At 60.6% G+C, this 57,671-nt stretch carries 50 protein-coding genes and 1 pseudogene (2 of these 51 cut by a window edge); 21 read left to right on the forward strand and 30 right to left on the reverse strand.

From position 1 onward, the window contains the following. Positions 1–1,377, forward strand: the 3' portion of a protein-coding gene (locus tag RT131_RS09800) for a valine--tRNA ligase (RefSeq protein ID WP_313172464.1). The gene continues 1,479 nt to the left of window position 1, outside the view; only the last 1,377 of its 2,856 coding nucleotides appear in the window; its start codon lies beyond the left edge, outside the window; its stop codon occupies positions 1,375–1,377. A gap of 425 nt (positions 1,378–1,802) precedes the next feature. Beyond that, positions 1,803–2,627, forward strand: a complete 825-nt coding sequence (locus tag RT131_RS09805; RefSeq protein ID WP_313172467.1) for an EamA family transporter — start codon at positions 1,803–1,805, stop codon at positions 2,625–2,627. A gap of 22 nt (positions 2,628–2,649) precedes the next feature. Here RT131_RS09805 and rimI read toward each other — a convergent pair whose 3' ends face one another. From rimI to pssA, 3 genes are read right to left on the reverse strand one after another with little or no spacing between them, the layout of a single operon-like run. Then, entirely contained in the window at positions 2,650–3,144 is a 495-nt protein-coding gene (gene rimI, locus RT131_RS09810) for a ribosomal protein S18-alanine N-acetyltransferase (RefSeq protein WP_313172663.1), read from the reverse strand. Next, on the reverse strand, positions 3,132–3,608 hold the full coding sequence (locus RT131_RS09815; protein WP_313172664.1) for an alanine acetyltransferase: 477 nt from the start codon (positions 3,606–3,608) through the stop codon (positions 3,132–3,134). Before RT131_RS09815 ends, rimI begins: the two co-directional genes overlap by 13 nt. Beyond that, entirely contained in the window at positions 3,608–4,387 is a 780-nt protein-coding gene (gene pssA, locus RT131_RS09820; RefSeq protein ID WP_313172666.1) for a CDP-diacylglycerol--serine O-phosphatidyltransferase, read from the reverse strand. Before pssA ends, RT131_RS09815 begins: the two co-directional genes overlap by 1 nt. Before the next feature lie 82 nt (positions 4,388–4,469). On the opposite strand from pssA, the gene RT131_RS09825 reads away from it, so the two are divergent. The 3 genes and pseudogenes from RT131_RS09825 to RT131_RS09835 form a co-directional block, all read left to right on the forward strand. Continuing rightward, a complete protein-coding gene (locus tag RT131_RS09825; protein ID WP_313172469.1) occupies positions 4,470–4,859 on the forward strand; it encodes a DUF4124 domain-containing protein in 390 nt (129 codons plus the stop codon). Positions 4,860–5,120: 261 nt separating this feature from the next. Continuing rightward, complete coding sequence (locus tag RT131_RS09830) at positions 5,121–6,815, forward strand: proline--tRNA ligase (protein WP_313172470.1); 1,695 nt, start codon at positions 5,121–5,123, stop codon at positions 6,813–6,815. A gap of 162 nt (positions 6,816–6,977) precedes the next feature. Beyond that, a pseudogene (locus tag RT131_RS09835) lies at positions 6,978–7,355 on the forward strand (H-NS family nucleoid-associated regulatory protein); the annotation flags it as partial. Between the two features lie 294 nt (positions 7,356–7,649). Here RT131_RS09835 and RT131_RS09840 read toward each other — a convergent pair. Continuing rightward, the gene (locus tag RT131_RS09840; protein WP_313172471.1) at positions 7,650–8,921 is read right to left on the reverse strand and encodes a threonine/serine exporter family protein; all 1,272 of its coding nucleotides are present in this window, start codon (positions 8,919–8,921) and stop codon (positions 7,650–7,652) included. Between the two features lie 83 nt (positions 8,922–9,004). Between RT131_RS09840 and RT131_RS09845 the strand changes: the two genes are divergently transcribed. From RT131_RS09845 to RT131_RS09860, 4 genes are read left to right on the forward strand one after another with little or no spacing between them, the layout of a single operon-like run. After that, a complete protein-coding gene (locus RT131_RS09845) occupies positions 9,005–10,117 on the forward strand; it encodes an ABC transporter permease (RefSeq protein ID WP_313172473.1) in 1,113 nt (370 codons plus the stop codon). 4 nt (positions 10,118–10,121) lie between these two features. Continuing rightward, entirely contained in the window at positions 10,122–10,931 is an 810-nt protein-coding gene (locus RT131_RS09850) for an ABC transporter ATP-binding protein (protein WP_313172474.1), read from the forward strand. 1 nt (position 10,932) lies between these two features. Continuing rightward, positions 10,933–11,859, forward strand: a complete 927-nt coding sequence (locus RT131_RS09855) for an MlaD family protein (RefSeq protein ID WP_313172475.1) — start codon at positions 10,933–10,935, stop codon at positions 11,857–11,859. Continuing rightward, positions 11,856–12,503, forward strand: coding sequence for an ABC-type transport auxiliary lipoprotein family protein (locus tag RT131_RS09860; RefSeq protein ID WP_313172477.1), 648 nt, complete (start codon positions 11,856–11,858; stop codon positions 12,501–12,503). Before RT131_RS09855 ends, RT131_RS09860 begins: the two co-directional genes overlap by 4 nt. Here RT131_RS09860 and RT131_RS09865 read toward each other — a convergent pair. Then, a complete protein-coding gene (locus tag RT131_RS09865) occupies positions 12,457–13,062 on the reverse strand; it encodes an alpha-ketoglutarate-dependent dioxygenase AlkB (protein ID WP_313172479.1) in 606 nt (201 codons plus the stop codon). The genes RT131_RS09860 and RT131_RS09865 overlap by 47 nt on opposite strands. Positions 13,063–13,316: 254 nt before the next feature. Between RT131_RS09865 and RT131_RS09870 the strand changes: the two genes are divergently transcribed. Beyond that, entirely contained in the window at positions 13,317–16,055 is a 2,739-nt protein-coding gene (locus tag RT131_RS09870; RefSeq protein WP_313172481.1) for a rhamnan synthesis F family protein, read from the forward strand. Here RT131_RS09870 and RT131_RS09875 read toward each other — a convergent pair. Beyond that, positions 16,052–16,681 (reverse strand): CoA transferase subunit B, encoded by a 630-nt coding sequence (locus RT131_RS09875; protein ID WP_313172483.1) that lies wholly within the window; start codon positions 16,679–16,681, stop codon positions 16,052–16,054. The genes RT131_RS09870 and RT131_RS09875 overlap by 4 nt on opposite strands. A 1-nt stretch (position 16,682) precedes the next feature. Continuing rightward, on the reverse strand, positions 16,683–17,414 hold the full coding sequence (locus RT131_RS09880; RefSeq protein ID WP_313172485.1) for a CoA transferase subunit A: 732 nt from the start codon (positions 17,412–17,414) through the stop codon (positions 16,683–16,685). Between the two features lie 172 nt (positions 17,415–17,586). Here RT131_RS09880 and RT131_RS09885 point away from each other — a divergent pair, with 172 nt between their 5' ends. Beyond that, complete coding sequence (locus RT131_RS09885) at positions 17,587–18,933, forward strand: phosphomannomutase (RefSeq protein ID WP_313172487.1); 1,347 nt, start codon at positions 17,587–17,589, stop codon at positions 18,931–18,933. 8 nt (positions 18,934–18,941) lie between these two features. After that, positions 18,942–20,345 (forward strand): mannose-1-phosphate guanylyltransferase/mannose-6-phosphate isomerase, encoded by a 1,404-nt coding sequence (locus RT131_RS09890; protein WP_313172489.1) that lies wholly within the window; start codon positions 18,942–18,944, stop codon positions 20,343–20,345. A 100-nt stretch (positions 20,346–20,445) separates the two neighbouring features. On the opposite strand, the gene rfbD is transcribed toward RT131_RS09890, so the two are convergent. Genes rfbD through rfbB form a run of 4 tightly spaced genes read right to left on the reverse strand, consistent with a single transcriptional unit; the run spans position 20,446 to position 23,888 of the window. Continuing rightward, complete coding sequence (rfbD, locus tag RT131_RS09895; protein WP_313172490.1) at positions 20,446–21,345, reverse strand: dTDP-4-dehydrorhamnose reductase; 900 nt, start codon at positions 21,343–21,345, stop codon at positions 20,446–20,448. Continuing rightward, the gene (rfbC, locus tag RT131_RS09900; protein ID WP_313172491.1) at positions 21,342–21,899 is read right to left on the reverse strand and encodes a dTDP-4-dehydrorhamnose 3,5-epimerase; all 558 of its coding nucleotides are present in this window, start codon (positions 21,897–21,899) and stop codon (positions 21,342–21,344) included. Before rfbC ends, rfbD begins: the two co-directional genes overlap by 4 nt. Continuing rightward, a complete protein-coding gene (rfbA, locus tag RT131_RS09905) occupies positions 21,896–22,783 on the reverse strand; it encodes a glucose-1-phosphate thymidylyltransferase RfbA (protein ID WP_313172493.1) in 888 nt (295 codons plus the stop codon). The genes rfbC and rfbA overlap by 4 nt, the downstream gene beginning before the upstream one ends. Positions 22,784–22,832: 49 nt before the next feature. Then, positions 22,833–23,888 carry a dTDP-glucose 4,6-dehydratase gene (rfbB, locus tag RT131_RS09910; protein WP_313172495.1) on the reverse strand — a complete coding sequence of 352 codons (1,056 nt, stop codon included), beginning with the start codon at positions 23,886–23,888 and terminating at the stop codon, positions 22,833–22,835. Between the two features lie 245 nt (positions 23,889–24,133). Here rfbB and RT131_RS09915 point away from each other — a divergent pair, with 245 nt between their 5' ends. From RT131_RS09915 to RT131_RS09945, 7 genes are all read left to right on the forward strand, one after another. Beyond that, complete coding sequence (locus RT131_RS09915) at positions 24,134–24,880, forward strand: electron transfer flavoprotein subunit beta/FixA family protein (RefSeq protein ID WP_313172497.1); 747 nt, start codon at positions 24,134–24,136, stop codon at positions 24,878–24,880. Then, positions 24,880–25,815 carry an electron transfer flavoprotein subunit alpha/FixB family protein gene (locus RT131_RS09920; protein WP_313172499.1) on the forward strand — a complete coding sequence of 312 codons (936 nt, stop codon included), beginning with the start codon at positions 24,880–24,882 and terminating at the stop codon, positions 25,813–25,815. Before RT131_RS09915 ends, RT131_RS09920 begins: the two co-directional genes overlap by 1 nt. A gap of 221 nt (positions 25,816–26,036) precedes the next feature. Continuing rightward, positions 26,037–27,428 (forward strand): UbiA family prenyltransferase, encoded by a 1,392-nt coding sequence (locus RT131_RS09925; RefSeq protein ID WP_313172669.1) that lies wholly within the window; start codon positions 26,037–26,039, stop codon positions 27,426–27,428. Further along, positions 27,425–28,750, forward strand: a complete 1,326-nt coding sequence (locus RT131_RS09930) for an FAD-binding oxidoreductase (protein ID WP_313172501.1) — start codon at positions 27,425–27,427, stop codon at positions 28,748–28,750. Before RT131_RS09925 ends, RT131_RS09930 begins: the two co-directional genes overlap by 4 nt. Continuing rightward, positions 28,735–29,466 carry an SDR family oxidoreductase gene (locus tag RT131_RS09935; RefSeq protein ID WP_313172503.1) on the forward strand — a complete coding sequence of 244 codons (732 nt, stop codon included), beginning with the start codon at positions 28,735–28,737 and terminating at the stop codon, positions 29,464–29,466. The genes RT131_RS09930 and RT131_RS09935 overlap by 16 nt, the downstream gene beginning before the upstream one ends. Beyond that, positions 29,463–29,861 carry a GtrA family protein gene (locus tag RT131_RS09940; RefSeq protein WP_313172505.1) on the forward strand — a complete coding sequence of 133 codons (399 nt, stop codon included), beginning with the start codon at positions 29,463–29,465 and terminating at the stop codon, positions 29,859–29,861. Before RT131_RS09935 ends, RT131_RS09940 begins: the two co-directional genes overlap by 4 nt. Continuing rightward, positions 29,862–31,289, forward strand: coding sequence for a hypothetical protein (locus RT131_RS09945; protein WP_313172507.1), 1,428 nt, complete (start codon positions 29,862–29,864; stop codon positions 31,287–31,289). It abuts the gene before it with no gap. Positions 31,290–31,464: 175 nt separating this feature from the next. Here the strand turns inward: RT131_RS09945 and RT131_RS09950 are convergent, their stop codons facing one another. From RT131_RS09950 to RT131_RS10025, 16 genes are all read right to left on the reverse strand, one after another. Further along, positions 31,465–33,651 (reverse strand): sulfatase-like hydrolase/transferase, encoded by a 2,187-nt coding sequence (locus RT131_RS09950; RefSeq protein ID WP_313172510.1) that lies wholly within the window; start codon positions 33,649–33,651, stop codon positions 31,465–31,467. A gap of 412 nt (positions 33,652–34,063) precedes the next feature. Then, positions 34,064–34,291, reverse strand: a complete 228-nt coding sequence (locus RT131_RS09955; protein WP_313172512.1) for an integrase core domain-containing protein — start codon at positions 34,289–34,291, stop codon at positions 34,064–34,066. 14 nt (positions 34,292–34,305) lie between these two features. Next, positions 34,306–34,875: a hypothetical protein gene (locus RT131_RS09960; protein ID WP_313172515.1), complete on the reverse strand. Its 570-nt coding sequence runs from the start codon at positions 34,873–34,875 to the stop codon at positions 34,306–34,308. Continuing rightward, a complete protein-coding gene (locus tag RT131_RS09965; RefSeq protein ID WP_313172671.1) occupies positions 34,875–35,165 on the reverse strand; it encodes a DUF1153 domain-containing protein in 291 nt (96 codons plus the stop codon). Before RT131_RS09965 ends, RT131_RS09960 begins: the two co-directional genes overlap by 1 nt. 251 nt (positions 35,166–35,416) lie before the next feature. Beyond that, a complete protein-coding gene (locus RT131_RS09970) occupies positions 35,417–37,747 on the reverse strand; it encodes a hypothetical protein (RefSeq protein WP_313172517.1) in 2,331 nt (776 codons plus the stop codon). 74 nt (positions 37,748–37,821) lie between these two features. Next, positions 37,822–39,702: a methyltransferase domain-containing protein gene (locus tag RT131_RS09975; protein WP_313172519.1), complete on the reverse strand. Its 1,881-nt coding sequence runs from the start codon at positions 39,700–39,702 to the stop codon at positions 37,822–37,824. Continuing rightward, entirely contained in the window at positions 39,702–40,616 is a 915-nt protein-coding gene (locus RT131_RS09980) for a glycosyltransferase family 2 protein (RefSeq protein ID WP_313172521.1), read from the reverse strand. The genes RT131_RS09975 and RT131_RS09980 overlap by 1 nt, the downstream gene beginning before the upstream one ends. Next, on the reverse strand, positions 40,616–41,683 hold the full coding sequence (locus RT131_RS09985) for an NAD(P)-dependent oxidoreductase (RefSeq protein WP_313172523.1): 1,068 nt from the start codon (positions 41,681–41,683) through the stop codon (positions 40,616–40,618). Before RT131_RS09985 ends, RT131_RS09980 begins: the two co-directional genes overlap by 1 nt. Beyond that, a complete protein-coding gene (locus RT131_RS09990; protein WP_313172525.1) occupies positions 41,680–42,744 on the reverse strand; it encodes an acyltransferase in 1,065 nt (354 codons plus the stop codon). Before RT131_RS09990 ends, RT131_RS09985 begins: the two co-directional genes overlap by 4 nt. Then, a complete protein-coding gene (locus RT131_RS09995) occupies positions 42,731–44,095 on the reverse strand; it encodes an ABC transporter ATP-binding protein (RefSeq protein WP_313172527.1) in 1,365 nt (454 codons plus the stop codon). The genes RT131_RS09990 and RT131_RS09995 overlap by 14 nt, the downstream gene beginning before the upstream one ends. After that, on the reverse strand, positions 44,085–44,891 hold the full coding sequence (locus RT131_RS10000; RefSeq protein WP_313172530.1) for an ABC transporter permease: 807 nt from the start codon (positions 44,889–44,891) through the stop codon (positions 44,085–44,087). Before RT131_RS10000 ends, RT131_RS09995 begins: the two co-directional genes overlap by 11 nt. A 4-nt stretch (positions 44,892–44,895) precedes the next feature. Then, positions 44,896–46,080 carry a cystathionine gamma-synthase gene (locus RT131_RS10005; RefSeq protein WP_313172532.1) on the reverse strand — a complete coding sequence of 395 codons (1,185 nt, stop codon included), beginning with the start codon at positions 46,078–46,080 and terminating at the stop codon, positions 44,896–44,898. 84 nt (positions 46,081–46,164) lie between these two features. Next, complete coding sequence (locus RT131_RS10010) at positions 46,165–47,535, reverse strand: pyridoxal-phosphate dependent enzyme (RefSeq protein ID WP_313172534.1); 1,371 nt, start codon at positions 47,533–47,535, stop codon at positions 46,165–46,167. 180 nt (positions 47,536–47,715) lie between these two features. Further along, on the reverse strand, positions 47,716–47,934 hold the full coding sequence (locus RT131_RS10015; RefSeq protein WP_282266820.1) for a YdcH family protein: 219 nt from the start codon (positions 47,932–47,934) through the stop codon (positions 47,716–47,718). Positions 47,935–48,262: 328 nt separating this feature from the next. Then, the gene (locus tag RT131_RS10020) at positions 48,263–49,144 is read right to left on the reverse strand and encodes a hypothetical protein (RefSeq protein WP_313172537.1); all 882 of its coding nucleotides are present in this window, start codon (positions 49,142–49,144) and stop codon (positions 48,263–48,265) included. Further along, positions 49,144–49,530 carry a DUF4398 domain-containing protein gene (locus RT131_RS10025; RefSeq protein ID WP_313172539.1) on the reverse strand — a complete coding sequence of 129 codons (387 nt, stop codon included), beginning with the start codon at positions 49,528–49,530 and terminating at the stop codon, positions 49,144–49,146. Before RT131_RS10025 ends, RT131_RS10020 begins: the two co-directional genes overlap by 1 nt. Positions 49,531–49,628: 98 nt before the next feature. Here RT131_RS10025 and RT131_RS10030 point away from each other — a divergent pair, with 98 nt between their 5' ends. After that, positions 49,629–50,759, forward strand: a complete 1,131-nt coding sequence (locus RT131_RS10030; RefSeq protein ID WP_313172541.1) for a PilT/PilU family type 4a pilus ATPase — start codon at positions 49,629–49,631, stop codon at positions 50,757–50,759. Positions 50,760–51,003: 244 nt separating this feature from the next. Here RT131_RS10030 and maiA read toward each other — a convergent pair whose 3' ends face one another. Together maiA and RT131_RS10040 are read right to left on the reverse strand one after the other, a co-directional pair. Next, positions 51,004–51,660 carry a maleylacetoacetate isomerase gene (gene maiA, locus RT131_RS10035; RefSeq protein WP_313172543.1) on the reverse strand — a complete coding sequence of 219 codons (657 nt, stop codon included), beginning with the start codon at positions 51,658–51,660 and terminating at the stop codon, positions 51,004–51,006. Between the two features lie 89 nt (positions 51,661–51,749). Then, complete coding sequence (locus tag RT131_RS10040; protein ID WP_313172545.1) at positions 51,750–52,739, reverse strand: fumarylacetoacetate hydrolase family protein; 990 nt, start codon at positions 52,737–52,739, stop codon at positions 51,750–51,752. A gap of 373 nt (positions 52,740–53,112) precedes the next feature. On the opposite strand from RT131_RS10040, the gene RT131_RS10045 reads away from it, so the two are divergent. Then, positions 53,113–54,513 carry a DEAD/DEAH box helicase gene (locus RT131_RS10045; RefSeq protein ID WP_313172547.1) on the forward strand — a complete coding sequence of 467 codons (1,401 nt, stop codon included), beginning with the start codon at positions 53,113–53,115 and terminating at the stop codon, positions 54,511–54,513. A 752-nt stretch (positions 54,514–55,265) separates the two neighbouring features. On the opposite strand, the gene RT131_RS10050 is transcribed toward RT131_RS10045, so the two are convergent. After that, positions 55,266–57,671 carry the 3' portion of a M14 family zinc carboxypeptidase gene (locus RT131_RS10050; RefSeq protein WP_313172549.1) on the reverse strand. It continues 171 nt past the right edge of the window, so the window shows 2,406 of its 2,577 coding nt (coding positions 172–2,577); the start codon falls outside the window, past its right edge; the stop codon is at positions 55,266–55,268.

Consider the following 57,671-nt stretch of genomic DNA (forward strand, 5'->3'; position numbering starts at 1 on the left):
GCCGAGCGTGGCTTTGAGCGCTACCTGCCGTCGAACGTGCTGATCACCGGCTTCGACATCATCTTCTTCTGGGTGGCGCGCATGATCATGGCCACCGACAGCTTCACCGGCCAGATCCCGTTCAAGGACGTCTACATCACCGGCCTGATACGCGACGGCCAGGGCCAGAAGATGTCCAAGTCCAAGGGCAATGTGCTCGATCCGCTGGACATCATCGACGGCATCAGCATCGACGACCTGGTGGCCAAGCGCACCCACGGCCTGATGCAGCCGAAGATGGCCGAGAAGATCGAAAAGGCCACGCGCAAGGAATTCCCGGACGGCATCATCGCCCACGGTGCCGACGCGCTGCGCTTCACCATCGCCGCGCTGGCCACCCACGGCCGTGACATCAAGTTCGACATGAGCCGCGCCGAGGGCTACAAGAACTTCTGCAACAAGTTGTGGAACGCCAGCCGCTTCACCCTGATGAACACCGAGGGCTTCGTGCTCCCCTCTCCCACCGGGAGAGCGGCTGGGGGTGAGGGTGTGCCTGCTGCAAGCACCGATGCCGAGAAGTGGATCCTGGCGCGCCTGGCCAAGGTCGCCGCCGAAGCGCAGCAGCACTTCGCCGACTACCGCTTCGATCTGCTGTCGCAGGCCTTGTACGAATTCGTCTGGAACGAGTTCTGCGATTGGTTCCTGGAGCTGACCAAGCCGGCGCTCAACGGCGACAACGCCGAGGATGCAGCCAGCACCCGCCACACCCTGCTGTACGTGCTGGAAGCGGTGCTGCGCCTGCTGCACCCGCTGACCCCGTTCGTCACCGAGCAACTGTGGCAGCAGGTGGCACCGCGTCTTGGCATTGCAGCCGACTCGCTGTCGCTGCGCAGCTACCCGACCGCAGAGGAATTTGCCGGCGACTACGCGCAGGCCGAAGCCGACGTGGAGTGGTTCAAGACCATGGTCAGCGCCCTGCGCCGCGTGCGCAGCGAGTTGAACGTGCCGCCATCCAAGCAGGTACGCCTGTTGCTGCAGGGTGGCCAGGCGGCGGATCGTGCACGTGTCGAACGCTTCGCGTCGCAGCTGCGCTTCCTGCTCAAGCTGGAAAGCATTGATTGGTTGGCCGGCGATGCAGTGACGCCGCCGGCCGCGGCCGCAATTGTCGGTGAGCTCAAGTTGCTGGTGCCGTTGGAAGGCCTGGTCGATCTGGATGCCGAGCGTGCGCGCCTGGACAAGGAAATCGCCCGCGTGTCCGCCGAGAAGGAAAAGAGCGAGACCAAGCTGTCCAAGTTCACCGACAAGGTGCCGGCAGCGGTGGTTGAACAGGAGCGCGTGCGCCTGCTCGACTGGAACAGCCAGCTGGCAGGCCTGCAGGAACAGCGTGCGAAGCTGTAAGGCTTGTTGTTTGTCTTGAGAAACGCCGCCTTCGGGCGGCGTTTTCTTTTGTGCTTGTTGGGTGCTGGCAAGCACCCTGCCCAGAGCGAAGAGCGCCCTCATCCGCCCGGTCGGGCACCTTCTCCCGCAGGCGGGAGAAGGGAATGCAATGCACCATGCACTTCTGCGGTGTCACTGAGCAACCGGCTTTACGTGCTTTGGCTTTGGCTTTGGCTTTGGCTCGCGCGTGATCGCACGGCGAACCCATCACAGCGCACAAATCGTTGCTGTCCCTTCTCCCGCTTGCGGGAGAAGGTGCCCGTCAGGGCGGATGAGGGGGCTTCTGCCTTCTGCCTTCTGCCTTCTGCCTTCTGCCTTTTACCTTTTGCCTTTTTGCTCCCCCCGATCCCAGCTACCCTCCCCCAACACCCAAGCCATCACCCACCATGTCCCTGGGCATCTTCTGCGCCGTCCTGTTCGCCGCCCTGCTCCATGCCAGTTGGAACGCCATCGTCAAACTGGGCGGCGACAAGCTGCTGACCACCATCCTGGTCACCGGCTGGGCCGCGGTGCTCTCAGCCACCGTCCTGCCCTGGTTGCCACTACCGGCAACGGACAGCTGGCCTTGGCTCGCAGCCTCTGCCGCGCTGCAGACCGGCTACTACCTGTTGGTCGCCCGCGCCTACCACAGCGCCGACATGAGCCTGTCCTACCCCTTGATGCGCGGCTGCGCACCGCTGCTGGTCGCCATCGCCGGCACGTGGTTGTTCGACGAGCGGTTGGCTACCACTGCCTGGGCCGGCATCGCCCTGATCAGTACCGGCATCCTGTGCATGGCCGGCGCCAGCAAGGCACACAGCATCCGCCTGCCCCTGTGCATCGCCATGGTCATCGCCACCTACACCCTGGTCGACGCGCAGGGCGCGCGCCTGTCCGGCAATGCGCTGAGCTATACGCTGTGGCTGTTCCTGCTGTCCGGCCTGCCGCTGCCAATCTGGGCCTTGTTCGCCCGTCGCCAGCAGTTGCAGGGCTATCTGCGCGGCAACTGGCAACGCGGGCTGGTGGGCGGCTTCGGCACGACCGCCTCGTATGCAATCGCGCTGTGGGCAATGACACGGGCGCCGGTCGCCGTCATCGCCGCACTGCGCGAAACCTCCATCCTGTTCGCGCTGCTGATTTCCGCGTTGCTGCTCAAAGAACACATCAGCCGCAGGCGATTGCTTGCCGCGTTGCTGATCATTGCCGGTGTGGTGCTGTTGCGGCTGGCGTAGGCACACCTGTACCCGCTGATGCTCAGAGCGGCGGCATCACGCTGATGTCGTCGTCCACCAGCTCCATCGCCATCACCAGCGCGTCCTCGCGCCCACTCACCAGCGGGTAGTAACGCGGGCGCCGGCCAATCTCGTTGAAGCCCTCGCTGTGATACAGCGCAATGGCCGGAGCATTGGAGGGCCGCACTTCCAGGAACACGCGCAACGCGCCGCGCTGGCGGGCGATACGCACCAACTCGCGCAACAACCGTCGGCCATGGCCGCGTGACTGGCACAGCGGGTCCACGCACACGTTGAGTACATGCGCCTCATCGGCGGCAAGACTCAGCACGGCGTAGCCGACAATGTCGGTCCCTTGCACCAGTACCCGACTGGGATAGTCCGCACGCAGGCAATCCTGGAAGATGCCGCGCGTCCACGGGAAGGGATAGGCGCGCAGTTCCACCTCCATCACCGCGTCCAGATCCCCCTCGTACATCGGACGCAGGACCGACCCCGAGGCGCTCATTGCCGTGATTTCCGCCGCAACGCACGCAGTTGCGGCCACAGCGCGCGCTTGGCCGCGGGGTTGGCGCGCAGCTCGGCCAGGGGCCAACTGTCCATCAGCGCCCGCGTCTGCGGGTCATTCGGATTGCAGCCGGAAGCGCGCAACAGGGCAATCTGCAACCGATCCGGCATGCGCAGGCCGCCACTGCGACGAACACCGGCGGTCGTGCTGGCGGCAAACACCGGCGCTGGCGCGGTACTCGGTGCCGGCGGTGGCTTGCTTGCCATTTCACGCGGCGCCGCAGCCGCGGCCGGCTGCGCCGGCAGCACATGTGGCGGCGCCGGTTCGACCGCTACCGGACCGGCGTCAATGCCTGGCGCAGCCGCGGCCGGCGGCGCATCCAGCGCCCCGCCCTCGAGATAGACCGTATAGCCCATCGCCTGCAGCCATGCCTGCTGCTCAGGCGTCCACGCCGGTGCGGGCGAGAAACCGATCACTGCACCTTGCCGGCCGGCTGCCGCCAGCGCTGCAACAGCCACATCACCGGACCGGACAGCGCGTAGATCACACCGACCACCAACAAGGTACGTGCCGGGTCCAGCACCACGATGGAAATCACAATGGGCACCAGGGCCAGCACCACGAAGGGGACGCGCTCAGAGCGCGGGCCCTTCTCGCCACCGCCCTTGAAGCTCCAGAAACGGATCCGGCTGACCATCAGCAGGCCCGCCACGATGGTCACGCCCAGCGCCACGTAACGCAGCTCATCGCCACTCCAGCCAAGCCCGCCATCGGCGAAGGCCCAGACGAAGGACATCATCAAACCGGCGGCGGCCGGGCTGGCCAGGCCGACAAACCAGCGCTTGTCGACCGTGCCCACCTGGGTATTGAAACGGGCCAGGCGCAGTGCCGCGCAGGCCGCATACAGGAAAGCCGCCGACCAGCCGACCCGGCCCAGCACGTCGCCATCGAACTTCAACGAGGACAGCGCCCAGTGGTACATGACCAGCGCCGGCGCCATGCCGAAGCTGACCAGGTCGGCCAGGGAGTCGTACTGCACGCCGAATTCGCTGCTGGTACCGGTCAAGCGCGCAACCCGGCCGTCCAGCCCGTCCATCACCGCCGCCACGAACACGGCGACGCTGGCGTTGACGAACTGGCCGTTGGAAGCGGCAATGATCGCGTAAAACCCGGCAAACAGGCCGGCAGTGGTGAACAGGTTCGGGAGCAGGTAGATGCTGCGCGAACGCGGTGGTGGTCTCAATTCGTCCATACCGACCAGTTTAATCGACTTGCCAGCCACGTCACCGGGTGCTGCAATCGGCCCCTGCCCCGTTCCGGCGTCTGGAGTTGCCATGCTCACCCTGCCCCGCCTCTGCTGCCTGCTCCTGCTCGGCACCGCTGCCACAGCCAGCGCCGCAAATCTGTACAAGTGGAAGGACGCCAATGGCGTCACCCAGTACTCGGAACGGCCGCCGACCGGCAAGCAGTACGAGACCCGCCGCATCACCGCCAGCGGCGCTTCTACCGCCGAGCCTGCCGCAGCCGCCGAATCCGCCGAATCGGAACAGTGCCTGGGCGCGCGCAGGAACCTGGAGCTGCTGAACGGCAGCGCCCCGGTCATGCAGGATACCGATGGTGACGGCAAGCCCGATACCGCGCTGGACGACACCCAGCGCGGTGCGCAGAAGCAGCTGGCCGAGGCGGCGGCGGCCGCCTATTGCAAGCCTGCACCGAAGAAATAAGCCTTCGGGACCGGGCTGACGGGGTTGTGGGATGCCAGCGGCACAAGCCGCGACGCTCATCGCCCCGCCGCTGCCAGCGTTATCTGGCAACCCGAGTTTCTCGCAGCTTCGCGGCTTCCACAGCGCTGATGGGCCCCTGGCAAGGCCCCTGCCGAGCATGGCTCGGCACTACGCCCTGCCGCCCTACCCGTTGGTGGCGGTGCGAGTGGGCTGCAAGGCTGGCAAAATAGGGGATCGTCCGTTTTGCGAAGCCCCCCTGCCATGCGCCTTTCCCGCTTCCACCTGCATACCACCAAGGAAACCCCCGCCGACGCCGAACTGGTCAGCCACCGGCTGATGCTGCGCGCGGGCATGATCCGCAAGCTGGCATCGGGCCTGTATACCTGGTCGCCGCTGGGCCTGCGGGTGCTGCGCAAGGTGGAAACCATCGTCCGCGAGGAAATGAACCGCGCCGGTGCGGTGGAGCTGCAGCTGCCGACCATCCAGCCCAAGGAACTGTGGGAAGAAACCGGTCGCTGGGAGAAATTCGGCGGCCAGTTGCTGAAAATCAAGGACCGCAAGGAGCAGGAATACTGCTACAGCCCCACCGCGGAAGAGGCCATTACCGACTTCGCCCGCCAGGAACTGTCCAGCTACAAGCAGCTGCCGGTCAATTTCTACCAGGTGCAGACCAAGTTCCGTGACGAAATCCGCCCGCGTTTTGGTGTGATGCGCTCGCGCGAGTTTCTGATGAAGGATGCCTATTCCTTCCATCTGGACGACGCCAGCCTGGTCGCCGAATATGAAAACATGAAGGCCGCCTACAGCCGCATCTTTACCCGCCTGGGCCTGGAGTTCCGCGCAGTGCAGGCCGACTCGGGCGCCATCGGCGGCGATGCCTCGCAGGAATTCCATGTCATCGCTGATTCGGGCGAAGACGCACTCGTGTTTTCCACCGGCTCGGATTACGCGGCCAACGTAGAAGCGGCGATTGCCGCCGACCCGGCAGCGCGCGGCGCCGCCAGCGAAGAACTGCGCAAGATCGACACGCCCACCCAGAAGACCTGCGAGGAAGTGGCCGCGCTGATGGGGATCGCCCTGCTGCGCACGGTCAAGTCGATTGCACTGATGACCACCGAGAATGAATTCGTGCTGGCCCTGGTCCGCGGCGACCATGAGGTCAACGAAATCAAACTGGCCAAGGTGGCTGGCCTGGCCGATTACCGCATGGCCAGCGAGGCCGAGATTGCCGATTATCTCGGCAGCGAGCCCGGTTTCCTGGGACCGTTGAATGCGCGCAAGCCGATCCGCGTGGTGGCAGACCGTGAAGTTGCGGCCATGGCCGATTTTGTCGTCGGCGCCAATGAGAAAGGTCTGCATATTGCCGGCGTCAACTGGGGCCGCGACCTGGCAGAGCCGGAAGTAGCCGATATCCGCAACGTCAAGGCCGGCGACCGCGCCCGTGATGGCGGCGAGTTGAAGATTACCCGCGGCATCGAAGTCGGCCACGTATTCCAGTTGGGCCGCCAATATGCACAGGCATTGAAGGCGACCGTACTGGATCAGAACGGCAAGGCCGCGGTGATGGCGATGGGCTGTTATGGCATCGGGGTATCGCGCATCGTCGCCGCCGCCATCGAGCAGAACCACGACGACGCCGGCATTATCTGGCCGGTCAGCATGGCACCGTGGCAAGCGGTGGTCTGCATGATCAACCCGAAACAGGACCCGGCGGTCAGCGCCGCTGCCGAGGCGCTGCTGGCCGAACTGCAGGCCGCCGGCGTGGATGCCGCGCTGGACGACCGCGGCCTGCGCCCGGGCCAGATGTTCGCCGACATGGAGCTGATCGGCATCCCGCATCGCATCGTGGTATCCGAGCGCGGCCTGGCGGCAGGAACCGTCGAGTACCGCGCACGCAATGCCAGCGAAGCAGAGAATCTGGATAAGGCCGCGGCGATCAGCAGGATCATCGGCTGAGATTGATCGCTTATAACGCCGGGACATTGTCCCGGCGTTTTCATTTCCGGATAACATGTAAAACGCTATTAATTTGTCATTCCCGTTATCAGCCCGCTATGCTTTGCCGCGCTGCCACGGAATGGCATACACCCCCAACCCATTATCCGGAGTAGTTATTCGATGAGTATTGACCTGTCCCAGCTGTCGGCCAAAGAGCTGGCCGTTCTGATCCGCGACGCACAGAAGCGCAAGACCGTTGTCGCCAAGCGCCAGCCGATTGCCAAGGCCCGCGCCCTGGTAGCCGCTGCCGCCAAGAAGGCTGGTTATACCGTCGAAGAGCTGTTCGGTACCGGCGCTGCCGCCGCAGTGAAGGCCCCGCGTGGTGCCAAGGCCAGCAAGGGCGCCGCCAAGACCGGCCGCAAGCTGCCGAAGGTTGAGCCGAAGTACCGCAACCCGGCCAATGCCGCCGAGACCTGGACCGGCCGGGGCAAGCAGCCGCGCTGGTTGGCCGAATACACCAAGGCTGGCCGCAAGGTTGAAGATTTCCTGATCCAGAAGTAATAACTCTGGAATATGGATTACAAGACGCCGGCAACTGCCGGCGTTTTCTTATTGCAATTTGGGTAACCCCACTAGTTACAAACGCATTTCTGCCTGCAACCGCAGCGCAACGAACAACAAAGCAGCGCGGGCAAGCGCAGCGCACCCGGGAAAACCGGTTCGATTGGTCCTGCAGGTAATCCGCGAACAGCGCCGGCCGCGCTGCGCTTACCCGCACTGCACAGGTGCATGCAGCCAGCACAGTGGCTGCTGGCAACGCCTCTCAATTAGCCCAGCCACGCCTTCCAGCCGTTACAGATTCTTGCGCGCCGGCACCAGCAGGTTGCCGAACAACAGGCCTGCCACCAGGGCCATCACTACATTGACCACGGTCAACAGCGCCGATTCGCCGGCACTCACATTCTGCTGCTGGATCAGGCTCAGGACCCCACGCAGGCTGGTACTGCCCGGCACCAGCATGATGATGCCGGGCAGGCGCACGATGGCACCGGGGCGCTGCACGATGCGCCCGAACAGATTGCCTGCGGCCGTCACCGTCATCGCCGCCAGAAAGATGCCCGCAGGCGCGCCCCACAACTGCCCGCCATAACGGGAAATGGCGTAGCCGGCCACCGAGGCGGCCATGACCCATGGGTAATCGCGCTTGCTGGCGCGGAACAACATCGCAAACGCAAACGAAGCGACGAGCACCGAGCCCCATTCCACCCAGTTGGATTGTGGCCGCGAGGCACGGATCACCGGTTCCAGACCGATGGAATTGGCGATGGTCACCGCGATCATCGCCCCCACCGTCAGTTTCATGATGGTGGTCAGTGCACCGGCAAAGCGTGCCGTGCCGGATACCCAATGGCCACTGGCCAGTTCGTTGACCGAGTTGGTCAACGCCATGCCGGGCAGCAGCACCACCAGCGAGGCGATGATGGTGGAATTCATGTTCAACGGCCCGATGAAGCTGGCCACCAGCACCGCCACGAAACCCGCCAACAGCGCCGCCAGGGCTTCGCCGGCCTCGCGCGTGGCGACCCGGCGGTCGGTATAGAACAGCATCAGGCCGATCAGCAGGCCGGTAATACCCGCGGTGGCGATGTCCAGCCACGGCAGCCGCCACAAGCCGGCCACGCCCGCCGAACCCAGGGTGAAGGACGCCAGCAGCTGGATCTTGCTGCGCAGCCCGCCGTCCTTGTCGAGCTGTCGCAGTGCGGTATGCCCCTGCGCGATCGACATCTGCCCGGCTGAGACCGCGTCGGCGATCTGGTCGGCCATCGCCAGTTTGTGCAGATTGGTGTCGCCCGGCCCCAGCCGGATAACGCGGGTAATGTCGCTGGAACCGATGGCGCGGGTCGGATCGCTGAAACTGAGGATCAAACCGGTCGGGTTCGACCACGGCTCGCAGTCCAGGTCCAGCTGTTGCGCCAGCGCCACCACCGCCGCCTCCAGACGCTGGGCGGTTGTGCCATAACTGTGCAGGCGCCCGGCCATCTCCGAAACGAAGGCCACACGTTGCGCGTAGGTAGCGCGGTTGGAAGCAGTGGCCGGGACGGCGGCAAGGGTTTCGGCAGACATGGCCGCTAGTATCACCTGAAGCGGATGAAATACTCATCCGGCTTGAAGGGCTGGCGGGTTATTCTCCGTAGCCAATGGTCACCATGAAAGACATTCCCCCGCCCAATTGCGTACTCCCCGCCGACGCGGATGGCCTGCTCAGGCTTTCCGGCAACTGGACCTTGGCCACCGCGCTGCGTTCGGGCGAGATACTGCACGCGCAGACCGGGGCCGTGACCGGCATCGATGCGCGCGGGATTGATCGCCTCGACTCGGCCGGGGTGCTGTTGTTGCTGCGCTATGCGCACAAGCTGGGGTTGCCGGATGATGCGCTGCAGTTCCGCGCCGACCACCAGGCGCTGGTCTGCACCATCGAGGAAGTCGCCGACGAACGGCCCAAGCCGCAGCGTGACTTCGGCGTGGCCGCAGCGCTGGACCGTCTTGGCCGCTCGGTGCATGCCATCGCCGGCAACATCGTCGTGCTGGTCAATTTCCTTGGTGAGAACCTGGCCAAACTGGCAAGACTGATCCGCCAGCCACGGCGCTTCCGGCTCACCGCGGCGGTCAACCAGATGGAAGAGGTCGGCCTGAACGCAGTGCCGCTGGTGGCCTTGCTGTCCTATCTGGTGGGTGCGGTGATCGCCTTCCTCGGCTCCACCATCCTGCGTGACTTCGGCGCCGAGATCTACGTGGTGGAGCTGGTCTCCATCGCCTTCCTGCGCGAGTTCGCGGTGCTGCTCACCGCCATCGTGCTGGCCGGCCGCACCGCCAGCGCCTTCACCGCGCAGATCGGTGCGATGAAGGCACGCGAGGAAATCGATGCCATCCAGACCCTGGGCCTGGACCCGATCGACCTGCTGGTGCTGCCACGCGTGGTTGCCTTGCTGATCATGCTGCCCTTGCTGACCTTCATCGCGATGATCGCCGGCCTGGCCGGCGGCGTCACCGTTGGCGCGTTCGACCTGGATATCCCGCCGCAGATGTACCTGGCGCGCATGCACGACACCATCGAAGTGCGGCACATGCTGGTTGGCCTGTCCAAGGCGCCGGTGTTCGCGTTGATCATCGCCCTGATCGGCTGCCTGGAAGGCCTGAAGGTGGAAGGCACGGCGCAATCGGTAGGCGAACGTACCACCTCCAGCGTGGTGCAGACGATCTCGCTGGTCATCATCCTCGACGCGCTGGCCGCGTTGTGGTTCATGCATATGGGCTGGTAAGGCAATGGACACGACCGAAGACGCCACCACCGGCAGCAGCGACCTGGCCATCCGCGTGCGCGGGCTGGTCAATCGCTTTGGCAGCCAGACCGTGCACGACGGCCTGGATCTGGACGTCCGCCGCGGCGAAATCCTCGGCGTGGTTGGCGGCTCGGGCACCGGCAAATCGGTGTTGATGCGCTCCATCCTCGGCCTGCGCACGCCCGATGCCGGGCAGATCGAGGTGCTGGGCGTGGATGCGCGTTCGGGCAATCCCGCCGACCGCCTGCGCATCGAGCGCAATACCGGCGTGCTGTTCCAGGACGGCGCGCTGTTTTCCTCGCTGACGGTGGGCGAGAACGTGCAGGTGCCGCTGAAAGAGCACCATCCCGAACTCAGCGAGCGCTGGCATTACGAACTGGCCCTGCTGAAAGTGAAACTGGCAGGCCTGCCCGCCGATGCCATCAGCAAACTGCCCTCGCAACTCTCCGGCGGCATGCGCAAGCGCGCCGGGCTTGCCCGTGCGCTGGCGCTGGATCCGCCGCTGCTGTTCCTGGACGAACCCACCGCCGGCCTCGACCCGATAGGTGCAGCCGCGTTCGACCACCTGATCAAGACCCTGCAGGAAGCGCTGGGCCTGACCGTGTTCCTGATCACCCACGACCTGGACACGCTCTACGCCATCTGCGACCGCGTCGCGGTACTGGCCGACCACAAGGTCATCGCCAACGCCCCATTGCCCGAGATTGAACAACTCGACCACCCGTGGATACGCGAATACTTCCACGGCCCCCGCGCCCGCGCCGCGCGCGGCCTCCAGCACGAGCCCGCTTGATATGGAAACCAAAGCCAACTACGTCCTGATCGGTGCCTTCACCCTGCTCATCGGCGTTGCCCTGCTCGCCTTTGGACTATGGGCGGCCAAATACTCTTCCGACCGCACCTGGCAGGAATACCGGGTGGTATTCACCGAGGCGGTAACCGGCCTGTCAGTGGGCAGCCCGGTGCAATACAACGGCATCGCGGTTGGCTCGATCACCGAGCTGACCCTGGCCCCGGATGACCCGCGCAAGGTGGTGGCCAAGCTGCGGCTCAACTCCACCACCCCGGTCAAGACCGATACCCGCGCCAAGCTGGCCATCACCAGCCTGACCGGACCGTCGATCATCCAGCTCAGTGGCGGCACCCCGCAGGCCGCCGCATTGACCGCGGTCAGCAAGGAACCGGTGCCGACCATCGCCACCTCACCGTCAGCCCTGCAGAACATCACCGACGTCGCCAACCGGGTGGTCGAGCGCATGGATGAGCTGCTCAGTGATGAAAACGTCCGCAAGATCACCACCACGCTTGCCCATCTGGAAACCATCAGCGGCGGTCTGGCCGATCGCGACGAAGGTACCCAGGCCCTGCTCATCGAAGCCCGCGATGCAGCGCGCAACCTCAACGTCACCCTGGGTTCGGCCAATGGCGCCATCAAGAACCTGGACGAGAACGTGCTGCGGGAACTGCCGGCGACCATGGACAAGCTGGATGCCAGCCTGGCCAAGCTCGACTCGGCGGCCGGCAATGCCGATGCCATCCTTGGCGAGAACCGCGCGGCCATCAACAGTTTTGCCAATGATGGCCTGGCCCAGCTCGGCCCGACCCTGACCGAACTGCGCGGCCTGATCCGCGACCTGCGCCGGGTCAGTGACCGGCTGGAGAACAATCCGGCACGCTACCTGCTCGGCCGCGATGCCCCGAAGGAGTTCGAACCCAAATGAAGCGCATTTCCCTGATCAAGCTGCTCGCCCCGGCCTGCCTGCTGGCGTTGGCCGGCTGCTCGGTATTGGCCGGCGGCGACCGCCAGTCCATCACCATCTACGCCCCACAGGTGCGGGTGCAGGCCGACCCGGCCTGGCCGCAGGTGAGCTGGCAGCTGGCCATCGCCAAGCCCAGCGCTGCGCGCCTCATCGACAGCCCGCGCATCAATGTGCGGCCGACGCCGGGCGAGCTGGAGGTCTATCGCGGCGCCACCTGGTCGCAGCCAGCCACCGACATCCTGGAAGACACCCTGCTGCGAGGCTTCGAAGATTCGGGAAAGATCGACGCGGTTGCGCGTATCGCCACCGGCATCCGCTCGGACTACAAGCTCACCACCGACCTGCGCCGCTTCGAATCGGACTACCGTGGCGGCGACGTACCGGCGGCCACCATCGAACTCAACGCCAAGCTCATCCACAGCCTGGACCAGCGCGTGGTCGCCGCGCGCACCATCGTCGTCGCCGAACCGGCGGCCAGCGCCGAGATCAGCAGCGTCGCCGCCGCCTTCGAAACCGCATTGGACAAGACCAGCGCCGAGCTGATCGGCTGGACCCTGCTCAGCGGCCAGCGCGATGCGGCACAGCAACGATCTGGCGGAAAGTAAGATTGATGCGCTCGTCGCAAACCCGCGCGGTCTTGGGCAGCGCATGCTGGTAGTCACGCTGGCACTGCCCGCGCATCAGCAGCAGGTCGCCGTGACCGAGCAGGTATTCGAGCTTCTGCGCAGGATCATCCCGACGACGCAGTAGAAAACGCCGCGATGCCCCAAGGCTCAACGAAGCGATCAACGGCATCGGCCCCAGTTCAGGCTCGTCATCGCTATGCCAGCCCATGCTGTCGCGGCCATCGCGGTAGCGGTTGAGCAGCACGCTGTTGAAGCGCCCATCAACAGCCTGCTGCAGCTGCTCGCGCACCGCCAGCACTGCCGGCGTCCACGGATGCGGAAGGAAATCCGCCCCGGAATAGCGGTAATGCGCATCCGCATCGCCCATCCAGCAACTCAGCCGCGGCGAATCCAGCCAGCGCCCGAACATGCGGATGCGATGGACTTCCCACGGTACGGCGTCTTGAAGCTGGTGCAGCAGGACGTCAGCCTCTGGATGCTGCAACCAACCTGGCAGGTGCTGAACATTGACTTCGGGGAGTGCGCGAGGCAACGGCATCCGCGGACCTTACCACGCCGCATCCTTACTCTATTTGCCCGCTTCAGCGAGAACGCTGAAAATGTCTCATTGCCCGCCCCTTACACCGGAAGCAACATGCCAACATGGCTGTACCTCGAACTCCCTAGGACTCACTTGGCTAACGCGCTGGGCGGGCCGGCCAGTATATGAATCGGTACCTGCAAGCGGCACGACGCTCGATCCAACAGCATGGCGGGGGCATTGGCGGGCTTTTCTCCGTTATTCGCAGGGCAATGAAGATCACTGCCGCTATGGGAATCCGTGGTGTGGTTGATCGATTGCGTTCAGCCAGCGCAGAGCGCACGGTGATCCCGGGCATTCTCGATGAAACTCCGCTGCCAGCACCAATTCCGCTGGCCGAACTTGACGTGCGGGTAGGCGTGATGGCGCACGTGTTCTATCCGGATCTCATTGAAGAGTTCGCGCAGTCTTTGCAATACATCCCGATCCCGTTCACCTTGTTGGTGTCCGTCATGGATGCAGCTGCGGCCAAGCACGTCCAGGCCCGCATGAAGCACCTGCCGAACGTGCAGCAACTCTCCATCAAGATCGTCGAGAACCGGGGGCGCGACATCGCGCCGCTGCTGGTGGACTTCAACGACGAGATCCTCTCGTTGGATGTGATCTGCCATATCCATACCAAGAAGTCGCTTTATACCGGTGGCGAGCAAAGCCGTTGGCGCCGCTACCTCCTCGACTCGCTGTTCGGTTCCTCGGGACGCGTGGCATGGATACTCGGCATGTTCCAGGCCAGCCCCGCTCTCGGCCTTGTTTACCCTGAAAGCTACGAGGGAATGCCGCTATGGGGGCATACACTTCTTAGTAACGGTGCCGTCTGTGACGCCCTTGCCGCCCGCTTAGGGATCGCGTTGGAACATGGCCGTTACCTGGATTTCCCCGCTGGTTCGATGTTCTGGGCACGCGTGAACGCGCTACGCCCTTTGTTCGATCTACATCTGCAGACACATGATTTCCCGCCCGAACAGGCTCAAGTGGATGGCACGCTACAACACGCCGTTGAACGAATGTTCAGCCAGGTCGCCCGTCACCAAGGATACCGACTAGGCATTCTTCCCACCGATGGAAGCCTAGCATTAGCAGCAGAGGGGCAACGCAATGTGCAGGAGGCGTTGGCTCTTGATTTCGCTCAGCGGCTACGGCTGGCCGCGCTGGAGGCCTCTACAGTCAGCTTCGATGTGTTCGACACACTTGCGATGCGTCCATTCCTGTCACCGGACGCATCCCGCGCCTATCTGTCACTGCGAGTGGAACGCGAGCACGACATCAAAGAATTCACCCGACTACGGAGCGATGCAGAGACTTCGCAGCGCAATGCATTGCAGCGCGACCCCACGCTGACCGAGATTTACCAGCAATTGGCACGACAGCTCGGACTCTCCACCAAGAAGGCGGAAGGTCTGATGGCCATGGAGCTGGAGCACGAACGCCGCCAATTGCGTCCTCGTCTGGGCGTAGTGAATGCGCTGATGCAGATGCCCCCCGTTCGACGATTCGCCTTGTCGGATATGTATCTCGATAGCGCGCAAATGAAGCAGGTTTTGCCTGACATCGTAGTCGCTGCACTTCCCACGTGGCGGGTTTCCTGCGAGACCGGACTACGCAAGGATGAGTTGCGCACCTGGCATGAACTGGCACACCGCGAAGGTATTGATACTGCCCATTGGTTGCACGTTGGCGACAACGAGCACGCCGACGTGCAACTGCCACAGTTGGCCAAACTACTAACGCCCGTGCATGTCCTTCGCCCAGCTGCCCTACTGGATGTTGTACCCGCCCTGCGGCCGCTGCGCCATCGCCACGGCATGCACGCTCCATGGCCTGAACAACTTTGGCGCGGACTCCTGGCCAATCGTTTCGCCTTCCTACTCGATACCCAGCCGCAGCGATTGACTGGGCCCCTGCAACTGGATGCCGAGGATCTGGGTTACGCAGTGCTTGGCCCTTTGTTGCTGGATTTCCTGCTCGCGATGCTCCGGGCCGCCACACAACAAGATGTAGATAACCTCCTGTTCCTCAGTCGGGAGGGGCATCTACTGCATCAGGGCTTCGAGCGCCTGCAGCAGTTTCATCCCGCTGCCGGCAAGCTGCGCGCCCACTACTTTCTCGCTTCGCGCCGAGCCACTACGCTGCCTGCCATGCATGCCAACACCGATGTGGAGCTGATGCTGGAAGGTACTTTCAACGGCACACTGCGCCAACTACTGCAAGCACGCGTCGGCAATGATGCCGTAGAAGCGGTTGCCAGCGTCGCCCCGGACCTGCTTGATCGTGACGTATTCCTCCCCGAAATGAGCACCATCATCGCCGAATGGCTACAGCCATCGATGCCTGGAGTGCTTGCGCGGGCGGCACAGGTGCGTGCCAACTACATTTCCTACTGGTCCGGGATTGGTGATAGCGGATTATCCATGGTTGTTGACATCGGCTATGCAGGGACGATCCAGCGCAACCTTGCCCAGTTGCGCCAGCAGCCACTTGGGGGCTACTACATGGCCCTTCGTGCACGCGCCAGCCAATTGAAGGACGGCAACTGGGCACAGGCCCGTTACTTCGATGGTCGACAAAGCAACGAGGAGACCACTACACCGATCCTGTCGCATGACCTGCTGCTGGAAGCCCTGCTTGGCGCACCCGCCGGGCAGTTCAATGGCTTTATCGCAGATGGGGCGATGGCCGTTCGGCCATGTTTTGGCCCCGTCGAACTGGACGAACAGGGGCTGCAAACGCTGCAGCGCACCCATGAAGGCGCGCTGGCATTTATCGATGATATGGGCGCGGTGCTGGGCGAGGACATCGCCGACCTCGAATTGGATGCTGCCGGCATCCTGGTTCCCCTGCAATGCCTGGTCAGCGGCCGATGGAACGCTGATGAAGCACTGCAGCAGCTAACAACGGTTGACAGCTTCACCGGCCGCGGCAAGATTACAGCGGCCGGTAGCGCTGGAATTTAACGCCGGAACGGAACGCCGGTCTTTTCCTTCAGCTCGTCATCGCTGACACCCGGCGCCGCCTCCACCAGCACCAGTCCGTCGGCACTGATGTCGAAGATCGCCAGGTCGGTAATGATGCGGTCGACCACACCCACACCGGTCAGCGGCAGGGTGCAGTCGGCCAGGATCTTGTGCTCGCCGTTCTTGGCGGTGTGCTCCATCAGCACCACCACGCGCTGCACGCCGGCCACCAGGTCCATCGCGCCGCCCATGCCCTTGACCATCTTGCCCGGCACCATCCAGTTGGCCAGGTCGCCCTTGTCGGTGACCTGCATCGCGCCAAGGATGGCCAGGTTGATGTGGCCACCACGGATCATCGCGAACGAATCATGGCTGCCGAAGTAGCTGGCACCGGCACGCGCGGTAACGGTCTGCTTGCCGGCATTGATCAGGTCGGCGTCCACTTCCGCTTCGGTCGGGAACGGGCCGATGCCGAGCAGGCCGTTCTCGGACTGCAGCCACACGTCCACGCCTTCGGGGATGTGGTTGGCCACCAGGGTCGGCAGGCCGATGCCCAGGTTCACGTAGGCACCATCGCTCAGCTCGCGCGCGGCGCGCTGTGCCATTTCGTCACGGGTCCAGGCCATTTCAGTTCCCCTCCTGACGCACGGTGCGCTGTTCGATGCGCTTCTCCGGCGTTGCGTTCAATACGATGCGATCAACGTAGATGCCCGGCAGGTGTACCTGGTCCGGATCGATGGCGCCCACCGGCACGATCTCCTCCACTTCCACCACGCAGACCTTGCCGGCCATTGCGCAGGCCGGGTTGAAGTTGCGCGCGGTCTTGCGGAACAGCAGGTTGCCGGCTTCGTCGGCCTTCCATGCCTTGACCAGCGCCACGTCGGCCTTGAGCGCGGTTTCCAGCACATAGTGCTTGCCGTCGATCTCGCGGGTTTCCTTGCCTTCGGCAACGATGGTGCCGTAGCCGGTGGCGGTGAAGAAGGCCGGAATGCCGGCGCCGCCAGCACGCAGGCGCTCGGCCAGGGTGCCCTGCGGATTGAACTCCAGCTCCAGCTCGCCGGCCAGGTACTGGCGCTCGAACTCCTTGTTCTCGCCTACGTAAGAGGAAATCATCTTCTTGATCTGACGGGTTTCCAGCAGCTGGCCCAGGCCGAAGCCATCGACGCCGGCGTTGTTGGAAATCGCGGTCAGGCCCTTGACCCCGCTGTCACGCAGCGCGGCGATCAGGGCCTCGGGAATGCCACACAGGCCGAAGCCACCTACGGCAAGAGTTTGCCCATCGGCCACGATGCCGGCCAAGGCCTCGGCGGCACTGGCAAATACCTTGCCTCGCTGCCGGGTCGGGGAGAGATCGCTCATCGCATCACGCTCACAGTGCTGAAGATGCCCATATTCTAGCCATACCGCCGGGGCAACCCCCTTGGACCTTCGGCCAGACCGACCGGCCGGGGAACAGTCGTCCAGCGTGCAGACAGCCTGCGGACGCGTAGCCGACTAAACTAGGTGATCTTTCACCCAGCAGGATGCATGCATGCCCCTCCCCGCGTTCAAGGCTTACGACATCCGCGGCCGTGTACCTGAAGAGCTCAACGAAGACATGGCCCGCAAGATCGGCAAGGCCCTGGCCGCCGAACTCGACGCCGGTCCAGTGGTACTGGGACACGACGTCCGCCTGACCAGCCCCGCCCTGCAGGATGCATTGGCCGCCGGTTTGCGCGGGGAAGGCCGCGAGGTCATCGACATCGGCCTGTGTGGTACCGAAGAGGTCTACTTCCAGACTGGCCACCTGCGGGCGGCCGGCGGGGTGATGGTCACTGCCAGCCACAATCCGATGGACTACAACGGCATGAAGCTGGTACGTGAACAGGCACGTCCGATCAGCTCGGATACCGGCCTGTTTGCCATTTCCGACGCGGTTGCCGCCGATGCATCACAGCCGCAGCCCGCGCGCGCCGGCCAGAGCGAGCAGCACGACAAGAGCGCCTACATCCAGCACCTGCTGACTTACATCGATGCCAGCCAGCTCAAGCCGCTGAAGCTGGTGGTCAATGCCGGCAACGGCGGTGCCGGCGCCATCGTCGACCTGCTGGCGCCGCACCTGCCGCTGGAATTCGTACGGATCTGCCACGAGCCCGACGGCAGCTTCCCCAACGGCATCCCCAATCCGCTGTTGCCGGAAAACCGCGAAGCCACCGCCAGTGCCGTGCGCGAACATGGTGCCGACTTCGGTATCGCCTGGGATGGTGACTTCGACCGCTGCTTCTTCTTCGATCACAATGGCCGCTTCATCGAAGGCTATTACCTGGTCGGTCTGCTGGCCCAGGCCATCCTTGCCCGCAACCCCGGCGGCAAGATCATCCACGACCCGCGCCTGACCTGGAACACGGTCGAAATGGTGGAAGCCGCCGGCGGCGTACCGGTGCTGTGCAAGAGTGGCCACGCCTTCATCAAGGAAAAGATGCGCGCGGAAAACGCTGTCTACGGCGGCGAGATGAGCGCACACCATTACTTCCGCGAGTTCGCCTATGCCGATTCGGGAATGATTCCCTGGCTGTTGATTGCCGCGCAGGTGTCCAACAGCGGCCTATCCCTGGCCGAACTGGTCGAAGAACGCATGGCCCGCTTCCCCTGCAGCGGCGAGATCAACTTCAAGGTCGCCGACGCCAAGGCAGCCGTTGCCCGGGTAATGGCGCACTTCGCTGCGCAAGCCCCGGCAGTTGACCATACCGATGGTATCAGCGCCGATTTCGGCAACTGGCGCTTCAACCTGCGCAGCTCCAACACCGAGCCCCTGCTGCGCTTGAATGTTGAAACCCGGGGCGATGCCGCGTTGCTGGCCGAACGCACCGCCGAAATCTCCACCTTGATCACCGCCTGAGAACCTTCATGAGCCAGATCCTGCCCGTCATCCTTTCCGGTGGTTCCGGCACGCGCCTGTGGCCGCTGTCGCGCGAAGCCTATCCCAAGCAATTCCTGCAGCTGGCCGGCGAGCACAGCATGCTGCAGTCCACCTGGCTGCGGGTGGCCGATGTCGCCACCCAGCCCCCCCTTGTCGTGGCCAATGAAGCACACCGTTTCGTCGCCGCCGAGCAGTTGCAGCAGGTGGGTACCACGCCATCGGCCATCCTGCTGGAGCCGGTTGGCCGCAATACCGCCCCGGCCATCGCTGCGGCTGCTTTGGAGGCCTGCCGCGACGGCGCCGATCCGCTGCTGCTGGTGCTGCCGTCAGATCACTTGATCCGTGATGTGGCGCATTTCCACCGCGCCATCCTGGCGGCCGCCGATATCGCCGGGCAGGGCAAGCTGGTCACCTTCGGCATCCAGCCGACCGCACCGGAAACCGGCTACGGCTACATCAAGGCCGTCGCCGGCGAAGGCGCGCGGGCCATCGAGCGTTTCGTCGAGAAACCCGACCTGGCGACGGCGCAGGCCTATGTCGCATCCGGCGAGTATTACTGGAACAGCGGCATGTTCCTGTTCCGCGCCTCGCGCTACCTGCAGGAACTGGAACGTCTGCAGCCACAGATTCTCGCTGCCTGCCGCGCCTCGTGGGACAAGGCGCGCCGTGATGCCGACTTCATCCGTCTGGATGCGGACGCGTTCAAGACCAGCCCGTCCGATTCCATCGATTACGCGGTGATGGAGAAGACCGCGGATGCGGCCGTGGTTCCGCTGGATGCCGGCTGGAGCGATGTCGGCTCGTGGACCGCACTGCGCGATGTTTCCGAACAGGATGCAAACGGCAACGCACATCGCGGTGATGTCATCGCCATTGATTGCCATGACACCTTTGCCTATGGCGAGCGGTTGATCGCCATGGTCGGGCTGGACGATGTGATCGTGGTCGAGACCGATGACGCGGTGCTGGTAGGCAAATCCGACCGCATGCAGGAAGTGAAGGACGTCGTAGCGCGACTGAAGGCTGATGGCCGCAGCGAGGCCACCTGGCACCGCAAGGTCTATCGCCCGTGGGGCGCCTATGACTCCATCGATCATGGCGACCGTTTCCAGGTCAAGCGCATCACCGTGAAGCCCGGCGGCACGCTGAGCCTGCAGATGCATCATCACCGTGCCGAACACTGGATCGTGGTCAGTGGCACCGCCGAGGTCACCCGTGGTGATGAAGTGCTGCTGCTCACCGAGAATCAGAGCACCTACATCCCGCTGGGTGTCACCCACCGCCTGCGCAATCCCGGCAAGCTCCCCCTGGAGCTGATCGAAGTACAGTCCGGCAGTTACCTGGGCGAAGACGATATCGTGCGCTTCGAAGATACCTACGGACGCACCTGAGGCCGCCAACTGCAGCCAATAAAAAAACCCCGGGGAAACCCGGGGTTTTCTTGTTGGCGACACGGCTGTGGCTACGCGTCAGCATGCCCGAGACCACGAATTACGCCGGCGCGATCTCGGCCATTACCCGATGCAGGCCTTCCTGCCACGTGGGCAGGATGATGCCGAAATCCTGCTGCAGCTTGCGGTTGTCCAGTACCGACCAGGCCGGACGCTTTGCCGGCGTTGGGTACTCCGCGCTGGCGATCGCCTGCACGACGGGCGCCTTGGCCAGCACGCCTGCGGCCACGGCCTGGGCAAAGATCGCCTCGGCGAAACCATGCCAGCTGGTCTGCCCCGACGCGGTCAGATGCCAGGTCCCGGACAGCTGCCCGGGATGCTGCAATACCTGTGCGGTGACATCGGCAATCAAGGCAGCCGGTGTCGGCGTCCCCACCTGATCCGCCACTACCCGCAGTTCGTCGCGCTCGGCACCGACACGCAGCATCGTGCGCAGGAAGTTGCCGCCGTGCGAGGCATAGACCCACGCGGTGCGGAAGATCAGATGACGGCCACCAGCGTCACGAACGGCGATTTCACCATCACGTTTGCTGCGACCATAGACACCCAGAGGCGCGGTGGCTTCGTCTTCCACATAGGGGGCCGTGCCCTGGCCGTTGAACACATAGTCCGTGGAGTAATGCACCATCGGCACGCCGTGCGCGGCGCACCATTGGGCGATTACGGCAGGCGCCTGTGCATTGGCCCGGAACGCCGCCTCGGGCTCCTGCTCGGCCTTGTCCACCGCGGTATAGGCAGCGGCATTGATCACCACCGACGGCTGCAGCCGGCCCAGCAAGGCAGGCAGGCTTTGGGGTGCGTCGAAGTCGGCGATCTCGCAGTCACTGCCATCGGCCAGCTTGCCGCTGCGGGTGGTTGCGACGACCCGGCCAAGCGGCGCAAGCGCGCGCAGCAATTCCTGCCCGACCTGACCATTTCCGCCAAGAACCAGCAAGCTCATGGGATGTAAACCGGCAAACGGTCTTCAGCGATGTCCTTCAGGAACGGCGCGTTCTCATCCTTGGCCGACAAGGTCGGGCCGCTGATCGGCCAGTCCACGCCGATGTCGGCGTCGTTCCAGCGAACACCCGCATCGAAATCCTTCAGATAGACCTCGGTGCACAGGTAACTGAATACCGCGCGCTCGGACAGCACGGCGAAACCGTGAGCGAAACCCTCGGGTATCCAGAACTGGCGCTTGTTCTCGGCGCTCAGGACCACAGCCTCCCACTTGCCGAAGGTTGGCGAACCACGGCGGATATCCACCGCCACGTCATACACTTCGCCTTCCAGCACGCTGACCAGCTTGCCCTGCGGACGCGGCCACTGGTAGTGCAGGCCACGAAGGACGCCCCTGCTCGATGCGGACACATTGCTCTGGACGAATCTGTCAGGCAGCCCCAGCGCCTTGAAGCGCTCGGCGTTCCACGTCTCAAAGAAAAACCCGCGCTCATCGCCAAACACCGCTGGCTCGATGACGACACAACCGGGCATCGCGGTTTCAATCACTTTCACGGAACAATTCCTCGCTGGATGAGCTTCTGCAGATACTGCCCATAACCATTCTTGGACAGGGGCGCGGCCAATGCTTCGAGCTGCTCCGCAGTGATCCAGCCTTGGCCATAAGCAATTTCTTCAGGGCAGCAGACCTGCAGGCCCTGCCGGGTCTGTATGGTCTCAATAAAGTTGGAGGCCTCCAGCAAGGACTGGTGCGTGCCGGTATCCAACCACGCGTAACCACGCCCCAAAGCCTCCAGCTGCAACGTGCCTTCATCCAGGTAACACTGGTTGAGATCGGTGATCTCCAGCTCGCCGCGCGGTGAGGGTTTCAATGCTGAAGCATAGTCACTGGCGTTGCCGTCATAGAAGTACAGTCCGGTCACCGCATAGTTGGAGCGCGGCTCGGTTGGCTTTTCCACCAAACCAACAACTTTGCCGTCCTTGTTGAATTCGGCCACGCCGTAACGTTCCGGGTCATTGACCCAATAGCCGAATACCGACGCCCCGGTATCGCGTGCATCGGCGCGCTTGAGCACCTCGCGCAGGCCGGTACCGTGGAAAATATTGTCCCCGAGCACCAGACAACTGGGCTTGCCGCCGACGAAGTCGCGGCCAATCAAGTAGGCCTGCGCCAGCCCATCCGGGCTCGGCTGCACCGCGTACTGGATATCCATACCCCACTGCGAACCGTCGCCCAGCAACTGTTGGAACAGCGCTTGCTCGTGCGGCGTATTGATGATCAGCACTTCGCGGATACCCGCGAGCATCAACACGCTCAGCGGGTAATAGATCATTGGCTTGTCATAGACCGGCAGCAACTGCTTGCTGACGCCCTTGGTGATCGGATACAGGCGCGTACCCGAACCGCCAGCCAGGATGATGCCTTTACGTTGCGTCATATTGTTCCTTGTTTACCCGCACAAATGTGCGGGTGCTGAATCGTCGATATCAGGCGTCGGTACCGATGCGCTGCAGGCGATAGCTGCCATCCAGCACGCCATTCACCCATTGCTGGTTGTCCAGGTACCAGTCCACGGTGAAGGCGATGCCCTGCTCGAAGGTATGCTGCGGCTCCCAGCCCAGTTCGTCCTTGAGCTTGGACGCATCAATGGCATAGCGGCGGTCATGCCCCGGCCGATCGGTGACATAGGTGATCTGCTCGCTGCGCGGCTTGCCATCGGCACGCGGACGGCGCGCATCCAGCAACGCGCAGATGGCCTGCACCACCTCGATGTTCTGCTTTTCGGAATTGCCGCCCACGTTGTAGGTGTCACCCACCTTGCCCTTGGCCAGTACGGTGCGGATCGCTTCGCAGTGGTCGGCGACAAACAGCCAGTCGCGCACCTGCTTGCCGTCGCCGTAGACCGGCAGCGCTTCACCGGCCAGCGCCTTGGCGATCACCAGCGGGATGAGCTTTTCCGGGAAGTGGTACGGACCGTAGTTGTTCGAGCAGTTGGTGGTCAGGACCGGCAGGCCGTAGGTATGGTGGAACGCACGCACCAGATGGTCGGAGGCCGCCTTGGAGGCGGAGTACGGGGAATTCGGCGCATACGGTGTGGTTTCGGTGAACTTGCCGGTTTCACCCAGGGTGCCGTAGACCTCATCAGTGGAGACATGCAGGAAACGGAACGCTTTGGCCTTGTCGGCCGGCAGCGCCTTCCAGTAATCGCGCACGGCCTCCAGCAGCCCTAGGGTTCCCACAACGTTAGTCTGGATGAAGGCTCCCGGGCCATCGATCGAACGGTCCACATGGCTTTCAGCGGCGAAGTTCAGAACCGCATCTGGACGGTGCTCGGCCAGCAGGCCTGCCACCAGTTCGCGGTCACCGATATCACCCTGTGCGAACACGTGCTGCGGGTTGCCTTCCAGGCTGTCCAGCGTCTTCAGGTTGCCGGCATAGGTCAGCGCATCCAGGTTGATGATGCGGACACCCTTCGCCACCGCTTCCAATACGAAATTGCCGCCGATAAAGCCGGCGCCGCCGGTCACAAGCCATGTGGTCACGCGTTGATTCTCCGATTTACGGCTGCCTGCGCAGCGAACAATTCATACAAGGATATAACGCCAGGCCTTGCTGGACCTGCACGATTGACAACGGAAGCCGATACGTCAAACTTTGTCCGGACATTTAAGTCGGCGAAAGTCACACCATACGCATTCGCATGGGCCTATCAACCCGGCTAGAATCGAGAAAATTTGTCCCCCGGCCCGTGCCGGCCCCCATCAGCAACCGAAGGACCCCGCAGCACATGAAAATCCTCGTCGCGTACAAGCGCGTGGTGGACTACAACGTCCGCATTCAAGTCAAGCCGGATGGCTCCGGCGTGGTCACCGATGGCGTCAAGCTCTCGCCAAACCCGTTCGATGAAATCGCCCTGGAAGAAGCCCTGCGCCTGCGCGACAAGGGCATCGCCACGGAAGTGGTGGTCGCCACCATCGCCCCGGCCGACGCCCAGGCGCACCTGCGCAACGGCCTGGCCATGGGTGCCAACCGTGCCATCCACGTGGTCACCGACCAGGCCATCCAGCCGCTGACCGCCGCCCGCACCCTGCTCAAGCTGGTCGAAAAAGAACAGCCAGACCTGGTCATCCTGGGCAAGCAGGCCATCGACGACGATGCCAACCAGACCGGCCAGATGCTGGCCACGCTGTGGGCGCGTCCGCAGGCCACCTTCGCCTCCAAGGTCGAGATCGCCGACGGCAAGGCCACTGTGACCCGCGAAGTCGACGCTGGCCTGGAAACGCTGGAAGTCGAGCTGCCGGCCGTCATCACCACCGACCTGCGCCTGAACGAGCCGCGCTTCATCAAGCTGCCGGACATCATGAAGGCCAAGGCCAAGCCGCTGGAAACCCTGCAGTTGGCCGACCTGGGCGTTGAAGCCGCCGACACGTTCAAGACCACCCACTACGCCGCACCTGCCAAGCGCAGCAAGGGCGTGATGGTGAAGGATGCCGCCGAACTGGTGGCCGCACTCAAGCAGAAGGGGTTGTTGTAATGGCCAAGATTCTCGTCATCGCCGAACACCTGGACGGCAAGCTCAACAGCGCCGTGGCCAAGACCGTCTCGGCCGCGACCGCCGTGGGCGGCGACATCGATGTGCTGGTGCTGGCCGCCGACCCGGCCGCCATTGCCGCCGAAGCCGCGCAGATTGCCGGCGTCAGCAAGGTGCTGACCATCGCCAACCCGGCCAATGAACACGCCCTGGCACAGGTGCAGGCGCCGCAGATCGCCAAGGCCGCGGCCGGTTACAGCCACGTCTTCGGCCCCTCGACCACCACCGGCAAGGATCTGATGCCGGCCGTGGCCGCGCTGCTGGGCGTCAACCAGGTCTCTGACCTGATGTCGGTCGAAGGCACCCACACCTTCAAGCGCCCGATCTACGCCGGCAACGCCATCATCACCGTCGAGGCCCCGGCCGACCAGGTGGTCGTCGCCACCGTGCGCGCCGCCTCCTGGCCGGAAGCAGCCAAGGGCAACAGCGCCCCGGTCGAGGCGATCAGCGTTGACGCCGCCCTGCACTCCCACACCCGCTTCGTCGGCCTGGCTGCCGGCAAGAGCGACCGCCCGGACCTGCAGAGCGCCAAGCGCGTGGTCTCCGGTGGCCGCGGTGTCGGCTCGGAGGAAAACTTCAAGGTGATCTACCAGTTGGCCGACAAGCTCGGTGCCGGCGTCGGTGCCTCGCGCGCCGCGGTGGACGCAGGCTATGTCCCCAGCGACATGCAAGTCGGCCAGACCGGCAAGATCATCGCCCCGGAGCTGTACATCGCCGTGGGCATCTCGGGCGCCATCCAGCACCTGACCGGCATCAAGGACGCGGGCACCATCGTCGCCATCAACAAGGACGGCGACGCGCCGATCTTCGAGATTGCCGACATCGGGCTGGTGGGTGACCTGTTCACCTTGCTGCCGGAGTTGGAAGCGGCGTTGTAGAGATAAAGCCTTGGCCGGGGCTGTCCTCAGCCCCGGCCAAGAAGCCGTTCATCTGTCAATATTGAAAACATCTCCCAGGGAGCAAGGCGCTACGCAACACGCAATATGCTGAAGCTATACTTGCGCGTCATTTCACCTGGGATGTAGCGTTGATGGGCAGCCAAAACACTGAGATCGAGCAGGAAGACCCTCCTGCGAATCTGCGTGATCACGCCCTTTGTATAGATCTCGACGGTACGCTCTTGCTTTCAGACGTTCTGTACGAGTCACTCCTAACTTTATTTGCGCGCAACCCCCTCTACGCGTTCTTGCTGCCGTTCTGGTTGCTTAGAGGCAAGTCCGCTCTCAAACGAGAGCTTGCCAAAAGGGTGACTTTGCCCCCTGAGCTTTTGCCATATGACCAGCGGGTGCTGGAACTACTACGGACGACTTCACAGCGCCCGCGCGTACTTTGTACCGCATCCGATGAACTCCTTGTCACGCCCATCGCCGATCACCTGGGTTTGTTTGAGCAGACCCTCTCCAGTGATGGCACGCGCAATCTGGCCGGTGCGAACAAAGCACGGGCGCTGGTCGAGCGCTTCGGAGAGCGTAACTTTGATTACGCCGGCAACGGAACTGTTGATTTGCACGTCTGGAAGCATGCAGCGTCCGCACTGGTAGTCAACGCTCCAGCTTCACTGGCCAGCAAAGCTGCAAAAATAACGCGAATTAGCGACTACCTCCCACCTGAAACTGGCGGGCTCCGCGTGTGGATAAAGGCTTGTCGAGTCCATCAATGGCTTAAGAATCTTCTCGTATTCATACCGGTACTGACCGCGCATCTTTTCTTCGACGTAAGCTCCTTGACGGCCAGCCTCATAGCCTTCATGGCTTTCAGCTTGTGCGCTTCAGGGGTGTACGTACTGAATGACCTGTTGGACCTCTCTGCGGATCGTCAACATCTACGCAAACGAAAGCGTCCTTTCGCATCTGGACAGATACCGCTATTAAGTGGACTAGTGGCGGCCCCACTACTAACCGTGGCCGGCTTCGCGTTAGCATCTGCCTGCAACCTGCAGTTCACCTTGGTGCTGGCTTGCTACTACATACTGACATTGAGCTACTCACTAAAGCTAAAGCGCATCGTAATGATTGATGTTGTACTACTGGCCTCTCTCTACACAATCAGAATCATTGGCGGCGCGATCGCAATTGGCGCCACGCTGTCATTCTGGTTGCTCGCATTTTCCATGTTTGCATTCCTAAGCCTTGCGCTGTTGAAACGCTACACGGAGCTGGAATCCGCGCTCGCCAACGGCAAAAAGCAAGCAATTGGTCGTGGCTATGGTGTGACCGACCTGCCACTCGTGCAATCGCTCGGTGCTGCATCAGGCTATATCGCGGTGATGGTACTGGCCCTGTATATAAATAGCCCCGAGAGCCTGCAACTTTATCGCCATCCGCAGCTGCTGTGGCTGCTGTGCCCTGTCTTCCTCTATTGGATGAGCAGGGCTTGGGTGATAGCACATCGAGGCGAAATGCATGACGATCCGATTGTCTTCGCGGCAACCGACCGAACAAGCCAGTTGGTAGCTGCCATTGCGGTAGTCGTTGCATTTATCGCAATATGAGAACAGCCGGAAGATCTTGGGGAAACTACCCGTTGGTAAAGCAGCGCATCGTCCCGCTGCTTTCCAGGAGTGCCCAATTGCCTCAAGTAGAGGGTTCGTTGCTGACGCAAGGCAACGCCAGAAGTTACGGTGACAGCTGCCTGAACCCCGGCAATACCATACTGACAGGCCGCAGCCTCGACCACATGATTTCTTTCGACCGCAGCAGTGGCATCATTCGCTGCGAGGCCGGAGTTACCCTATCGGAGATCATTGAGCTGGCCTTGCCACTAGGCTGGTTCCTACCTGTTACTCCCGGCACCCGATTCGTCACTGTGGGCGGCGCAATCGCCAATGATGTGCATGGAAAAAACCATCATCGCGCCGGGAGTTTTGGCAATCATATCCTGGCATTGGAACTGCTCCGCAGTGATGGGTCCCGACAGACACTAACGCCAATTGACCGCAGCGGCCTTTTTGCGGCGACGGTGGGTGGCCTTGGTTTGACCGGCATGATTACCTGGGCAGAAATCCAACTTCGGCAAGTCCCCGGCCCTTGGATGGAAGCCGAATCGATTCGTTTCGACACGCTCGATGAATTTTTCCTTTTATCCAAGGCGTCCAGCGAAACATACGAATACACGGTCGCTTGGATAGACTGCCTTGCGTCCGGCAAGCGCGCAGGAAGAGGTCATTTCATCCGCGCTGATCACGCCACCGGCCCTGGCTTATCTTCAACTCCCGGCTCTGCCCAAAAAATCTCCATTCCAGTAACTCCACCTATATCACTGGTAAACAGAATTACGTTGCGCCCGTTCAACACCGCCTACTATTGGCGGCAATTATCGCGCAGTAAACGTTCATTCGCCCACTACCAGAGTTATTTTTATCCGTTGGATGGTATTGCCCATTGGAATCGGATGTACGGCCCGCGGGGTTTTCTCCAGTATCAATGTGTTTTACCACCGGATCAAGCTCACAATGCTGTTTCCGAATTGCTGGCGGAGATCTCGCGCGCCGGCCTGGGGTCATTTCTTGCCGTACTAAAAGAGTTCGGAAATATCCCGGCAATAGGCATGCTTTCTTTCCCCCGGCCAGGCGCAACCTTGGCACTGGATTTCCCAAACACGGGACCCGACGTATTCAGGCTTCTTGATCGACTTGACTCAATCGTCACCATCGCAGGCGGCACACTGTATCCAGCTAAAGATGCACGGATGCCGCCAGCCCTTTTTGCTTCTGGTTATGAGAAACACCTCACCGATTTCGCGGCGCATATCGATCCGCGCTTTTCCTCTGGCTTCTGGCGCCGTGTAATGGAGCAATCATGCAAAGAGTTCTAATCATAGGCGCGACTTCAGCCATCGCTGAGGCGACCGCGCGTCGTTACGCCCAGCGTAACGCAAGCCTTTACCTCGTAGGTCGCAATGAAGAGAGATTGAACATCATTCGTGCTGACTTACAGGTACGTGGCGCGGCGCATTGCCACATTCACCTGATGGATGTCGCAGAAGTAGCTGCTCATGAAGAGATGATTCAGAATGCAAACCTGTCAATGGGTGGCATCGACATAGTATTGATCGCGCACGGCACGCTACCGTGCCAAGCGACATGTGAAGAATCGACCACTTTGGCTTTGCAGGAATTCCACATCAACGGAACAGCGACCATTGCACTGTCGAATACAGCCTCCGCTTTCCTGCAGACAGGCGGCACCCTCGCCGTAATTTCCTCGGTCGCAGGTGATCGCGGACGATCAAGCAACTATATCTATGGCAGCGCAAAGGCCGCTGTCACTGCCTATTTGAGCGGACTTGGACAGCGCCTGCAAAGTCAAGGAATCAATGTATTGACGATCAAGCCAGGCTTCGTTGATACGCCTATGACCGCCTCTTTTAAAAAAGGCCCGCTTTGGGCGAGCCCGGAGAGTGTCGCTCACGGAATAATCTCGGCAATTGACCGGCGCAAATCAGTGGCTTATCTACCGTGGTTTTGGTGGGGAATCATGCAGATCATCAAGAATATTCCTGAACCCATCTTTCGCCGGATAAAGCTGTGACACGCAATACGCTTATAGTTCTGTACTTCGCATTCGCCGTCATCTCCATCGCAGTCAATATCGGCGCTCAAGCAATTGCGACAGCAATCTATTCTGGACCCAACTCCATCCCCGTATCGATACTGACCGGCACTGCGGCGGGCCTTCTTTGCAAGTACATCCTTGACAAGAAAATAGTATTTTCACACGTCAGTCAGAACACCAGGGAAGGCGTGACCACGTTCCTCCTCTACGCTGCAACAGGCCTGATTACAACTTCAATTTTCTGGGCAACTGAGCTGATGTTCGCGTTTGCATTCGAATCTGACCTTATGCGCTACCTAGGTGGGATAGTCGGACTGACAATAGGCTACGCAGTCAAGTATCAGCTGGACCGACGACTCGTATTTCGATAAATGAGTTACAAAACGGCAAAGCACTCATCAATCTACCCCTACCTATTACTTGCATTGGTTTTATTGGTATCGCTAATTGCCTTTCCGAAATCGGGAATGGTAAATAATGGCGATTATCTTCGCGTTCACCAATCCATGCCAATAACAACCGTTGGTTGGCGGGCACTGGAAGATAGCTACTCTTTTGATGCAGCTCCTAAAGTCGCGCCTGATTCATTGATGGCTGCCACCGGCTTTACGGCAGGATGGCTGGCCAAGTCAGCCAACGCCGGACACATGCCGATGGGGCTATTGGTGTCGGCATTGCTTACAATTTTCTGGATCGGTACTTTATTTCTGGTCAAACAAATAGGGCAGTCGTTCCCCGACCATAAGCCAGGTCTGGTTATCATCTTCAGCTTGTGCCTCTGCCTGACGGTTTACTCAGCCTACTTCAGATCGCTCTACGAAGAGGCCCTTGTACTGGCGCTTTGCCCACTATTTACCGCGGGGGTCATAAGTCTCAGAACAAAGGGCAAACTGGCTCTTTACCTCGTCAGCGCCACGGCAATCTTGCTCTGCAAAGCGCAAATGCTCTATTTCCTTCCTCTGACAGTATTCATCTTGCTTTCCCCGACAACCAATAGAACCACCCCTCGCGTGCGGTCGAGAATCGCTGCCAGCGCGCTTCTTGTTACGGTATGTATGAGCTACCAAGTTCACCTTTCGAACACGGGGGGAATGTCGGCTGTCAATAATTTCAATCGTGCTTATAACGGGATCGGCTGGGCCCTGCAATCATCCGCCAGCTGGCCCGCAAGCACATTCGAAGAACGTCTCGCATACTTTCAAGAAAACAGGCCCTTGCTGCAAAAGAGAACAATGAAGTTCGAGGCGGATGCCACTATGCCTTTACTGGGAGAGAGCTACTGGCCGACAGGCGTCCAGATTTCCTCAGAGCGCTGGACTCCCGGCACCACAGCCGCTCGCGTTCAGCAGATCAAGGAAGCGCTTGAACGCGGCAGACCGAGCAGGTACTTACGTGACGTCGTGACTCATGCCACGATTGCCAAATACTTATTGAGCAATACGATTGCAATGGCATGGCGGTCGGATTATTCGCTCAGACACCTTCGTCCCGATATCAACAAAAGAGCTACGGGTCCCATGCTGGCAACCCTGGCAGAACCTGCCTTTCAGCTTGCCTGTATAACGCTATTGACATTGTTTGCCCTACGGCCGAACAAATCCTCCCTGTTCGCGACCCTATACTTCTGCATTGGGGCTCCTCTTTTTGTGGTCTTGGGCGATGGATACTACGAGTTTGAGAAGCACCTTGCTCCGTTTATTATGCTGCTGCCTGCAATCGTCGCAATGCAACTGCTTACTGATCAGCGCAAACGCGCTACTCATCTTGAGCAGGCCCCAGTTCTTAGCACGAGCGATTGAATATTTTCGCAGCAGAACACGGCGTGCGGTAGCCACCCCAACCTCAGCGAAATGGACATAACGCCCGCCGCCTAACGGCAGCAATTATCTTGAAATATGCCGACACGACGGAAAACCGCCCTGTCGGCATGGACTACGCCGACTTCAGCCCAGCGCACCCTCTCAACAGAAACACTCAGAGCGGAACCACGGAAAAACTATCGACACGAACCGCATCTTCCTTGCCGACATAAACGCGAACCTCTAGATTTTCAACATCCTTGTCGATATTGAAATCTTCGCGATATATATCATAGGACTGGGCATCAGAAGAGCGCAGAGGCCCGCGGGCAAGCACCAACCCTCCGCCATCTGCAATAACATCTGCCCACGCAGATGATGCGGCTGATGCCCGGCCATTCACAATCACACGATACTTTCCCGCTGGCATCTTTACAAATGGGCCGTTGAAAAGAACCCCCTCCTCAAGCGGGGAGAAAACGCTACCTTTGTCGACCACGCCCTTGATCAGGTACGGATAGTCACTTTCAAAGTGATTGCGCACGATAAAGCCACTGCTTATCTTAACCTGCGCTTTTCTTGTCACAGGTCGGTCGCGTCTAAAATCAATCCCGCGCACCAGATCTTTTTGTTTATAAAGGTATTGCTCTCCAGTTGCAGTAGACTCCAGAGCACATAACTCAGCGGGAGTATCCGGACCAAAGGCAGCACAATAATTGACGTAAACCCAATCAACGCCCCGCGAAGTCATTTCGGAAACATCAGCACCCAGCGATAATTCATTCGCCCGCCCCCCATCCCCAATCACCAAACTGAATGGAGGTGATATTTCCTGATTTCCGACTTTCAGGAGACCGTCTTTTAAAAGATGAACAGCGTTTCCTTTATCAAGCTGCCAAAGACCCTGCGCGAATGCATGGTAATGACCGACGTCCTCGCCTTCGAACAGCGCCCTGGATAGTCCGTCAGACGCCCCCCCCTGTGGCACGCGACCAAAGCCTACCCCAGCATCACTCCCGGTCAATGCAGAAAGCAGTATCGCACCGACGTCCACGCTGGTTGCGGGTGCGGAAACTTTTCCTGCAGCGATGTCTGAATCAAAGAGCAGCAACAAATTACGACGATCCATCGATTCGAGGATCTTTCGCGCATCATTCGGCATCCCGAGATGGTCGGACAGCAGCACCACTATCGTGTCGTTCGCGTAAGGCCCCGCTAGTATTCTGTCAACAAAGCGAGAAATCAGCAGATCAGAACACGCGACCGCATCCAGAATCGGGAACCTTTCATCAAGTCCTGCATACTCCATGTCACCGCAAGCCTTTGGAACATGGCCACTAGGGTGATGAGTATCAAGTGTAAGAACGCTTAACAGAAACGGGGAATCTTTTCCAGATAGTTCATCGAACCGAGTGCCCGCTTGTTCAAGTAGAACATCATCGTGAAGCCCCCAACTGGAGAAATCCTGAGCAGGCAGGTTCATGCCTTTGAAATAGTTTCTATCACGAACCGAGGTAAAACCATGCCCCGACAGGAATTTGGCTTTCCCGGCGAACTCACTATCTGCGCCACCCATAAATTCCAAGCTATAGCCCGCCGTTGACAGGAAATCGCTGATGCAAGATGCGCCCGGAAGGAAATTGTTCAATCTACCGAGCTCGTTGGCGTCTTCCGGTCTCCAGACAGTAAGCGGCACACCGCACATTGATGCGACAATACCGGCGATTGTCCAACCGGTCCCATCAGAAGCACGAACATCGGTGTAGTCGCTTGCACCGGCAGCCAGGCGCTGTATATTCGGCATCAATCCAGGGAATGATTTCTGATCGAGATAAGTACGCTCGAGGCTCTCTGCGTAAACTATTACGATATTCTTCTTCTTGAACGAATTTTCCTTCGCCACCGGCCTGACATATTCAGCTTGCAGCTTCGATATACCGCCAGAATCATCGGCCTTCATAAACTCAGCCAACTTAACAAAGTCCAGCGTCAACGGACTTATCGCAAATATGGCGGCCGCTGCGACACTGTACAACCCAATAAAAAAACCACTAACTCTAGATAAGCGAATTGAAACCCATGCTGCGCCGGCAGAGAAAGCTATTACTGCAATGACAGCGCCCATATATTGCGCAATTTGATATTTGAAATCACCAACCCCTGCGCCTGTCAACCCAGTTCGAAGATGATACAGCGTGGCGTAGTCAAATCCGTTGCCACTTAAAGTATCCAGAAAGAACCAGGTCACTACAGAAACAAGAAGTACGGCTGACAGAAAAAACTTGATTTTAAAGCAACGCTTGTCCATACACTGACTTGCAATCAAAATCAAGATCGACAGAGCAAGAGTTGCAGTATGCATCTTTGAAATCATTTGAAACGACCCTCATCATCGCCGGCCGGACCATAACTCCAGCGCGGGTGGGGGGCTAGCCCACGGCATTGCGAATACTTTTAAAAAGGGGGCATCTGGACAGGGCCATACAGCCTATCCGGCGTCCTTGATACCACGCCTATTTACCATCTAGTGAAACAGCAGTAATTCCCCCTTAGTTCCACCAAGAACAAGCAGGTAATGTAGCAGCATATGATGCCGGGGGCGGCATCGTCGTCACTTTTTGTTACTATCGGTCGCAACTGTATGCGCCACCGCAAGCAACAGATCATTACAATTGGCACATGCACATAGAACCTATTGTGGATCTCATTGATCCTTAGCCCGCTCTCGCCGGGCATTCAACGTATCTGTAATGACCCACCGCTTTCTGCTCAGGTCACGCGGTTAATGTAGCGGCGTAAGCCGCGTCCGGGCTCGTCATCTTCAGCGCCTGATGCGGGCGCTGCTGGTTGTAGAAGGCGATCCCGTCAGCAATCATCCGCAGAGCGTGAATTTGGCTCTCAAAGCGTTGTCGATGCGCGCACTGCTCCTTCAAGGTCCATACAACGCGTTCGAGCATCCCGTTTTGCTGTGGGCAGTGCGGGGTGATGAACTCCTGCTTCAAGCCGTAGCTGTGTATCAGTCGGGTGTAGTCGCGACCGGTGAAGACCAGGCCATTGTCAGAACAAAGCTCCCGCCCTCCCCCACTGTGCTGTAGCGCGTGATCAGGGCTTGCCCCAGGGCGGCGGAGACGGTGGCGGCCCGGCCGGTGCGTGACAGTACAGTAGTTGTCGGGTAGGACAGTCGATCACCAGCGCCAGGCTGAGCCAGCCAGCCATCCATGCCACCCCATACACGACACAGGTCCGTGGCCCAGCGCTGATCCGGAAGTTCGGCATGGGAGATATTGGCTTCGATCCTGGGCCGATGCCCCAGCGCCCGTTTGCGGACCTGCCACCCGTTGAGCTGGAAGGTGCGCTGCACCGCGTTCTTGTTCATGCCAAGCAACGCGACCACTGTGCGGTAACCAAACGAGGGCTCGGCCTCGATCATTTCCTTGATCGGCGCGGCCAGCTCGGCCTTGACCTTCGCCGGCACCCGGATGGGTTTGTAGTACGTCGTGCGGCGGGCCACCTCAAACCACCGGCATAGTTTGGTCATCGGCACCGAGAAACCCTCTTTCTTCAAGCCCTGCTGGACCGAAAGCATCAGCTCTCCTCCTTTCCCAGAAAGGAGGCCAGCTCTTTTCTCGCACGGATCTCCAGCATTGCCTCGCCGTAGGCTTCCTGCAGGTCCTTGAGCTGGCGTTCGTACGGCTCCCGCACATCCTCCGGCTTGGCTCGCAGTGCGTTCTCCATGCAGCGCTTACCGTCCTCGACCCAGCTTTCGATCTCGGTCAGGGTCAGATTGAACTGACGGCTTCCATCAGCTAACGACAGCTTTTCCTGAATGATCTCAAGGACCGCCGCCGACTTGCGCCGCACGGTCCAGCGCTCGATCTCTTATTCCATCATTTCGCTCATCCCCCCCCCTATGGGCTAACACCCGAGCGGATTTTCAGGGGGGGCATTACACATCTTTCGACACGCCTCACCGACCGATGTACCACCCTCGGCTTGACACAGGGCAAAGGCACTCTGCTCTTCGGTGTTCTGGCAAACCACCTCTCCGCTCGGGATCAGTTTCGCCGAACTTCTTAACTACTAAATCATTGAAAAAGCTGGAAGGTGGTCAACCGGCAGGTCAAATCTCATTTGAACGATGCCCCTTCGCTCCAAGCCCACTCCCCGGCGCCCGGACTCCAACGTCCGTATACGCCTTTTACTCTGGCATCATCCATCCGCCCAGGAAAATAACGTTTAACCTCCGCTCCATCATCAGCAGCGAGAACGATCAGCTTGTAATCTACTCCATCAGAGCGATAGAGATACATGGCCCAATCATCTGCACGCTCGCGGGAAGCGACCGGCAACTGCGCAATATATCTCGGCGCGACATTCTTGACCCATACCGCGCTGGGATCGCCCCAACGGCTTTGGAACCCATCCCAACCAAGAGAGATCGGATAGCTTCCGTGTTCGGATCGATATTTTTCCACGGCATCTGCCACTTTATCGATATCTGCCAAACGCTTAACCCAAGAAACCGAACAACCATTAACAGGCAGTCCATCTGTCCGCCGCAAATAGTAGCCCCCACCGAGATAGCAATCGCTGCTCATCGGCAGCAATATCTGATTGAAAACTATATAATCCGCAACGTTTTTCTCTAGAAGACCGTCCAGCACCCTCCGATTCGGAGCGGGATACAACGATCTGGTCATACGCTCTCCAAAGAGCGGAAACTCACTGAATGCCATATTCAATGAAACGATCAACGAGGCCTCCTGCGGAACAAAGGAGTCAATTCGTCGAAATACCGGATCGAGCCAAGGGGAGTTTCGCGTTACTTGCTGCGTCCAGTCCATCTTCAGCGTGGTGAGCCAGGGTGATGCCTGTCGACGGACGATTGCGCCAACCGAAGCCACGCTACAAATCAAAATCACTATCACAAGTAGACATCGCCCGAACCGCTGCCGTGAAGAGAACGCGGCGCCCGCAGCCGCCATTGGAGCGACGAATATAATAACCTGAATAAAATAGCGGCCGCGCCAATGGTCGTATACACCCAAAAATGATTGAAGCCCCCAGAAGCAGACGGAACCAATCGCCAACGACACCGCCACTTTACGCCATCCCTGCACACAGAACGCCAAAGCAGTCAGCGGCAGAAAGAAAAGCCATCCCCAAGGCCCCCAGTACGCGAAATCTTCATGAGCCTGAAATCGTCCTTCGCTCAGCACATATGAGCCATCAAGCGTAGGTGCTTCAGCAAGATCAACCCCAACTTCCTGCAAGCCTGCTCCGGCCCAACCCCGAACCGTTCGCACGGCCTCGACAATGTGTTTATCCGCTGGCAGGCCAGACGGATCTATAAAATCAACTGCGAAGCGGCCTGCATTGACCACGCCTAGACGGAAGTGATCGCCAATACTGGCGCCGTCAAGCGTTTTGCTCGCCATGACGGCAGCATCCCCGAGAGGGGAGCCATAAAGCCGCTGATTTTCAAGATAACCCGCAGGTATGCCGAATACTAGACCACCAAGCAGACAAGCCAACGCAACAGAAGTCAGCGACCTAAGACGCTCCCCCAGCCGGCGCTCGGAGTCGATTGCCCATGCCAAGCAAGCCAATGTCAGAGAGGCTGATAGTGCAGGCAAGAGCGCACTGCTTTTTGTACCAAATGCCAGTCCCGCAGATGTAAATGCAAGCAACCAGTATTTTGCCCCACCACCCTGCAAGACGCAGATACCCGCATAGAGATAACACGCGCAGAGAGCGGCTATGTACAGATCGTCCTGAGTTGTTGTGGCCTGCATCAGCACTTCATTGATGAGTCCGCCAGCAAGCGCGGTCAGCAATGCGGCGGATCGAGCAACCCCAAGCCGTATCGATATCCCATACAACGCAGCAACCAATACCGGCCATGAAGACAGCTGCAGAAACTGTGCGGCATTACTCCAGCCATCCGATGCGAGCACAAGCAGACTCATCGCGACCGCACTGTTCTTCAGGTGCATCTGCTGAGCCCAGAAATTTGCCTCAAACCAGGCAACGGTACCGTGCTGCAGGTAGTAACCGACACGCGGCATGTGATACGTCATGCTATCGCTATTATGCGGCGCGCTCGCCAACACAATCAGCAGCTGCATGAAGAAACAGGTCAACGCAACAGCCGCCAGCCACCATACGGCCACTCTCAAAAGGCCCGACGGCACGAGCAGCGACGGAGAGCTTAATCGAGTCTTTGGAAAATACAGTTGCAGGGCAAACAGAGCTGCGCCGGATATAACCAGCCCGCTCGCCCATGACCATGCCGATCCGAACAATCCCAACCCACTAAGCGCATATCCGACGCATGTGACCATGCCCCAGAAGATTGTGAAGCCAGCTGGAATAGAGAACTCCCCCTCTCCCTTTACGAAGCGGGCGCTCAGCCAAGCCAAAAGACAGCATGTAAGAATAAGTACAAACTGAGCCACAATTCATTTCCCTGAAGGCAGGTCGATCAGCTAATCACACATCAATCCAATGAATCAGCTGCTCGTGCATCTCATTATCTCCGCCTTAAAACCCTGAGCACGCCAGCCCATCGCCAAGACGTCGATGCCAGAATCTGGCGAATATGAAAGTCCAGGTCCTGCTCCGACATCGCCCAAACCTTCGGCTGGCTTACCCTAGGCTGCCTACGCAACAATCTGCTGGCACCGCGTAACGGAGCCGTCAACTGCCACGACATCGAGTGAATCAATTCATGATAGCGCTCGCGAAGCTGCTCGATTCGTTCAGCATCATGCATCGAAGGATCAGCGATGACAGTACTATCAGGATCGAGATCGACACGCCCCTGAAGGCGCTCCAGCGTCATGTACATACGCCGCAGCTTGGCTGCGGATCCCGCCGGCAGCAGCAGTGGAGAATCATTGATCTTCCGAAGCGTTTTGAAGTAATTGCTTTGCCACTCGAACTGGTCATGCGCGGCCGCTGAGTTATCTCCATCTTTCCAAAGACGATAAAGCGCAGTGATGTTCTTCGCAGACGCCACGCCTGACAGCGGAGCTACACGAATAATCAAATCCCAGTCTTCTGCAGTGCTAAGTTCTGGATCAAAACGATAGCCAAGATCGGAAAACAAGACGCGAGGGAACGCAATGGAATGTAGTGGCGTGCGGTTCTCCACCACATGGGCCAGCAACTCGAATTTATCTGGATACAACGCGCGCATACCGCTTAATGCCCGAGATGCTATGCCCTGAGTACCCCGGCGAACACGGTCCCAATCCTGCGCCACGGCCGAGGCACGTAACAACTGGCCTGGATTGGTCTCTTCCAGCCGCTTGAATGTCTCCACCCAATCGCCAAAAACCAGATCGTCGTCATCGAAAGCGGCCACATATCGACCAGTAGCTGCCAAGAATCCTGCATTCAGCGGAGCCGAACGCCCGCCGCCCTCCACAACAAGCAAGCGCACCCTGCTCCGGACCCCGGATTGCAACTCGTCGATCAATCCCTCGACAGCAATCTGCCGTTCGATGTCGAGATTGTGCCCTGCAATTACCACCTCAAAATCTTGGCTTGTCTGTGCCGAGAGGCAAAGAAGCGACTCTCGCAATGTTTCAAGCCGGCGACCAACTGTGCGAATGACAACCGTAAGGAACGGAGCGCCCTCAGCTTCGCGGTCCTCAACATAGGGGACATGCCTCTGGGCGCTCATCGGCCCCGGAAGGAAAGCACGCACAAACTGGTTTACATACCCGTACTCATCAGCCTGCTCACGCAGCCCAAACAGCAATTTGGCCAACGGAGCCTTGGTGGCAAGCACCGGCAGTTGCGCAGGAAAATGCTGGTCACTCCTCATCATTGAGACATCATTACGATGAACTTCATGCCAGCCAGCGTCACGCATCAGAGCAGTGAAACGCTCACTGGTGAAATACTGCATGTGGGTATGATCTAGCAAGCCAGCTTCGGTGTAATCGAAGCGGCCTATTGCCAGCTTCGCGCCGATATCAGCATGGGCTGCGTTGGGTACGGATACCAGCAAGGGCACTGACTGTCCTCGCCCAATCTTGGCATACAGACGCAATGCAGAGAGCGGATCGGGGAGATGCTCAAGCGTGTCAATCGTACACATCGCTGCAATCTTGGCATCTTTCGGCAAAACGCTGAGCAATTGATCGTACGCTGCGTCCGCATCACCAAGATCAGCATAGTGTGCTTCAAAGCCGCGTGCTCGAAGTGATTCCAAGCCCGGCTGGTTGATATCAAACCCTACGTATTTGACCGAGTGTCGCGCCTCGATCACTTCAGCCAGCCGCCCGAAGCCGCAACCAAAGTCAAGGAAGTAACTACCCTCAATAGGTTGGAAGCGCGCGAACAGCTCGGCGATATGCCCGTACACGTTCTGGTCGGAGAAACCGTTGTCGTAGATTTCCATCACATTGTGAACCGGTGATTGGCGTATGCGCCATTGGTGAAAACTGCAACTTTGTGAGCCGCATCCAGTTGTTCCGGCAGCTCGCCAGCTTGCTTCCGCCGCGTGTATTCTTCTGCCGCCTTCAACCAGACAGCGTCACCGCTTTTCTCGAAATACGTAAGCATCTGCTCGGCCAGATCCTCTCGGCTGTATTTGTATGCGAGCAACATAGCGGCTTCAGCAGAGTAATACTTCTCGGCCCAACCAACACTCCACTGCCCACCCTCCCCAAGTCGCTTGTCGTGAAACGCCGAAGCTGCAGGGCAATAAACAACGCGATAGCCAGCAAGCTTCACACGCCATGAAAAATCGACATCATCGCAATACAGGAAGAACGTCTCGTGATCGAAGCCAGCCAGTGCGCTGGCAACCCTACGAGAAATCAGTGTGCAAGCCGTCGCCGCCCAGGCGGTATCACCTGTCGCGGGATCGTATTGTTTGGGGTGCTCAATGGGAAGCTGCTTGGCTTCCGCCATGCCGACCTTCTGATCGGAGAAAGCCCGAGCAAGCTCCACGATCGCATTCGGTGCCATCATGATGTCGGGATTCATGATCAACACATACTCGGAATTGCCCAGATCGAGGAGGCGATTATGCCCTTGTGCAGAGCCGAGATTCTCATTAAAGAAATGGTACTCAACCGCCGCCAGTGCAGATTCGCCCTGATTGTGCGCAAGTACCGTTTCCCGGAGTACATCCCGCGAAGAACAGTCTCCATACGCCAGCTCGACGCGATCAAAAACGCCAGCAGCAAGCGCAACATGCGCTGCGCGCTCCAAATGCGCAACTGCCTGATCAATACGATGTGCTTCGTTCCCATATAGGATTGAATGCACACGCAAGCGACCCAGAGTGGGCAGCGACTCAGATGCCATCAGACGGTCTCTCCAGAAAGGCGAACATCAATCCAGTTACAAAGCTGGGCAACACCTTCTTCCATTGTTACTTCCGGCACCCAGCCAAGTTGGCGCGAATTCTCAATGTCGCATCCCGCATGGCGAACGTCACCATTGCGGTATTTACCACAGACATGTGGCGCAGGCGCACCGTAATGGCGGGCAACCGTGGTTGCAAGATCGGAAATTGTCGATGGTTGGCCATAGCCGATATCGAACACATGCCCCACAGCTGAAGGTTCGCGCGTAGCAGCCAAAACCGCACGAGCAACATCACTGATATAGACGAAGTCGCGCCTCATCAATCCATCTTCATACAGTGGAATGCTTTTTCCTGCTTTGGCCAAGCGCGAGAACAGCGACACGATACCGGTATAGGGGTTATCCAATGACTGGCCCGCTCCGTACACGTTCTGCAGCCGAAGGATTGCTACATCCACGCCAAAACTCAGCGCCCACGCATTGAGAATGTGCTCCTGTGCCAGCTTGGTGGCCCCATAGACGCTGGTGGGGTTCGGCGGCGTGAAGCCCGCACAGAACGGCAGCGCGACCGCACCGGGAAAATCCCACTGGGCCTCATCAAGCATCCTCTTGGAACGCTGCCCCGGCTGTATCAAAGCACCATCCGCATTCCGCCACACCCCTTCGCCGTATACCGCGCGGCTACTGGTAAGTGTGAACCTCTCCGGCACGTGACCAGCAGCAGCAAACGCATCCAGCATACGTGCAGTGCCAGTGACGTTTACGTGCGTATGCCGAGAGGCCTCGCTGAGCGATTGCCCCGTGCCGGTCTCGGCAGCCAAATGCACAACCAGGGAGGGGCGCCACTCGGCCATGAAGGCATTCCAAGTGTCAGGCTCGCAAATGTCCGCGACAATCAGCTCCACATCCGGATGCAGATCGACTGGGCGTGCACGGCTTGGATGCACCTGCGGATGAAGGTTGTCTATAGCAACAATTGGCCGCGCGTCTTCCGCACGAAGCAGATGGGAGAGCGCGCTACCAATGAAGCCAGCGCCGCCGGTGATCAGGATGCAATCTTTCATGACGAGGTAATTTCCTTCGAAGGTACGATTCCGCGTGCTACAGGTTTGACAGGCTTGAACGTCAGGGCGCGCTTCTCAACCGCATGCCATGACGCATATGCAAGTGCAACCACGATCGGAACCGCGAAAGCGGTGTTCTCAAGAGGCCCCATACTTGGGCCACCGACAGCAAACAATGCCTGTTGAACCGGAAACCCATACAGGTAGATACCGTAGGAGGGGTCACCAAAGCGTCCAGCCTCCGAAATTTTTGCAGTGGCCGTTGTCGCAAAGGAAAGCACGACATAGGGGAGCGCAATCATCAGCACCAGCTGCTGCATCCAATACTGCGGCAACTGAAAAAGTGCGACGATCGCGACCACAAACAGCGCCATCCCTGGATCAAGCATCCGCTGCAAAGGCGTGGCGGCGACGATAGCCCCCAGGAAGAAGTAAGGCCCTACATCGGCAACAGATCGAGACCCGGTACCCCACAAGACCACCTGATTTTCTGCCGGCGAGGAATGTAGATAGCGAACACTCAATGCTATCCCGATCAGCGACAGCATGACAAAGACCGTACGGCTCTTTGTCAAAGCAGAGATCGCAGCAAGAACAGGCAGCAGAAGATACATCGACACTTCAACGGGAAGACTCCATAGCGAGCCGTTCACCGCATTCGGGTATGGGTTATCCGAAAAAACTCCCGGCAACCCATAGACTGGATAAAGCACCACGTTATAAAGAAAGTAACGAATTGTTGAGCCGTCCATCGCATACTGACGCAAGGGTAGCGTCGTAAACATCGGCCCAAGCACCAGCACGGTCAACGCAAGCAGGACAATTAGCGCGGGAAATAGGCGAAGACCACGACGCAATAGAAATCTACCCAAATGCGGATCAGACCACCAACTTTTTGCCACCAAGAATCCGCTGATCACGAAAAATATCTTTACCGCAACACTCTGCACAGAATTCCCCAACAACACCGGATCTGGCTGAGTCGACAGCGGGTGCGCGTGACCAAAGATCACCACTAGCGCCGCGATGATACGCACTGCATCGAAGTTATTCTTCCGCACCCTCGCCCCCTTTGTTCTCAATCCGCGAATGACTGATCCCGAGCATCGGGATGCCGATCAACCCTGTCGCAACGCTACTGGCCCGACTGACGAGAATCATCGCATCGTGCACCCACTGATGCATGACATGATCCTCCTGCACCCCATCACTAACCGCGACGCTCAATGCATAGTCGCCTGCGGGAAGCACTGGCATACGAAACTGAAATGAAAAATCAACAACATCCCCGGGTGCCGCAGCTATCGGAGCAGCACGATAGGTCAGGTAACTATTGTCACCAAACAACGGCTGCCCCTGCCGGTCCTTGATGACAAAACCAACGATCAATGAACGTATTGCCGTCAATGCGCGAACTCGAAGCCGCAGATCAACGCGCTCCCCGCCAACGATCCATGTAAATCGAGCACCATTTCTATCGTATAGGCCGCCCTTGACGAACTCTGCACCACGAACCCCGAAATCATGCGACGCAACGAATGGAGCGAGCTGGATGTCATTGCGCAGCGATGTGTGATTCAACCACTCAGCTCGACCATCGACCTCTTCTGCTTCCGCATCCTCATCCGAACCAGAAAGCTGCTGTTGACCAGCCTCGGGCAATTCAGCGTCTGGGGTATACAGATCCGCCAGATAGGCAGCAGCCACTTCTTTCGGCGGCGCATCCATATGAACCGCCCCATCCTTAAGCCAGATCACCCGATCGCACAGCGCTGTCACTGCCCCCATATCGTGACTGACAAATACCAAGGTACCGCCATTTTCCCGGAACGCGTGCAGGTAACGCATGCATTTCTGGACGAAAAAAGCATCGCCGACGGCAAGTGCCTCGTCGACAATCAGCACATCAGCATCGACGTGGGCGACAACAGAAAAACCAAGGCGGGTAAACATGCCGCTGGAATAAGTCTTGACCGGCCGATCAATGTATTCACCTATATCGGCAAATTTAATGATCGACGGACTACGATTCCGGATCTGCTCTTCCGAGAGCCCATAGATCTGGGCACATAGATCAATGTTCTCCCTACCGGTCAGCTCCGGATTGAAGCCAGCGCCCAATTCCAAGAGTGCAGCTACGCGTCCGCGGACTTCCACACTTCCCGAACTTGGCGTAAGCGTGCCACACAAGATGCTGAGGAGGGTTGACTTACCCGCACCATTGCGCCCCACCAAACCAAGTGTCTGTCCTCGCGGCACTTGAAAGGTGATTCCTTTCAACACCCGATGTTCCCGATAGAATTCCTTCCGCTTCCCCAACAACATCTGCCAAAGCCGATGCGAAGGCTTCTCGTAGAGCAGGAAACTCTTATCTACCTGGCCAACATCAACAATGATGTGATCAGAGCACATCAGCAAATCCTTTTCGCGTGCGTGAAAATATCCAATAGCCGCAGCTCATCACAAGCAGCGCCACAAGCGAGTAGATGCCCAGCACCTGGAAATTGGGCAGATCACCATAGATAGCAACTGCGCGAACCTCCTGGATGACTACTGTGGTGGGGTTCAAGTACAAAAATGGCCGATAGCCTTCGGGCACCATTTCAACCGGGAAGAATATTGGACTGCAAAACATCATCAGTGTCAGTACCAGCGGCACCATCTGCTGGATATCCCGCAGGAATACCGCGAATGCCGAAAGGCCCCAAGACACACCCAACAGCAGAGGCACCGTCGGCAGCAGTACAACAAAGACGAGCGGCCAAGTTGGCGGCACGCTTCCCACGATAAGAAGTTGGCCCACCAACAGGATGGATAGGTTTACACCCAAATGGAAAACCGCCGTCGCCAGTGTCATCCAGGGCAACACACTCAACGGAAACACCACCTTCTTTACATACGTCGCGTGCTCGAAGATCAGACCCGATGCACGCCCGATAACCTCCGAAAAAAACAGGTGGATTACCAAGCCAGAGAACAACACCACGGGGTAAGCAACTTGAGGCGTACTTCCAAACCGCGCCTGCATCACTACGCCCAGAAAGAACCAATAGGCTCCCAGCAACAGTAGCGGTGTTGCAAACGACCACAATGAACCAAAGATCGATCCTTGATAACGCCCCTTTACATCCCGCTTCACCATCCGTAAAAGCAAGGTGCGGTGATCCCAAAAATCACGAAAAGGCCCGCGTCCGTCGACAGTTGCCATCGATTCAGTCCAACGCACGCTGCAGATCCACCCGCAAATCCCCCACATCCTCAACCCCCACGCTCAACCGCACCAGCGCATCGCTGATGCCCAACTGCTCGCGGCGAGCCACCGGGATCGAGGCGTGCGTCATCACCGCCGGGTGGTTGACCAGGCTTTCCACGCCGCCGAGGGATTCGGCCAGGGTGAACAGCTCGGTGCGTTCGCAGAAACGCTTGGCCGCTTCAAAACCGCCCTTGAGCACGATCGAGACGATACCGCCGTAGCCGGCCATCTGCTTGCCCGCCAGCGCGTGCTGCGGGTGCGAGGCCAGGCCCGGGTAAATCACCTTTTCCACTGCCGGGTGGGTTTCCAGCCAGGTGGCCAGCGCCATCGCGTTGGCGCAATGCGCCTTCATGCGCAGCGGCAGGGTCTTCAGGCCACGCAGGGCCAGGAAGCTGTCAAACGGGCCCTGCACGCCACCAATGGAGTTCTGCAGGAAGGCCATCTGCTCGGCCAGCTCGGCGTTGTCGCCGACCACCACCATGCCGCCGACCATGTCGGAGTGGCCATTGAGGTACTTGGTGGCCGAGTGCAACACCAGGTCCGCCCCCAGCGCCAACGGGCGCTGCAGCATCGGCGAGGCGAAGGTGTTGTCCACTACCACGATCAGGCCATGACGCTTGGCGATGGCGGCGACCGCAGCGATGTCCACGATCTTCAGCATCGGGTTGGTCGGGGTCTCGATCCACACCATCTTGGTCTTGGGCGTGATCGCAGCCTCGAACGCGGCCAGGTCGGTCAGGTCGACGAAGCTGAAATCCAGCCCGGCGGTGCGACGGCGCACACGCTCGAACAGGCGGAAACTGCCGCCGTAAATATCGTCCATCGCCACCACGTGGCTGCCGGCGTCCAGCAACTCGATCACGGTGGAGCTGGCCGCCATGCCCGAGGCGAAGGCAAAACCGCGCGTGCCGCCTTCCAGCGAGGCCACGCAGCGCTCGTAGGCGAAGCGGGTCGGGTTATGCGTACGCGAGTATTCAAAACCCTGATGCTCGCCCGGGCTGGACTGTGCATAGGTCGAGGTGGCGTAGATCGGCGGCATGACCGCGCCGGTGCTGGGGTCCGGCGACTGCCCGCCGTGGATAGCCAAGGTGGCAAGCGACAAGGCGCGCTCGCCATCCTGGCTGCGTGAATGCTGATCCGTCATAAGGGCTTCCAGCTAAAGGGGCGAAATTCTATCAGTGCTGTCTGAATCTACCGTGGCCCCCTCTTTCGAGGGGACCAGTCGGTTTTACTGAACGCGGCGGCGCAGGTAGTTGAGCAGGTCGATACGGGTAATCAAGCCGAGGAAGGCGTCACCATCGGTGATGATCGCCACCTGGCCGCGGTCAAACACCGGCAGCAACGCTTCGATCGGCGACTTGACGTCCAGACGGTCGAGCTTGCTGACCATCGCCACCGAGACCGGGTCACGGAAACGGGCTTCATCGCCATAGACATGCAGCAGCACGTCGCTTTCATCGATGATGCCGACCAGTTGGCTGCCTTCCATCACTGGCAACTGCGACACGTCGTACAGCTTCATGCGCTGGTAGGCGGTGGTCAGCAGGTCCTTCGGGCCCACCACCACGGTGTCGCGCTGGCTGTAGGGGCGCAGGATCAGGTCACGCAGGTCGCCGAACTGCGGGCGCTCCAGGAAGCCGTTGTCCAGCATCCAGTAGTCGTTGTACATCTTGGACAGGTACTTGTTGCCGGTATCCGGCACCAGCACCAGCACTTTCTTCGGCGTGGTCTGCTCGCGGCAGTACTTCAGCGCGGCGGCCAGCAGGGTGCCGGTCGACGAACCACCGAGGATGCCCTCCTTGCCCAGCAGCTCGCGCGCGGTGTGGAAGCTCTCGGCGTCGCTGATGGCATAGGCCTTCTTGACCCGGCTGAAATCGGCGATATCCGGCAGGAAGTCCTCGCCGATGCCCTCCACCAGCCAGCTGCCGGACTTTTCGTTCAGCGTGCCGTCGTTGATGTACTCGGCCAGGATCGAGCCGACCGGGTCCGCCAGCACCAGCTCGGTCTTGGGCGAGAGCTTGGCGAAGGCGCGCGACAGGCCGGTCATGGTGCCGGAGCTGCCGCAGCCGAACACGATGGCGTCCAGGTCGCCGCCCATCTGCTCGATGATCTCCGGGCCGGTGCCGAACTCATGTGCGGCCGGGTTGTCCGGGTTGCCGAACTGGTTGATGAAGTAGGCGCCCGGGGTACGGTCAGCAACGGTCTTGGCCAGGTCCTGGTAGTACTCCGGGTGGCCCTTGGCCACGTCCGAACGGGTCAGCACCACTTCGGCGCCCATCGCCTTGAGGTTGAAGATCTTTTCCCGGCTCATCTTGTCCGGGACCACGAGGATCAGCTTATAGCCCTTCTGCTGCGCCACCAGCGCCAGCCCCAGACCGGTATTGCCGGCGGTGCCTTCGACCAGCGTCGCACCAGGCTTGAGATCGCCACGCTTCTCGGCCGCCTCGATCATCGACAGGCCGATACGGTCCTTGATCGACCCACCCGGGTTGGCGCTCTCCATCTTGAGGTACAGCTCGCACACGCCGACATCCAGACGCTGGGCCTTGATGATGGGCGTATTGCCAATGAGTTCGAGGATGGAGGAATGGATGGGCATCGGTTGACTTCAGATCGCGCCGCATTGCGGCCGGACCGATGATTATCCGATGGTTGTGCAGGAAAGTCAGTTAACGGCGCTTTCGTGCACCGCAACTGCGCTGCCAAGTGGCGCGGACAATGACGGCCGACGAGGGGGCCGCCACCGTCCGCGACATAAAAGGTCTAGCGTGGGGAAGGTTCAGTTGATGCTGTTTTCGTAGATCCGCAGGAGCTTCTGCTTGGCCAGCAGTTTTTCCCGTTTCATCTGTCCCAGGGTTGCCCCGTCGATCGGGAGCACACCCAGCTCCGCGTCCATGCATTTCTTGTTCAGCTTCTTATGCTGTTGGTAGAGCTGCTTGAACTCCGGGTTGGCCTTGGCCAATGCGTCGATTTCACTCTGCGGCTGCCCTTCGAACATGACTACCTCCTTCATGCAGAAACAAGAACGCCCCGGCCTGGCGGCACGGGGCGTTGCAGGATTGGAAAGCCAAGCCGCTCACCGTGGCACCACCAACCGTCCTCCGGCCAACCTGCCAGGAGCTTTCGGTTACTGGTTCGCGCCACGCTTGCACCGGCTCGGCCCTCCGCTGTCCGGACGACGAAAGTGCCGCCCGGACAATTGACCCTACGCCTGCAAAAAGGTTCCGGCAAGGGCTGGACGGGAACGTTTGCTGAATATCCAAACCGCTCCGCATTCAGTCTCGCGCGAACGACAAAAACCTAACAACTTCAGCCATTTAAGTTTGTCATGGGGCAATAATCACTTCCGCCGAGCGGGCCCGGGTAGCGGCCGCCTTCTTGCCCGTCACCTGGATCCGGTTGGCCGCGACACCACCTGCCACCAGTGCGTCCTTGAGCGCCTGCGCGCGCCGCTGACCGACGCCGTTGGCACTGTCGTAGGCCTCGATCACAACCCGGCCCTTCTTGCCGATGTTCAGGTACTCGGCCAGCGCCTTGGCCTGGTTGCGGGCACCGCCGGACAACGCCGCCTGGCCCGCCGCGAACGCATCACCGGCAAAGGTGTAGACCTCACCGCGGCCTTCGAACCGGGATGCCGGCAGTTTCTGCCCGGAAACCAGCTCGGCCTCTTCGCGCGCCAGCTTGGCTGCATTCTGCTGGGCCGCGCTCAAACGCTGTTGCTGGCGCCCGGCAACGCTGGTCAAGGCAGTTTCGGCATCCTGGCGGGCCAGCGTCTCGGCTTCGGCGGCCAGACGCAGGCGCTCGGCCTCCTCGGCCTGGATCTGGGTCTGTACCCGCAGCTGCTCGGCCTCCTGACGGGCGCGGGCGGCATCGCGGCGGCTGGCCTCGATCAGCAGTTCGCTGCGGGTACGTTCCAGTTCACCCGCCTCACGGCGCGCCAATGCCGCACGGCTGGCCGCCTCGGCAATGGCGACACGGCGCTCCGCCAGATAACGCGCATCGTCCAGCTCCTTGCGCTTGGCCTTGGCCAATGCCGCGATGGCCTGTTGCGCCTGCAGCTTCTCGAACGGGGCCACGTCGGCCGTGGCCATGTCGGCCTGCAGCACCAGCAAACGCTGGTTCAAGGACGCCACCGCCGGGTCTTCCGCCGCCAGCGCCAGCAAGGGCATGGCCAGCAGGCCGACAACCACCAGATTCCTGATCCGCATCAGCGTCCCTCCCCTGTCGCCAACTGGCGCTGCAACTGGGCTACCTCGGCCCTGCGTTGGGCCAGCTGGGCCTGGGCGACGGCTTCCTCACTCTGCGCACGCGCCAGATCGGCATCGGCGGCGGCACGCAGTGCCAGGATCGGCGCCTGCTTGCGGAGGCGTCGGTCACTGGCCGCCTGCTGGGCCTGGCCCAACTGCTGGCGGGCCATCGCCATGATGTCCGGCGCGTACTGATCGGCGTCGGCGCGGTCAGCTTTCTCCACGGCCTGTTGGGCGGCAAGCAATTCCATTGCGCCCGGATCCTGCGCCAGCGCACTGCCGCAAAGCAGGAATGTGCAGGCGGTAACACACAGGAATCGTCTTAATTGTGCGAAGCTAGGTTTCATTGGGGAGCCGTTGCTTGGATGACTGAGCGCGGCCATTGTGGTCAAGCCTGAGGCGTGCTTGCAACGGCGCGCCGCCGTTTGTTGGGGAAAAATTTCGCATGGATATCGGCTATTTCCTGAAGCTGATGACCGAAAAGAACGCTTCGGACATGTTTTTGACCACCGGAGCGCCGGTTTACATCAAGATTGAAGGCAAGCTGTACCCGCTGGGCAATACCGGCCTGCCGCCGGGAATGGTCAAGAAAATCGCCTACTCGCTGATGGACGAGGGCCAGGTACCGCAGTTCGAGCGCGACCTGGAGCTGAACATGGCCATCGCCCTGGCCGACGCCGGTCGCTTCCGCGTCAACGTGTTCAAGCAGCGCGGCGAAGTCGGCATGGTCATCCGTGCGATCAAGAGCCGCATCCCCAGCATCGAGGAGCTCAACCTCCCGCAGGTGCTGAAGGACGTGATCATGACACCGCGTGGACTGGTGCTGGTGGTTGGCTCGACCGGCTCGGGCAAGTCGACCTCGCTGGCCTCGATGATCGACCACCGCAACAGCACCTCGACCGGGCACATCCTCACCATCGAGGACCCGATCGAGTTCCTGCACAAGCACAAGCAGTCCATCGTCAACCAGCGCGAAGTAGGCCTGGACACGCACGCGTTCCACAACGCGCTGAAGAACGCGATGCGTGAAGCGCCGGACGTGATCCTGATCGGCGAAATCCTGGATGCCGAGACCATGGAGGCGGCCATCGCCTTCGCCGAGACCGGCCACCTGTGCCTGGCCACGCTGCACTCCAACAACGCCGACCAGACCATCGAGCGCATCCTCAACTTCTTCCCGGAAAGCGCGCACAAGAACGTCCTGATGAACCTGTCGCTGAATCTGCGCGCGGTGGTATCGCAGCGTCTGGTCAAGGGCAAGGACGGCCGCCGCCGTCCCGCCACCGAGGTATTGCTCAATACCCCGATGATCCGTGATCTGCTGCGCCGCGGTGAAGTGCACGCGATCAAGCAGGCGATGGAAGAGTCGCTGGAAGAAGGCATGCAGAGCTTTGACCAGTGCCTGTTCCGGATGGCCAAGGACGGCATCATCGAGCAGGAGGAGGCGCTGCGCGCCGCCGACTCGCGCGATGGCCTGGCCCTGAAGTTCCGTTTGTCCGAAGGCGCCAGCGGCGAGCACGACCCGTACGCGGATTTCGCGGTATCGGCACCAGCAGCGATCACCCACGGCTTCTGAGCGGGTGGTTCGTGCAACCAACAGAAAGCCCCGCATTGCGGGGCTTTTTTTTGAACCAAGTCGACCTGAGCTTCTGTAAGAGCGGCGTAAGCCGCGAACCCATTGATGGATCCAGACACCAACTTCGTCGGGCATTGGGGGATCTACTGCTTCGGATGCAATACCGGCTTCGCGGCTTACGCCGCTCCTACATGCCATATCAGCTGCGCGGCTGACGCCGCCCCCCAACAATCAACCGGGGTGCCTAAACCGCGTCGACCTGGTTTTCCGGGCGGGCGGCATCAAATGCCGGCAGCGCGAGGCAGGCTGCTTCGATCCGCTGCAGGGTCGGATATGGCGTCAGGTCCAGGTGGAAACGACGTGCGTTGTAAAGCTGCGGCACCAGGCAGCAGTCGGCCAGGCCGGGCTCGGCCCCATGGCAGTAGCGCCCAGTATCGAACGACCCCGCCAGCATGGTCTCCAGCGAAGCAAAACCGGTACGCATCCAATGCAGCGTCCACTCGTCGCGCTCGGGCTGCGGCACGTTCCATTCGCGGTCAAAGAACTGCATCACCCGAAGGTTGTTCAAGGGGTGGATGTCGCAGGCCACCTGCTGCGCCAATGCACGCACGCGCGCTCGGCCGCCCGCATCCGCCGGCAGCAATGCTGGCTCAGGGAAAACCTCATCCAGGTACTCGAGAATGGCCAGCGACTGGGTCAGCACACGCTCGCCATGACGCAGCGTCGGCACCAGTTCCTGCGGGTTCAAGGCCGCGTAATCCGGGGCATGCTGCTGGCCGCCATCACGCACCAGGTGTACCGGCGCAAGCGCGTACTCCAGGCCCTTCAGATTCAAGCCTATGCGCACACGATAGGCGGCACTCGAACGCCAGTAACTGTAGAGCTTCAGCCCTGCTTCCATGTCAGATTCCCCCCGCACATGCGACCACAATAACGGTTGGTGGTGAGGATGCCTTCACCACCAACAAAGCCAGCGCGCAAAACGTTTCGTCAGGGACGCGACGCCTGCTCGATGCGCTGTTCAATCGCACCAAAAATGCTGACGCCATCACGGTCCAGCATCTCGATGTGAACAACATCACCAAAACTCATGAACGACGTCGACGGCTTGCCGTCGCGCAGGGTTTCGACCGTGCGCTGCTCGGCGAAGCACGAGGCACCCAACGCAGTGTCTTCGTTGGCGATGGTGCCCGAACCGACAATGGCACCTGCCGACAACGGACGGGTCTTGGCAGCGTGTGCGACCAGCTGGGCGAAGTTGAACTGCATGTCCACGCCGGCTTCGGGCGCGCCAAACCACTTGCCATTGATATGGGTGACCAGCGGCAGGTGCACCTTGCTGTCCTGCCAGGCGGCGCCCAGTTCGTCCGGGGTGACGAACACCGGGCTCAGCGCCGAGCGCGGCTTGGACTGCAGGAAGCCGAAGCCCTTGGCAAGTTCGCCCGGGATCAGGTTGCGCAGGCTGACGTCGTTGACCAGACCCACCAACTGGATGTGGCCGGCGGCCTGTTCCGGGGTCACCGCCATCGGCACGTCGTCGGTGATGACGACGATTTCGGCTTCCAGGTCGATGCCATAGTCTTCGCTGATCACCTTCACCGCATCACGCGGGCCATAGAAGCCGGCACTGGTGGCCTGGTACATCAGCGGATCGGTATAGAAGCTCTCCGGCACTTCGGCACCGCGCGCCTTGCGCACCCGCGCCACATGCGGCAGGTAGGCGCTGCCATCGACGAATTCGTAGGCGCGCGGCAGCGGCGCGGCCAGCGCCTGCATGTCCACGGCAAACTCGCCTTCCACGGTGCCGGCATTGAGCCGCTCGGACAATGCGTTCAGGCGCGGCGCCAGATTGGACCAGTCCTCCAGCGCCTGCTGCAGGGTGGCGGCAATGCCAGCGGCCCGCACGGCGCGGGTCAGGTCACGCGAAACCACGATCAGGGTGCCGTCGCGGCCGCCTTCCTTCAGGGAACCAAGCTTCATGGGAATGTCCAGTCTGCGGAGAAATAAGTTTCAATTGTAATGAATAAGCCCGGCGCCACCAGCCTCTCCAGGGGAATGCTGAACAGGCGTTTTTGTACCGGCGGTAACAATCCCTTAGACTAGCGCGGTCTGCCAGCGGCCGTCCGTTTCCCTCAGGGACCGCCGGCGGTGCAGGATCAGCGGCCATCTGGCCCATCCGCCCGCCCGCCCCCACTCCGACGCCTATCGTCACGCATTCCAGCCAGCGCACCGCGTTGGTTGCATCCCAGATCTTGCAGCGCGGTTTACGGGAACGCTCCGAGATCAGCTGGTCTTCAATGATCAGCAACGCAAGCCCTCCTGGGCGCGCGTTCTTCAAGTTTCGGAGTACTCCATGTCGTTTGAAAACCTGGGCCTTGCGCCCTTCCTGCTGCGCGCGCTCGCCGAGCAGGGCTACGAAAACCCGACCCCGATCCAGCAGCAGGCCATTCCGCTGGCGCTGGACGGCCGCGACCTGCTGGCCGGCGCCCAGACCGGTACCGGCAAGACCGCCGCGTTCGGCCTGCCGCTGCTGCAGCACCTGGCCACCTCGCCGCAGACCGTGGGCAATGGCCCGCGCCGTCCGCGTGCGCTGGTGCTGGCCCCCACCCGCGAGCTGGCCACCCAGGTGCATGACAGCCTGCGCGGCTACAGCAAGTACCTGCGCATCCCCAGCGCCTGCATCTACGGCGGCGTGGGCATGGGCAACCAGCTGGACATGCTGCGCCGTGGCGTCGACCTGCTGGTCGCCTGCCCGGGCCGCCTGATCGACCACCTGGAGCGTCGCAGCGTTGACCTGTCCGGCGTCGAGATCCTGGTGCTGGACGAAGCCGATCGCATGCTCGACATGGGCTTTTTGCCCTCGATCAAGCGCATCCTGTCCAAGCTGCCGCGCCAGAACCGCCAGACCCTGCTGTTCTCGGCCACGTTCGAGGACAGCATCAAGCAGCTGGCGCTGGAATTCATGCACAACCCGGAGCAGATCCAGGTCACGCCGAAGAACACGGTTGCCGAGACCATCACCCACCGCGTGCACCCGGTCGATGGCGCCCGCAAGCGTGAGCTGCTGCTGCACCTGCTGGCCGAGGATTCCCGCGTGCAGACGCTGGTATTCGGCCGCACCAAGCATGGCTGCGACAAGCTGGCCACGTTCCTGGAGAAGTCCGGCATCAAGACCGCGGCCATCCACGGCAACAAGAGCCAGGGCCAGCGCCTGCGCGCACTGGCAGACTTCAAGGCCGGCCGCGTGACCGTGCTGGTGGCCACCGATATCGCCGCCCGCGGCATCGACATCAACGAGCTGCCCAAGGTCATCAACTACGACCTGCCGATGGTGCCGGAAGATTATGTGCACCGTATCGGTCGTACCGGCCGCAATGGTTCCACCGGTGAAGCCGTGTCGCTGGTGGCGCAGGACGAAGCCAAGCTGCTGCGCCAGATCGTGCGTCTGCTCGACCGCGACATGGACATCCGCGACGTGCCGGGCTTCGAGCCGCAGACCCCGATCCGCTGGGGCAACAGCGCACCGGGCAAGGCCGAGCATCCCGGTGGCCACAAGGCCCCGCGTCGTGGCAACGGCGGTCATGCCGCCCGTCGCCCGAACGGCGATGCACCGCGCGGCGGTCGTGGTGGCCAACCGCAGAAGCCGGGCGGCCAGCGCAATGCCGGCAATGGCCAGCAGCGTCGTGATGCGCACCCGGGTGGTGGCCAGCGTCGTGGCGGTGGTGGCCGTGGTCAGAGCCGTACCAGCGCCTGATTCCAGCGTTTTGCTGGAATGGATGAGTCCTAAAGAAAGGCCGACGCATTGCGTCGGCCTTTCTGGTTTCCAGGTATTGAGCTTTCTTTTTTTGTACGAAGGCCAGATCAGTAGCAGCAGCGCCCCTCATCCGCCCCTGCGGGGCACCTTCTCCCGCATGCGGGAGAAGGGAAGGCCCGTCATTGCCGCGTCGAGAATCGGGCACCGCGCTCGCCCTAACAGGCGGTGGCCAAGCGCTTTTGGCTTTGGCTTTGGCTTTGGCTTTGGCTTTGGCTTTGGCTTTGGCTTGGGCTTGGGCTTGGGCTTGGGCTTTGGCTTTGGCTTGGGCTTGGCTTTGGCTTGGGCTTTGGCTTGGGCTTTGGCTTGGGCTTTGGCTTGGGCTTTGGCTTGGGCTTGGGCTTTGGCTTGGGCTTGGGCTTGGGCTTGGGCTTGGGCTGTGGCTTTGGCTTTGGCTTTGGCTTTGGCTTGGGCTTGGGCTTGGGCTTGGGCTTGGGCTTGGGCTGTGGCTTTGGCTTGGGCTTGGGCTGTGGCTTTGGCTTGGGCTTGGGCTGTGGCTTTGGCTTTGGCAAATCCCTTCTCCCGTTTACGGGAGAAGGTGCCCCGCAGGGGCGGATGAGGGCGGCTTTGGGCTTCTGCGATAACCGCTGCTTGGCCGAGAAAAGCAAAACAGCACGGTGCTGCGCACCGCCCCCTCACCCCAACCCCTCTCCCGCAAGCGGGAGAGGGGCTATGAGCACTGCAGGGCTAAAGCCTCACTCCCCGCGCTGGCGCGGCGTGTTCAGGTGGTTCGCCTGCAACAAGGCATTGAGCAGCAAACGCTCGGTGCCATGCCAATACTTGCGGTGCGCCGGATCGTCGGCAAACAACACAACGTTGCCACTCCCGGTCGGCACCACCTGCAGATAGCTCGAACCCGAAACGCGCGCACGATTGGCTTCGGACAGATAACCATTCACCACCGGCGCGCGGTCGATGTTCACCACATTGAGGAAAGCATTCTTCACCGGTTCGAACACCAGCCCGCCTTCCTTGTTGACCCAGATGCGCCGCTGCTGCACGCCGAAACCGAGTGGATGGGTCGGGTCGATATCGGCACTCAGGATGTTGCCGCTGACCCGGCCCAGCGCGAACACATCACGCACCGTGCCGAAATCCAACCGCTCAGCCTCATCCTTCTTGTCGCCTTCGCGCAGCTTGGCTTCGGCCAGCCCCTTGTCGATGGCCCAGCGCGCGCCGCTGCCATACACCACCAGCGAGCCGCCGGCGGCAATCCAGCGTTTGAGCGCAGCCACGCCGGCATCGCTGACGTTGGTATAGGTGCCGCCAGACAGAACAATCGAGGTGTAGCGCGCCAGATCAACACTGGCCAGCTGCGAAGGATCAAGCTTGCTGGACGGCAGGCCCAGCGAGGTATCCAGCGAGAACCAGGTTGAGCCAATCTCGGTTGCGGACACGCCCTCGCCCATCACCAGGGCAATGCTCGGCGTGCGCACTACCCGCACATTGTCGCTGCCCAGGTCGATACCGCTGGCAGCGCGACCGCTGGCCAATGCATGAACCGTGATACCGGCTTCCTGCGCACGCGCCTGCACGTTGGCCTGCAGGGCATCCGCATCCAGGCTCTGGCCCGCAACCGGAATCACCACCGCACCATGACCGAACGCCACATCGCCGTTTGCGGTAGCCGCAGTGAACGGCTGGTGCGCGGTGCGCACCCGCACGTTGTCACGCAGCAGGCCACCCAGCAGACGGAAACTGCCGAAATCACGCGCATCGGCCACATAGGCAAGACCCGCACGGCCTCCGCTGATACCGCCCTGTGACGTCGGCACCGCATCCACCGCTGCGCCGCTTGGCAAGGCACCACGACTACCCGCATAGCGAAGACCATAAGCAGGCGCGACGGCATACGAAGTGCCGCTATAGAACACATCGCCCTTCACCGCCGGGGTGAATTCGAAGATCGAATGGGCGAGGCGGAACTGCGGCTGCCGTGCCGGCACCACGTACGCCGAGCCCGCGAGGAAGCGCTTGCCGTCCACTTCCACATCCCGCGCCAGCGCATGCACCTCGATGCGATGCTGCAACAATACCGCCAGCAGCTTGCGGGTCAGCGTGGCGTCAGCGGCATCACCAAACACCCAGTCGTGCACCGGATAGGCCGCCGCCTGCTTCAAGGCGCTGCGGAAGAACTCCTTCTGCAGCGCAAACAGACGGTCACGGTCTTCCACCACGCCACGCACGCTGGCCAGGCCGGTAGCCACCTGGTTGCGGACGGTGAAGTTGAAATGCAAAGGACCGTTCACCGATTCCTGCACCAAGCCTCGTGAACTGGCCTGCTCCACCGTCACGCCGACCGCACCGTGGAAATCCGGATAGGTTGAGCCATAGATCGGCGAGAAGTTGTCGAAATTCTCGCCGGTGTAGTACAGCGAGCCAAGATCATCCAGGGCCTTGGCATGGAAGCGTGCCAGCCACTTGTTCGCCTCGTACGACGACTTCGGCAGCAGCGGGCTTTCCATGCTCTTCGGCGACGGCTCGAAGTAATACGTGCTGTCCTTGCCCATTTCATGGAAGTCGATCTGGATGTTCGGATACCAACGGTGGAACTGGGCGACCTTCGGCCAGCTATCGGTCTGTGCCAATGCAAGCCAATCACGGTTGAGATCGGTGAAGTAATGATTGACGCGACCGCTGGGGAATGGCTCAACGTGCTCCTTGTCGGCCGGATCCGCCGACGCTGGACGCGAACCCCAGCCGTTGTGCCAGTTGGCGGCACGGTCGCGCCCATCCGGGTTCTGTGCAGGATCGATCACTACAACAGCCTGATCCAGCCAGCGCGCGGTTTCCGCGTCCTGGTTGGCGGCCAGGTAGTAAGCGGTGAGCATCGCCGCTTCACCGCTGGAGGTTTCGTTGCCGTGCACGCTGTAACCGAGCCAGGCCACCGCCGGTGCATCGGCGCCGGGCAATGGCTGTGCGGGATCGATCAGCGCCTGCCGTTGCGCGGCGATCTCGGCGCTGCGCGCGTGGTTGCGTGGCGAAGTGATGGTGACCAGCAGCAGCGGACGCTGCTCGTAACTCTGGCCGATGACCTCGACCTTGACCTTGTCCGAGACCCGCGCCAGTTCATTGAAGTAGGCCACCAGCTGATCATGGCG

It is taken from the genome of Stenotrophomonas sp., from assembly GCF_032066555.1.
Classification (GTDB): domain Bacteria; phylum Pseudomonadota; class Gammaproteobacteria; order Xanthomonadales; family Xanthomonadaceae; genus Stenotrophomonas.

Excerpts from the sequence above, each read along its gene's own strand:
- RT131_RS09845 (WP_313172473.1), top strand. The coding sequence starts at position 9,005 with ATGAAAGACATTCCCCCGCCCAATTGCGTACTCCCCGCCGACGCGGAT.
- RT131_RS09855 (WP_313172475.1), top strand. The coding sequence starts at position 10,933 with ATGGAAACCAAAGCCAACTACGTCCTGATCGGTGCCTTCACCCTGCTC.
- maiA (WP_313172543.1), bottom strand. The coding sequence starts at position 51,660 with ATGGAAGCAGGGCTGAAGCTCTACAGTTACTGGCGTTCGAGTGCCGCC.
- rfbD (WP_313172490.1), bottom strand. The coding sequence starts at position 21,345 with ATGAGCTTGCTGGTTCTTGGCGGAAATGGTCAGGTCGGGCAGGAATTG.
- RT131_RS09995 (WP_313172527.1), bottom strand. The coding sequence starts at position 44,095 with ATGTGCTCTGATCACATCATTGTTGATGTTGGCCAGGTAGATAAGAGT.
- RT131_RS09980 (WP_313172521.1), bottom strand. The coding sequence starts at position 40,616 with ATGGCATCTGAGTCGCTGCCCACTCTGGGTCGCTTGCGTGTGCATTCA.
- RT131_RS09880 (WP_313172485.1), bottom strand. The coding sequence starts at position 17,414 with ATGAGCGATCTCTCCCCGACCCGGCAGCGAGGCAAGGTATTTGCCAGT.
- RT131_RS09805 (WP_313172467.1), top strand. The coding sequence starts at position 1,803 with ATGTCCCTGGGCATCTTCTGCGCCGTCCTGTTCGCCGCCCTGCTCCAT.
- RT131_RS09950 (WP_313172510.1), bottom strand. The coding sequence starts at position 33,651 with ATGCATACTGCAACTCTTGCTCTGTCGATCTTGATTTTGATTGCAAGT.
- RT131_RS09860 (WP_313172477.1), top strand. The coding sequence starts at position 11,856 with ATGAAGCGCATTTCCCTGATCAAGCTGCTCGCCCCGGCCTGCCTGCTG.
- RT131_RS10040 (WP_313172545.1), bottom strand. The coding sequence starts at position 52,739 with ATGAAGCTTGGTTCCCTGAAGGAAGGCGGCCGCGACGGCACCCTGATC.
- RT131_RS10010 (WP_313172534.1), bottom strand. The coding sequence starts at position 47,535 with ATGCCCATCCATTCCTCCATCCTCGAACTCATTGGCAATACGCCCATC.
- RT131_RS09825 (WP_313172469.1), top strand. The coding sequence starts at position 4,470 with ATGCTCACCCTGCCCCGCCTCTGCTGCCTGCTCCTGCTCGGCACCGCT.
- RT131_RS09960 (WP_313172515.1), bottom strand. The coding sequence starts at position 34,875 with ATGCTTTCGGTCCAGCAGGGCTTGAAGAAAGAGGGTTTCTCGGTGCCG.
- RT131_RS09885 (WP_313172487.1), top strand. The coding sequence starts at position 17,587 with ATGCCCCTCCCCGCGTTCAAGGCTTACGACATCCGCGGCCGTGTACCT.
- RT131_RS10025 (WP_313172539.1), bottom strand. The coding sequence starts at position 49,530 with ATGAAACCTAGCTTCGCACAATTAAGACGATTCCTGTGTGTTACCGCC.
- RT131_RS10005 (WP_313172532.1), bottom strand. The coding sequence starts at position 46,080 with ATGACGGATCAGCATTCACGCAGCCAGGATGGCGAGCGCGCCTTGTCG.
- RT131_RS09875 (WP_313172483.1), bottom strand. The coding sequence starts at position 16,681 with ATGGCCTGGACCCGTGACGAAATGGCACAGCGCGCCGCGCGCGAGCTG.
- rfbA (WP_313172493.1), bottom strand. The coding sequence starts at position 22,783 with ATGACGCAACGTAAAGGCATCATCCTGGCTGGCGGTTCGGGTACGCGC.
- RT131_RS09930 (WP_313172501.1), top strand. The coding sequence starts at position 27,425 with ATGAGAACAGCCGGAAGATCTTGGGGAAACTACCCGTTGGTAAAGCAG.
- RT131_RS09870 (WP_313172481.1), top strand. The coding sequence starts at position 13,317 with ATGAAGATCACTGCCGCTATGGGAATCCGTGGTGTGGTTGATCGATTG.
- RT131_RS09920 (WP_313172499.1), top strand. The coding sequence starts at position 24,880 with ATGGCCAAGATTCTCGTCATCGCCGAACACCTGGACGGCAAGCTCAAC.
- RT131_RS09830 (WP_313172470.1), top strand. The coding sequence starts at position 5,121 with ATGCGCCTTTCCCGCTTCCACCTGCATACCACCAAGGAAACCCCCGCC.
- RT131_RS10030 (WP_313172541.1), top strand. The coding sequence starts at position 49,629 with ATGGATATCGGCTATTTCCTGAAGCTGATGACCGAAAAGAACGCTTCG.
- RT131_RS09850 (WP_313172474.1), top strand. The coding sequence starts at position 10,122 with ATGGACACGACCGAAGACGCCACCACCGGCAGCAGCGACCTGGCCATC.
- RT131_RS09890 (WP_313172489.1), top strand. The coding sequence starts at position 18,942 with ATGAGCCAGATCCTGCCCGTCATCCTTTCCGGTGGTTCCGGCACGCGC.
- RT131_RS10045 (WP_313172547.1), top strand. The coding sequence starts at position 53,113 with ATGTCGTTTGAAAACCTGGGCCTTGCGCCCTTCCTGCTGCGCGCGCTC.
- RT131_RS09935 (WP_313172503.1), top strand. The coding sequence starts at position 28,735 with ATGCAAAGAGTTCTAATCATAGGCGCGACTTCAGCCATCGCTGAGGCG.
- RT131_RS10020 (WP_313172537.1), bottom strand. The coding sequence starts at position 49,144 with ATGCGGATCAGGAATCTGGTGGTTGTCGGCCTGCTGGCCATGCCCTTG.
- RT131_RS09840 (WP_313172471.1), bottom strand. The coding sequence starts at position 8,921 with ATGTCTGCCGAAACCCTTGCCGCCGTCCCGGCCACTGCTTCCAACCGC.
- RT131_RS09915 (WP_313172497.1), top strand. The coding sequence starts at position 24,134 with ATGAAAATCCTCGTCGCGTACAAGCGCGTGGTGGACTACAACGTCCGC.
- RT131_RS09945 (WP_313172507.1), top strand. The coding sequence starts at position 29,862 with ATGAGTTACAAAACGGCAAAGCACTCATCAATCTACCCCTACCTATTA.
- RT131_RS09985 (WP_313172523.1), bottom strand. The coding sequence starts at position 41,683 with ATGAAAGATTGCATCCTGATCACCGGCGGCGCTGGCTTCATTGGTAGC.
- pssA (WP_313172666.1), bottom strand. The coding sequence starts at position 4,387 with ATGGACGAATTGAGACCACCACCGCGTTCGCGCAGCATCTACCTGCTC.
- RT131_RS10015 (WP_282266820.1), bottom strand. The coding sequence starts at position 47,934 with ATGTTCGAAGGGCAGCCGCAGAGTGAAATCGACGCATTGGCCAAGGCC.
- RT131_RS09865 (WP_313172479.1), bottom strand. The coding sequence starts at position 13,062 with ATGCCGTTGCCTCGCGCACTCCCCGAAGTCAATGTTCAGCACCTGCCA.
- RT131_RS10000 (WP_313172530.1), bottom strand. The coding sequence starts at position 44,891 with ATGGCAACTGTCGACGGACGCGGGCCTTTTCGTGATTTTTGGGATCAC.
- RT131_RS09975 (WP_313172519.1), bottom strand. The coding sequence starts at position 39,702 with ATGGAAATCTACGACAACGGTTTCTCCGACCAGAACGTGTACGGGCAT.